The 57,671-nt window shown below is 65.3% G+C and carries 44 protein-coding genes and 4 tRNA genes (1 of these 48 running past the window's edge); 13 read left to right on the top strand and 35 right to left on the bottom strand.

Features of this window, described 5'->3' with window-relative positions; genetic code table 11:
* Positions 1-13 carry the 5' portion of a GH36-type glycosyl hydrolase domain-containing protein gene (locus KBW95_RS01705; protein WP_373888739.1) on the bottom strand. It extends 8,372 nt beyond the left edge of the window, so 13 of the gene's 8,385 nt are visible here — the first part of the coding sequence; its start codon is at positions 11-13; its stop codon lies off the left edge, out of view.
* A 116-nt stretch (positions 14-129) separates the two neighbouring features.
* On the bottom strand, positions 130-2,085 hold the full coding sequence (locus tag KBW95_RS01700; RefSeq protein WP_211527346.1) for an aminotransferase class V-fold PLP-dependent enzyme: 1,956 nt from the start codon (positions 2,083-2,085) through the stop codon (positions 130-132).
* Between the two features lie 150 nt (positions 2,086-2,235).
* Between KBW95_RS01700 and KBW95_RS01695 the strand changes: the two genes are divergently transcribed.
* The 3 genes from KBW95_RS01695 to KBW95_RS01685 all read left to right on the top strand — a co-directional run bounded on the left by KBW95_RS01695 (position 2,236) and on the right by KBW95_RS01685 (position 5,836).
* A complete protein-coding gene (locus KBW95_RS01695; protein WP_211524878.1) occupies positions 2,236-2,721 on the top strand; it encodes an Lrp/AsnC family transcriptional regulator in 486 nt (161 codons plus the stop codon).
* 165 nt (positions 2,722-2,886) lie between these two features.
* On the top strand, positions 2,887-4,014 hold the full coding sequence (locus tag KBW95_RS01690) for a branched-chain amino acid ABC transporter substrate-binding protein (protein WP_211524879.1): 1,128 nt from the start codon (positions 2,887-2,889) through the stop codon (positions 4,012-4,014).
* A 16-nt stretch (positions 4,015-4,030) separates the two neighbouring features.
* Positions 4,031-5,836, top strand: a complete 1,806-nt coding sequence (locus KBW95_RS01685; RefSeq protein ID WP_211527345.1) for a DUF885 family protein — start codon at positions 4,031-4,033, stop codon at positions 5,834-5,836.
* 167 nt (positions 5,837-6,003) lie between these two features.
* Here the strand turns inward: KBW95_RS01685 and KBW95_RS01680 are convergent, their stop codons facing one another.
* The 4 genes from KBW95_RS01680 to KBW95_RS01665 are packed head-to-tail and all read right to left on the bottom strand — an operon-like array spanning position 6,004 to position 10,820.
* Positions 6,004-7,695 carry a M14 family zinc carboxypeptidase gene (locus KBW95_RS01680; RefSeq protein WP_211527344.1) on the bottom strand — a complete coding sequence of 564 codons (1,692 nt, stop codon included), beginning with the start codon at positions 7,693-7,695 and terminating at the stop codon, positions 6,004-6,006.
* 11 nt (positions 7,696-7,706) lie between these two features.
* Positions 7,707-9,221, bottom strand: a complete 1,515-nt coding sequence (locus KBW95_RS01675) for a sensor histidine kinase (protein ID WP_211524882.1) — start codon at positions 9,219-9,221, stop codon at positions 7,707-7,709.
* Complete coding sequence (locus KBW95_RS01670) at positions 9,218-10,159, bottom strand: hypothetical protein (RefSeq protein ID WP_211527343.1); 942 nt, start codon at positions 10,157-10,159, stop codon at positions 9,218-9,220. The genes KBW95_RS01675 and KBW95_RS01670 overlap by 4 nt, the downstream gene beginning before the upstream one ends.
* 7 nt (positions 10,160-10,166) lie before the next feature.
* Positions 10,167-10,820, bottom strand: a complete 654-nt coding sequence (locus tag KBW95_RS01665; RefSeq protein WP_211524884.1) for a response regulator transcription factor — start codon at positions 10,818-10,820, stop codon at positions 10,167-10,169.
* Positions 10,821-11,119: 299 nt separating this feature from the next.
* Between KBW95_RS01665 and KBW95_RS01660 the strand changes: the two genes are divergently transcribed.
* The 3 genes from KBW95_RS01660 to KBW95_RS01650 all read left to right on the top strand — a co-directional run bounded on the left by KBW95_RS01660 (position 11,120) and on the right by KBW95_RS01650 (position 15,906).
* Positions 11,120-11,782, top strand: a complete 663-nt coding sequence (locus tag KBW95_RS01660; protein WP_211527342.1) for an energy transducer TonB — start codon at positions 11,120-11,122, stop codon at positions 11,780-11,782.
* 115 nt (positions 11,783-11,897) lie between these two features.
* Positions 11,898-14,192 carry a M28 family peptidase gene (locus KBW95_RS01655; RefSeq protein ID WP_229429482.1) on the top strand — a complete coding sequence of 765 codons (2,295 nt, stop codon included), beginning with the start codon at positions 11,898-11,900 and terminating at the stop codon, positions 14,190-14,192.
* Positions 14,193-14,271: 79 nt separating this feature from the next.
* Positions 14,272-15,906 (top strand): M28 family peptidase, encoded by a 1,635-nt coding sequence (locus KBW95_RS01650; RefSeq protein ID WP_211526673.1) that lies wholly within the window; start codon positions 14,272-14,274, stop codon positions 15,904-15,906.
* Positions 15,907-15,976: 70 nt separating this feature from the next.
* Here the strand turns inward: KBW95_RS01650 and KBW95_RS01645 are convergent, their stop codons facing one another.
* Both KBW95_RS01645 and KBW95_RS01640 read right to left on the bottom strand, forming a co-directional pair.
* Positions 15,977-17,488, bottom strand: coding sequence for an acetyl-CoA hydrolase/transferase family protein (locus KBW95_RS01645; protein WP_211526672.1), 1,512 nt, complete (start codon positions 17,486-17,488; stop codon positions 15,977-15,979).
* 21 nt (positions 17,489-17,509) lie between these two features.
* Entirely contained in the window at positions 17,510-18,451 is a 942-nt protein-coding gene (locus KBW95_RS01640) for a bestrophin family protein (RefSeq protein WP_211526671.1), read from the bottom strand.
* Positions 18,452-18,571: 120 nt separating this feature from the next.
* Between KBW95_RS01640 and hpaR the strand changes: the two genes are divergently transcribed.
* The gene (gene hpaR / locus KBW95_RS01635; RefSeq protein ID WP_211526670.1) at positions 18,572-19,042 is read left to right on the top strand and encodes a homoprotocatechuate degradation operon regulator HpaR; all 471 of its coding nucleotides are present in this window, start codon (positions 18,572-18,574) and stop codon (positions 19,040-19,042) included.
* 3 nt (positions 19,043-19,045) lie between these two features.
* On the opposite strand, the gene KBW95_RS01630 is transcribed toward hpaR, so the two are convergent.
* The 7 genes from KBW95_RS01630 to KBW95_RS01600 all read right to left on the bottom strand — a co-directional run bounded on the left by KBW95_RS01630 (position 19,046) and on the right by KBW95_RS01600 (position 26,062).
* Positions 19,046-19,753, bottom strand: a complete 708-nt coding sequence (locus tag KBW95_RS01630; RefSeq protein WP_211526669.1) for a LamG-like jellyroll fold domain-containing protein — start codon at positions 19,751-19,753, stop codon at positions 19,046-19,048.
* A 56-nt stretch (positions 19,754-19,809) separates the two neighbouring features.
* Complete coding sequence (gene sodC, locus KBW95_RS01625) at positions 19,810-20,331, bottom strand: superoxide dismutase family protein (RefSeq protein ID WP_229429481.1); 522 nt, start codon at positions 20,329-20,331, stop codon at positions 19,810-19,812.
* Between the two features lie 139 nt (positions 20,332-20,470).
* Positions 20,471-21,394: a hypothetical protein gene (locus KBW95_RS01620; protein WP_211527341.1), complete on the bottom strand. Its 924-nt coding sequence runs from the start codon at positions 21,392-21,394 to the stop codon at positions 20,471-20,473.
* A gap of 96 nt (positions 21,395-21,490) precedes the next feature.
* Entirely contained in the window at positions 21,491-24,211 is a 2,721-nt protein-coding gene (locus KBW95_RS01615; protein WP_211527340.1) for a GAF domain-containing protein, read from the bottom strand.
* 169 nt (positions 24,212-24,380) lie between these two features.
* On the bottom strand, positions 24,381-24,950 hold the full coding sequence (locus tag KBW95_RS01610) for a cysteine hydrolase family protein (RefSeq protein WP_211526666.1): 570 nt from the start codon (positions 24,948-24,950) through the stop codon (positions 24,381-24,383).
* 9 nt (positions 24,951-24,959) lie between these two features.
* The gene (locus tag KBW95_RS01605) at positions 24,960-25,484 is read right to left on the bottom strand and encodes a GNAT family N-acetyltransferase (protein WP_211527339.1); all 525 of its coding nucleotides are present in this window, start codon (positions 25,482-25,484) and stop codon (positions 24,960-24,962) included.
* On the bottom strand, positions 25,481-26,062 hold the full coding sequence (locus KBW95_RS01600) for a helix-turn-helix domain-containing protein (protein WP_211526664.1): 582 nt from the start codon (positions 26,060-26,062) through the stop codon (positions 25,481-25,483). Before KBW95_RS01600 ends, KBW95_RS01605 begins: the two co-directional genes overlap by 4 nt.
* An 83-nt stretch (positions 26,063-26,145) precedes the next feature.
* Here KBW95_RS01600 and KBW95_RS01595 point away from each other — a divergent pair, with 83 nt between their 5' ends.
* Complete coding sequence (locus KBW95_RS01595; RefSeq protein WP_211526663.1) at positions 26,146-26,517, top strand: hypothetical protein; 372 nt, start codon at positions 26,146-26,148, stop codon at positions 26,515-26,517.
* Positions 26,518-26,571: 54 nt separating this feature from the next.
* Here KBW95_RS01595 and rpoC read toward each other — a convergent pair whose 3' ends face one another.
* The 17 genes from rpoC to KBW95_RS01510 form a co-directional block, all read right to left on the bottom strand.
* Positions 26,572-30,816: a DNA-directed RNA polymerase subunit beta' gene (rpoC, locus tag KBW95_RS01590; RefSeq protein ID WP_211526662.1), complete on the bottom strand. Its 4,245-nt coding sequence runs from the start codon at positions 30,814-30,816 to the stop codon at positions 26,572-26,574.
* 224 nt (positions 30,817-31,040) lie between these two features.
* Positions 31,041-35,150: a DNA-directed RNA polymerase subunit beta gene (gene rpoB / locus KBW95_RS01585; RefSeq protein ID WP_211526661.1), complete on the bottom strand. Its 4,110-nt coding sequence runs from the start codon at positions 35,148-35,150 to the stop codon at positions 31,041-31,043.
* A 309-nt stretch (positions 35,151-35,459) separates the two neighbouring features.
* Positions 35,460-35,837 (bottom strand): 50S ribosomal protein L7/L12, encoded by a 378-nt coding sequence (gene rplL / locus KBW95_RS01580; protein ID WP_211518321.1) that lies wholly within the window; start codon positions 35,835-35,837, stop codon positions 35,460-35,462.
* A gap of 69 nt (positions 35,838-35,906) precedes the next feature.
* On the bottom strand, positions 35,907-36,431 hold the full coding sequence (gene rplJ, locus KBW95_RS01575; RefSeq protein ID WP_211526660.1) for a 50S ribosomal protein L10: 525 nt from the start codon (positions 36,429-36,431) through the stop codon (positions 35,907-35,909).
* Between the two features lie 273 nt (positions 36,432-36,704).
* Positions 36,705-37,400 carry a 50S ribosomal protein L1 gene (rplA, locus tag KBW95_RS01570; RefSeq protein ID WP_211526659.1) on the bottom strand — a complete coding sequence of 232 codons (696 nt, stop codon included), beginning with the start codon at positions 37,398-37,400 and terminating at the stop codon, positions 36,705-36,707.
* Entirely contained in the window at positions 37,400-37,831 is a 432-nt protein-coding gene (gene rplK / locus KBW95_RS01565; protein ID WP_211526658.1) for a 50S ribosomal protein L11, read from the bottom strand. Before rplK ends, rplA begins: the two co-directional genes overlap by 1 nt.
* Before the next feature lie 187 nt (positions 37,832-38,018).
* Complete coding sequence (nusG, locus tag KBW95_RS01560) at positions 38,019-38,627, bottom strand: transcription termination/antitermination protein NusG (protein WP_211526657.1); 609 nt, start codon at positions 38,625-38,627, stop codon at positions 38,019-38,021.
* Between the two features lie 2 nt (positions 38,628-38,629).
* Positions 38,630-39,016: a preprotein translocase subunit SecE gene (gene secE, locus KBW95_RS01555; protein WP_211526656.1), complete on the bottom strand. Its 387-nt coding sequence runs from the start codon at positions 39,014-39,016 to the stop codon at positions 38,630-38,632.
* A gap of 33 nt (positions 39,017-39,049) precedes the next feature.
* Positions 39,050-39,125: transfer RNA gene (locus KBW95_RS01550), tRNA-Trp, on the bottom strand.
* A gap of 99 nt (positions 39,126-39,224) precedes the next feature.
* Positions 39,225-40,415 (bottom strand): elongation factor Tu, encoded by a 1,191-nt coding sequence (gene tuf / locus KBW95_RS01545; RefSeq protein WP_211527338.1) that lies wholly within the window; start codon positions 40,413-40,415, stop codon positions 39,225-39,227.
* Between the two features lie 85 nt (positions 40,416-40,500).
* Positions 40,501-40,575, bottom strand: a tRNA-Thr gene (locus KBW95_RS01540).
* Between the two features lie 35 nt (positions 40,576-40,610).
* Positions 40,611-40,684: transfer RNA gene (locus KBW95_RS01535), tRNA-Gly, on the bottom strand.
* 41 nt (positions 40,685-40,725) lie between these two features.
* A tRNA-Tyr gene (locus KBW95_RS01530) sits at positions 40,726-40,810 on the bottom strand.
* Positions 40,811-41,045: 235 nt separating this feature from the next.
* Positions 41,046-42,575, bottom strand: coding sequence for an HDOD domain-containing protein (locus KBW95_RS01525; protein ID WP_211526933.1), 1,530 nt, complete (start codon positions 42,573-42,575; stop codon positions 41,046-41,048).
* Positions 42,576-42,581: 6 nt separating this feature from the next.
* Complete coding sequence (locus KBW95_RS01520) at positions 42,582-44,279, bottom strand: response regulator (protein WP_211527337.1); 1,698 nt, start codon at positions 44,277-44,279, stop codon at positions 42,582-42,584.
* A 161-nt stretch (positions 44,280-44,440) separates the two neighbouring features.
* On the bottom strand, positions 44,441-45,424 hold the full coding sequence (locus KBW95_RS01515; protein WP_211526931.1) for a J domain-containing protein: 984 nt from the start codon (positions 45,422-45,424) through the stop codon (positions 44,441-44,443).
* Positions 45,425-45,533: 109 nt separating this feature from the next.
* The gene (locus KBW95_RS01510) at positions 45,534-46,682 is read right to left on the bottom strand and encodes a class I SAM-dependent methyltransferase (protein ID WP_211526930.1); all 1,149 of its coding nucleotides are present in this window, start codon (positions 46,680-46,682) and stop codon (positions 45,534-45,536) included.
* Between the two features lie 78 nt (positions 46,683-46,760).
* On the opposite strand from KBW95_RS01510, the gene KBW95_RS01505 reads away from it, so the two are divergent.
* From KBW95_RS01505 to KBW95_RS01490, 4 genes are all read left to right on the top strand, one after another.
* Entirely contained in the window at positions 46,761-47,555 is a 795-nt protein-coding gene (locus tag KBW95_RS01505; protein WP_211527336.1) for an SDR family oxidoreductase, read from the top strand.
* Between the two features lie 15 nt (positions 47,556-47,570).
* Positions 47,571-47,969 (top strand): dihydroneopterin aldolase, encoded by a 399-nt coding sequence (locus tag KBW95_RS01500; protein ID WP_211527335.1) that lies wholly within the window; start codon positions 47,571-47,573, stop codon positions 47,967-47,969.
* Positions 47,966-48,883 carry a tRNA 2-thiocytidine(32) synthetase TtcA gene (gene ttcA / locus KBW95_RS01495; RefSeq protein WP_211527334.1) on the top strand — a complete coding sequence of 306 codons (918 nt, stop codon included), beginning with the start codon at positions 47,966-47,968 and terminating at the stop codon, positions 48,881-48,883. Before KBW95_RS01500 ends, ttcA begins: the two co-directional genes overlap by 4 nt.
* A gap of 80 nt (positions 48,884-48,963) precedes the next feature.
* Positions 48,964-49,467 carry a histidine phosphatase family protein gene (locus tag KBW95_RS01490; protein WP_211527333.1) on the top strand — a complete coding sequence of 168 codons (504 nt, stop codon included), beginning with the start codon at positions 48,964-48,966 and terminating at the stop codon, positions 49,465-49,467.
* A gap of 171 nt (positions 49,468-49,638) precedes the next feature.
* Here the strand turns inward: KBW95_RS01490 and KBW95_RS01485 are convergent, their stop codons facing one another.
* From KBW95_RS01485 to KBW95_RS01475, 3 genes are all read right to left on the bottom strand, one after another.
* A complete protein-coding gene (locus KBW95_RS01485) occupies positions 49,639-51,399 on the bottom strand; it encodes a M14 family metallopeptidase (RefSeq protein ID WP_211526925.1) in 1,761 nt (586 codons plus the stop codon).
* A gap of 90 nt (positions 51,400-51,489) precedes the next feature.
* Positions 51,490-53,085: a S41 family peptidase gene (locus KBW95_RS01480; protein ID WP_211527332.1), complete on the bottom strand. Its 1,596-nt coding sequence runs from the start codon at positions 53,083-53,085 to the stop codon at positions 51,490-51,492.
* A 145-nt stretch (positions 53,086-53,230) separates the two neighbouring features.
* Positions 53,231-56,800, bottom strand: coding sequence for an indolepyruvate ferredoxin oxidoreductase family protein (locus KBW95_RS01475; RefSeq protein ID WP_211526923.1), 3,570 nt, complete (start codon positions 56,798-56,800; stop codon positions 53,231-53,233).
* Positions 56,801-57,024: 224 nt separating this feature from the next.
* Here KBW95_RS01475 and KBW95_RS01470 point away from each other — a divergent pair, with 224 nt between their 5' ends.
* Positions 57,025-57,534 carry an Lrp/AsnC family transcriptional regulator gene (locus tag KBW95_RS01470; RefSeq protein WP_211526922.1) on the top strand — a complete coding sequence of 170 codons (510 nt, stop codon included), beginning with the start codon at positions 57,025-57,027 and terminating at the stop codon, positions 57,532-57,534.
* Positions 57,535-57,671 lie beyond the last annotated feature (137 nt).

The following is a 57,671-nucleotide window of genomic DNA, read 5'->3' as shown; positions in this document are numbered from 1 at the left end:
TCGACAGAAACACACAGGCGCGCGCCGCCGGAGGCGCGCTGCCTCCACCATGCTAGAAGAATGGCATGGCGGATACTGTGCGGTGCCGAACAAAGGCGCTGGAGAGGCCGCCCTTGTTGCCCGGATGAGTCAGTGCGCGAGGGCGACGCCGCCGGCCAGGCACCAGGTGTGGGAGCGTCCGAGGCGGCGCAGCAGGCGGGCGGCGCGCAGGCTGCGGGCGCCGCTGCGGCAGACGAACAACAGCGGACGGGTGTCGCCGGCCAGGAAGTGGCTTGCATGTTCGGCCAGGCGCGCCAGCGGCAGGTTCTGAGCCGGCCGGCCATGCAGGCGCGCTTCGCCGGCGCCATGCTCGCGCAGGTCGCGCACATCGACGACCAGGGCGTCCGGATGCTGCTCCAGCCAGTCCATTGCGGCTGCGCTGTCGAGCTCCATGCCCTCCTCGCCCAGCGGGGCGGACGCCGCCAGGGCGACCGGGCGCTCGCTGTCGGCGCGGCAGCACAGGGCTCCCTGCGCCAGTTCGGGCCAGACCTCGCGGCCGCCGGCGAACACGAAGCGCGGGGCGTCCCGCGTGCCGAACAGGTAGACGTCGCCGCCGCCATGCTCCACACGCGTCAGGAGCGCGCCGCCGAATTCGATGGAGGCGGAAGCCGCCGGCCAGCCGGCTGCGCCGCCGAATGCACGGCCCAGGGCCGCGGCGCCCGCGTCATCCATGCCGGTATGCAGGGCAGCCAGCAGGCGGTAGCCGCCCGCGCGCAGCATGTGCGCGGTGCGCGCGGCCTGGGCGGCCGGCGGATCGATCGCGATGCAGGAACGCGCGGCGGCATCGAACAGCAGCCAGCCGGTCTTGCCTTCGGCGTCGAGCTGGGCCAGGCCCACGCCACCCAGCAGGGGCGACGGCGCCAGCACGGACATGGCCAGGGCGCGGCCGCAGCGCGCGATCTGGGCGCAGGCGCGGTCGATGGTGGCCTCGTCCACGAGAGGACCGAAGGACATGCGCACCGCCGACGCGCTGCGCTCCACCGGCAGGCCCATCGCATCCAGCACATAACTGGGCGCGGCCTTGGCCGCCGAGCAGGCCGAGCCCGCGCTGACGCGCACGCCGGCGGCGTCGAAGATCTCGAGCAGGTCCGAGCTGCTGGCGCCCGGCACCGAGAAGTTGAGGGTGGTGGGCAGCGCATGGTCCAGCGGCGCATTGAAGGCGATGTCCGGGAAGGCCATGCGCAGCGCCTGCACCAGGCGCGCGCGGCAGGCCAGCAGTTCTTCATGGCTGCGGAAGGTGTCGCCCCGTTCCAGCGCGGCCAGGACGGCGCCGAAGGCCGCGATGCCGGCCATGTTCTCGGTGCCGGAACGCTGGCCCTCTTCCTGCCCGCCTCCACACATCAGCGGCGTGTAGGGCGCGCCCTCGCGCACGTAGAGCATGCCGATGCCCTTGGGCGCGTACAGCTTGTGGCCGGAAAACGGCGCGTAATCGATGCGGGTGCTGGCCAGCGCCAGCGGCAGCTTGCCCAGGGCCTGCACGCAGTCGACCATCCACAGCGCCGCGCTGGCGGTGTCGATCAGCACCGACTCGATCGCGGCCAGGTCGGACACAACGCCGGTCTCGTTGTTGGCGGCCATGGTGCAGACCAGGGCGGCGCGCGGCGCCAGCTCGCGCAGCACGTCCAGCCGGTGGCGGCCGTCGGCATCGACCGGCAGCGCGCGCAGCTCCAAGCCCGTGCCCAGCAGCCGGTTCCAGTGCGCCAGGCTTTCCGGCACGGCCTTGTGCTCGGTGGCGCCGTAGAGCAGCAGATCGCCGCAGGCCTCGCCGCGCGCACGGCGTTCGCGCACGGCGCACAGGGCCGACAACACCGCGGTCTGGATGCCTTCGGTGGCGCCGCTGTTGAACATGACCCTGCCCGCCGGCGCACCGATCACGCGGCGCGCCGCCGCCCGCGCCGCTTCGCGCAATGCGCGTGCGCGCAGGCCGGAAGCATGGCTGCTGCTCGGGTTGCCGAAGCACTCGCCCATCGCTGCGGTGGCGGCCTCGATGGCGGCCGGGAGGACGGGAGACGTTGCATTGGCGTCAAGGTAGATTTCAATGTTCATGAATAGGTGACAAAAAAACAAAAAGTAGTCGCATATCGTCTTATTGTTAAGTAATATATGCTACGGATTTCAAGCGGTAGGGACGTCCTAAATTCACTGGTTTATGGTCGAAATGAAGCATAATCATTCTCATAATCAATAAATCGACACATGAATTCTCTCGACAAGTTTGACTGCGCGATTCTTGCGGCATTGCAAGCGGACGCCACGCTCTCCATTTCCGGTCTCAGCGAGAAGGTCGGCCTGTCCAGCACCCCCTGCTGGAAACGGGTCAAACGCCTCGAGGAAGAGGGATATATCGAAAGCCGGGTCAGCATCGTCAACCGCAACAAGGTGGGCCTGCCGGTGACGGTGTTCGTCAGCGTGCGCACGCCCGAACACGACGAAAAATGGCTGGCGCGCTTCGCCTCGGCCGTGGAGGCCCTGCCCGAAGTGCTGGAATTCCACCGCATGAGCGGCGACGTCGACTACCTGCTCAAGGTGGTCACCACCGACATCGCCGGCTACGACCGCTTCTACAAGAAGCTGATCAAGACCGCGCGCCTGACCGGCGTTTCCTCGGCCTTCTCGATGGAGCAGATCAAGTGCACCACGGCGCTGCCGTTGGAGCTCATCTCGCACGGGCTGCCTGCCTGAAGCTGGCTTAACTGCTCACCGGAGTGCCTGGCAAAGCCCATGGCAAGGCGCACCGTCGAAGACAGTACGCCAGTACGGCGAGACGGCGCAACGCCGCCATGGGTTTTGTTAGGCGCTCCGAATCATGCGATGATGGCGTCCGTTGCAACTACGGAGACCAAGGGAATGCCATCCAAAATGAATATGGCGCCGCTGGCGCTGGCGGCGCTGCTCGCCGTCCATGCCAACGCCGCCGAACAGGTCGTCAAAATCGGCGTGAGCGGTCCGCTGTCCGGATCGAACGCCTTCGCCGGCAAGGACAACGAGAACGGCGTGCGCCTCGCCGTCGAAGAACTCAACGCACAGAAGCTCCAGGTCGGCGGCAACACCCTGCGCTTCGAGCTGCAGTCCGAAGACGACCAGGGCGATCCCAAGCAGGGCGTGACCGTGGCGCAGAAATTCGCCGACGCCGGCGTCAAGTTCGTGCTGGGCCCGTACAACTCGGGCGTGGCGATTCCCGCTTCGCGCGTCTACAACGACAACGGCATCCTGATGTCGACCGTCGGCACCAATCCCAAGATCACCCAGGCCGGCTACCCCACCGTGTTCCGCATGGTCGCCAGCGACACCCAGGTGGGCGGCTCGATGGCGTCCTACGCGGCCAAGGAACTCAAGGTCAAGAACATCGGCGTGATCGACGACCGCACCGCTTTCGGCCAGGGCGTGGCGATGGAATTCAAGCGCCAGGCGCAAGCCGCCGGCGTGAAGATCGCGGGCCACGAGTTCACCACGGACAAGGCGAGCGACTTCGCCGCCATCCTCACCTCCCTCAAGGCCAAGCGCGTGGACGCCGTGTTCTACGGCGGCTATGCGCCGCAGGCCGCGCCCATGGCGCGCCAGATGAAGCAGCTCGGCCTGAACGTGCCGCTGCTGGGGGGCGACACCCTGTGCAGCCCGGAGATGGCGAAACTCGGCGGCGCGGCCGTGGGCGAGAACGTGCGCTGCGCCCAGGCCGGCGCGATCCTCGCCAAGCAGGCAGGCGGCCCGGCCTTCCTGGCGGCCTACAAGCAGCGCTTCAAGCGCGACCCGGACGTGTACGCGCCCACCTTCTACGACCAGACCAAGTTCATCGCCCAGGCGATCAAGAGCGCCAATTCGCTGGACCCGGCCAAGGTCGGCCAGGCGATGCACAGCATCAGCTACCAGGGCGTGGTCGGCACCTACGGCTACGACCCCAAGGGCAACCTGAAGAAGACCGCGGTCACCGTGTATACCTTCAAGAACGGCGCCCTGAGCCCGCTGGCCAGCTACTAATAACAAGGACCCATCCATGAAACACATCTTCAAGCTTGGCGCACTCGCCGCGGCCGCCGTGCTGGCCTGCGCCCCGCTGTCCCCGGCTGCGGCCGCCCCTGCCGCGAAAGCGGAACGCGTCGACACCCAGCCCGGGAAGACGATCAACAAGCTGGCCGACGAGTACTACGACGCAGTGGCGCGCTTCGAGCCGGTGTATGCGAGCGAAGGCGGCGACAACCGCTTCATCGACCAGCTCGGCCTGTCGATCGCGCCGAAGAACCGCGAGCGCCAGTTCGCGCTGTACCGCGACTACCTCAAGCGCCTGCAGGCGATCCCGCGCGACAAGCTCAATAGCCGCGACCAGACCAGCTACGACATCCTCAAGTTCGAGCTCGACACCGCGCTGCGCCTGGCGCAGTACCCGGAGCACCTGCTGCCGGTCGACCAGATGGTCAGCATGCCGGTGATCCTGGCGAACTACGCCAGCGGCCAGGGCGCGCAGCCGCTGTCCACCGTCAAGGACTACAAGGCCTACCTGAACCGCCTGACCCAGCTCACGCCCTGGATCGACCAGGCGATCGTCAACATGCGCGCGGGGATCAAGGCCGGCATCGTGCATCCGCGCGAGCCGATGCAGTCGCTGCTGCCGCAGCTGCGCCAGCTGCTGGCCGCCACGCCGGAAGCGAGCATCTTCTACACGCCGATCAAGAACATGCCGGCCACCTTCTCCGCCAGCGACAAGCGCAGCGTGAGCGAGGGCTACCGCAAGATCATCGGCGGCAAGCTGAATCCGGCGCTGAACCGCCTGGCCAGTTTCGTCGAGAAGGAATACCTGCCGGCGACCCGCAGCACCGCGGGCTGGGGCGCGCTGCCGGACGGCGCGGCCTGGTACCAGGCGCGCGTGGCGGCCATGACCACGACCGATCTCAAGCCGGAACAGATCCACGAGATCGGTCAGAAGGAAGTGGCGCGCATCCAGGGCGAGTACGCCCAGATCGGCCCCAAGATGGGCTACAACGGCCCGGCCGCCGGCCTGCCGAAGTGGGTGTCGGAGCAGCCGAAGTTCAAGCCTTTCACCTCGGACCAGCAGGTGATCGATGTGTTCCGCGAGCTGGACGCCAAGGTGCGCACCAAGCTGCCGGCGCTGTTCACCCTGAGACCGAAGTCGCCGCTGGACCTGCGCCTGGAACCGGAACTGTCGCGCGCGACCGCCTCGGACCACTACACCCCGCCGGCGGTGGACGGTTCGCGTCCGGGCGTGTTCTGGTCGGTGGTGAACGATCCGAAGGACTACGGCAGCACCGGCATGGTCACCCTGTACCTGCATGAGGGTCAGCCGGGCCACCACTTCCATATCGCGCTGGTGCAGGAGCTGGGCCTGCCGAACTTCCGCAAGTTCGGCGGCAACAACGCCTTCACCGAAGGCTGGGCGCTGTATGCCGAGACCCTGGGCAAGGAGATGGGGCTGTTCGACAAGCCGGAGGATTACTTCGGTCACCTGAACGACGAAATGCTGCGCGCGGCGCGCCTGGTGGTGGACACCGGCATCCATGCCAAGGGCTGGAGCCGCGAACAGGGGATCAAGTACTTCCAGGAGACGCTAGGCTATTCGGAACACGAAGCGCGCGCGCAGATCGAGCGCTACATGGTGTGGCCGGGCCAGGCGCTGGGGTACAAGATCGGTTCGCTCAAGATCATCGAACTGCGCAAGCGTGCGGAGGCGGCGCTGGGCGGCAAGTTCAGCCTGCCGAAGTTCCATGAGATCGTGCTGGGCGAAGGGACGCTGCCGCTGGCGGTGCTGGAGGCCAAGGTCGATAAGTGGATCGCTGAGTCGAAGTAAGGCGTGTTCCTTCGTTAGCCTCAGCACGTCATCCCGGCGAAGGCCGGGATCCAAGTTCGCACCGGAGCCAGTTACTTCAAACGTAGTCGGCGCGCGCACAAACTTGGGTTCCGGCCTTCGCCGGAACGACGTGCAATAAAAAACCGGGGCGCGCCCCGGTTTTTCTTTTATCGCTCGATCATGAAGACCGGATAACGGCGCCACTCCGGTTCGCGGTACCGTTCGCAGTTCGCGAAAATGAAGTCCAGCACCGCCTCCTGGTTGGCCAGGAGCGCCGGATTGGCCGACTTCCACGCGCTGAACTTCTCGGCAAGCTGGGGCTCGGCGCGCAGCAGTTCTTCCGCGTGATCCTCGAACACATAGTCCGAATACGCTTCCTTCTTCTCCAGCACGCTGTTGAAGAAGCCCCAGCGGAAGAAGCTGTCGTGGGCCAGCGGCTCCAGGGTCTCGACCGCATAGCGGGCCTGGTCCTGGTCCAGCGGCACGATGTAGTCGCCCGCGCGCAGCTGCACTTGCCCCTGGCGCTTCTCCAGAACCACCTCGTCGTGGAACATGTGTCCCTCGTAGGCGTTCGGGCGCGAAGCCACCGACACGATGTGGTAATAGCCGACATCCTGCACGCGGTCCGCTTCCACGCGCTCCATGCGCACGCCGTTCCACTGCAGGCGCTCGATCGCCTCGCGCCACTGCTGCGGCACCACGTAGGCGCGCGGCGCGGTCACCGTCACGTCGGCCGGGAAGCGGTTGTACCAGGCGATGTCGCGCTCCCATGGGCTGCTGCGGTCGTACCACAGGCGGGTGTAGTCGCCCAACACGCTCTTCTTGTACTTGGCCTCGTAGCCCTTGAAGCGGAAGGTCGAGGGATTGGCCTCGTCCATCGCCCAGCGCACCGGCCACTCGGCGCGCGAACGGCCTTCTTCCTTGGCCGCGCGGCGCAGCTGCTGGATGCGGTCCGCATGCCGGACCGTGAAGTCGAGCGCGGTCTCCACCAGCGCGCGCATCGAGTCGTAGCGGTCCTTGAAAGGCTTGAGCATGTGCGTCTCGGGCATGAAGCCGATCGTGTGGTGCAGGGCCGCGTAACCGGTCGAGAAGCGCGCCGTCTCGAGGAAGTCGGCAATGCCGTGGTCCGGGCTGTCCTTGACCGGGTTCACGTAGGGGCAGGTCGGCCAGCCGCGCCGCTCCATGTCGGCGTACATCGCCGGCAGCATCTCGTCGCGCAGGAAGTCGCCCAGTCCGCCGCCCAGCTTGTCGGTCTGGGTGTGGATCAGGGTCATGGTGTAGCTGTAGTCGGCGCCGTTGGAAGTGTGGGTGTCGACCATCACGTCCGGATCCCAGGCCGTGAACAGCTGGTTGAACACCTGGGCCGTGAGCGTGTCGCACTTGACGAAGTCGCGGTTCAGGTCCAGGTGGCGGCTGTTGCCGCGGAAGCCGAACTGCTCGGGACCGTCCTGGTTCACGCGCGAGGTGTCGGCGCGATTCAGGCTGCCGTCCACGTTGTACAGCGGGACGAACAGGAACACGGTCTTGCCCAGCGCAGCCAGGCGCTCGGGCTGCAGGCAGAAATCGCGCACCAGGGCCATGCAGGCGTCCACGCCTTCCGGCTCGCCCGGGTGGATGCCGTTGTTGTTGAAGAAGACCGGACGGCTGCTCCGCTTGATGGTTTCGCGGTCGAACACGCCGTCGCTGCTCACCACGCCGGCGTGGATCGGCACGCCGGCATCGGACACGCCCACCTTGTCGAAGCGCAGCACGTTCGGATAGGCGCGCGCGAGTTCCTCGTACCAGGCGATGCAGTCGGCCCAGGTGGTGGTCTGGTTCAGGTTGCCCTTTTCGTAAGGGGTCTTCAGTTCGTTGGACATGGTATGTTCAATCAGGATGTTAAGGACTGCGCCAGGGTCACCGGCGCCTCCAGGGGCAGGGAAATCGCGACGTCGGTGCCCTCGCCCGGCGCCGAACGCACCTCGAACACGCCCTGCAGCGCGTACACGCGCTCGCGCATGCCGATGATGCCGATGCCTTCGGAGGCGCTGGCGACGTCGAAGCCGTGGCCGTCGTCGACCACGCGGATGCGCAGCTTGCCCTTGGCTTCGTCGAGCAGCAGGCTGACGTGGGCCGAGCGCGCGCCCGAGTGCTTCATCACGTTGGACAGCGCTTCCTGCACGATGCGGTAGGCCGAGATCGCGAGCTCGTTCGGCAGGCGCGCGAAGTCGCCTTCGCTGTGCAGGTCGAAGCGGCAGCCGGAGGTGGAATCGTAGTGGCGCACCATCTCTTCCACCGCGCCGTGCAGGCCGAGCATGTCCAGCACTTCAGGACGCAGGCGGCGCACCAGGCGGCGGCCGTTGGCGTACAGGTCGAGCGCGAGCTTGGTGATGGCTTCGGACTTGCGCTTGATCTCGTCCACTTCCTGCCCCTGCGGCGCCTTGGCGGCCAGCGCGCCGATGGCCTGGGCCTCCAGGCGCGCGGCGATCAGCGACGCGTTCAGTTCGTCGTGGATCTCGACCGCGATGCTCTTGCGCTCGTCCTCGATGATGGAGTTGACCTTCTGGATCAGCTTGCGCTTGTCGGCATCGGCGCGCACCGCCTCGTTGCGCGAGGCCAGCAGGTCGCGGGTGCGCTCGGCCACCTTGTTCTCCAGGTCGCGCTTGGATTCGTCCAGCGCCAGCGACATGTCGCCGATCGAGGACTGCAGTTCGCCGACTTCGCCGCCGGTGGTCACCGGCAGGTTGACCCGGTAGTTGCCGCCGCGGATGGAGCGCAGCGCGCCGATCGCTTCGCGCAGCGGCACCGTGAGCGAGCGCGCCAGCACCCAGGCCAGCACGCCGGAGGCGGCCAGCGCCAGCGCGGCGATGGTCAGCTCGACGCGGAAGCGCGCCGCCTGCTTGTCCATCATGTTCGCCGGCGACATGGTCACCCGCACCCAGCCCACTACCTCGGTGGTCAGGGTCGGCGGACGCGACACGCTCGAGGCCGAGACGTGCGGCGTGCCGTTGTCGGTGAACAGGTTGATCCACACCACCTGCTTGCGGATCGGCGCCTCGTAGTAATGGGGCTGGGCGTCGCGCGCGGCTTCCGAGACCACGCGCACCGCGGCGCGGCCGCTGGCGTCGATCACGTCGATGCGGTAGATGCTGATGTCGGACTGCACCAGGCCGTTGATGGTCAGGCGCAGGTCGGACAGGTTGCCCGAGATGACGTTGTATTCGCTGGTTTCGGCCAGCGCGCGCGACAGGATGCGTCCGCGCTCGGCCAGTTCTTCCGCCACCTGGGCGCGGTGCGCGTACCAGGAGTACCAGACGAAGGAGGTGAACAGGAACACCACCGGCAGCATGGTGATGAAGGCCATGCGCCGGCCGATGCCCCAGCCGCGCCAGAATCGCAGCTTCATCGCTGGCCCGCCGTGGTGGATGCGGCCTTCTGCAGCGTGCCCGGCGCGGGACGGGCGAACTGGCGCGCGGCCTCGGTCACGCGCAGGTCGAGCGACCTGGCCACGCCCTCGTTGATCACGGTGCGGAAGTAGCGCGGGAACTGCGGCGGCGCCAGCTCGCCGGTGATCACGAAGGCGGCGGCGATTTCCGCCACCTGGGTGTTGATATCCTCGATTTCCGAATAGGTGCTGGCCAGCGCCCCGACCTTGACCATGTCGGCCGAGAAGCCGATCACGCCCTGCTTGCGGCGGTAGGTCGAGAGCAGGATGTTGCGCACGCTTTCGGTGTTGTAGACCGCGCTGTCGGGCATCGCCAGCAGCGCTTCGGCGCGCGTCATGCGGTTGAGCGTGTGGTTGATGTCGTCGCCCGGCTCGAAATGCTGGATCTCCACTTCGCCGTCCAGCACCGGGCGCAGGAAGGCGGTCTCGGGGCTGAGCATCGCGCCGATGCGCGGCTGGCGCCCGTACAGCAAGGTGGCCAGGCGCAGCTGGTCGGCGGGCGCCGGCTCGGCGTAGACGGCGGTGAGCGACATGGCGCGGTTGCGCGCCAGGCGCGAAGTGATCGCATGCCATACCTGGCTCGAGGTATAGGCCGAGATCACCACGCAGTCGCAGCGGCGCGCCACGGCGTCGCGCAACGCGGTCGGGCCGATCGTCACGTACAGCATGCGGCGGCTCTGGGCCAGCTCGGTGCGGAAGGCGGCGAAGGTGGGAACCAGGCGCTTGTACAGGTCTTCGGCGATGCGGCGCGTGACCTCGGTGTCGTCGCCGGTGACGATCTGGAAGCGAAAGCCCGTGGTTTCAGGTTCGCGGTACTGTTCGGCGAGGGCCGGGGTGCAGGCGATTCCCAAGGCCAGCGCGCCGAGCGCCAGCCTCGCCTGCCGCAGGAAGCGCTTCATCCTGCGCTTACGGTTCGATCAGGCCGTGCTTGACGGCCAGCAAGGTGATGCTGGCCTGGCGGTGCACGCCCAGCTTTTCCTTGATCGACTGGCTGATGTTGCTGATCGTCTTGGTCGACAGGTCCAGCTTTTCGGCGATCTCGGCGTTGGTCATGCCCTCGGCCATCAGCTTGAAGATCTCCAGCCCGCGCTCGTCGAGCTGGGACTGGGGCGTCACCTCGCCGCGCACCGCCATGCTGGCCAGGCGCGCCGCGATCTGCGGCAGGAAGTACAGCTTGCCTTCGCGCGCATAACGCACTGCGGTGGCAAGGTCGGCCGGATCGCAATCCTTGGTAACAAAAGCGTGGGCACCAATCCGGTAGGTTTCTTTAATTAAACTGTCCTGGTCAAACTGGCTGAGGAAAACAATTTTTGCCTGCGGGTCATTCTTGAGGATGGTCTGCGCCGCGTCCAGGCCCGTCAGTTCGGTGCCGAAACGCATGTCGAGCACGGCCACGTCGGGCTTCTCGGCGGCGTACAGCGCGGTGGCTTCATTCGGGGTCTTGGCCTGTCCCACCACTTGCATCCCTGCCGCTTCCAGCGACATGGCAAAGCCCGTCATGACGATCGGATGATCGTCGGCAAGCATGACACGGATGGGTTTGCTGTTCTGTGTTGCCATCTTCTCTCCGGGCTATCGCAGCCGCTGACATCTACCTACCAAACAGTGGCATCCCAGCTTACCAGCATGCGGAAGAACCAATGTGACAAATGGATTATTCCATACAACGCCCCGGCGCGCGAGTGGCCTCATCTGTATAGACGAGGATGAGCAACACCCTGCCGTCGCACACTCAGTAACAATATTGCTATCGAATCGCTTTACATCTTGCTAGGACCTAGCATATAGTGATTCCAACGAATCGCAGTTTTGTTTTCCCAGCAGGTAACATAGCGCTTCAATAAGAAAGGAGAACGGCCATGCACTTCTCTCAACTGAACGATGGAACGGGCGGCAAGGCGGGACGGGTCGCCCTGGTTGCAGGACTGCACGTGCTGGTGGCGATGGGTGTCATGCACACGATGAACTCCAAGACCTTCAAGCTGCCGGACCTGGTCGAGGACCGGCTGGTGTGGATCAAGCCGGACATTCCACCGCCGCCTCCGCCGCCGAACCCGCCCACGCCGAAGGCCGAGGTGGCGCCGCCGGAGATCGTGGTGCCCAAGCCCGAGGTGACGCCGGTCGAGCCGCCGCCGGAACCGACCGTGAGCGCCACGACGGAAGCGCAGCCGCAGCCGGTTGAACCGATGCAGTCGGCCCCGAGCGAAGCGCCGCCGGCCCAGCCCTCCACCAACAGTGGCCAGATGCGCAGCGCGGTGCTGGCCGACGCCAACGGCTGCGCCAAGCCCGACTACCCGGCGCGCGCCGCCCGCAACGGCGAGTCCGGCACCGTGACCCTGGCCCTGATGGTCGGCGCCGACGGCCGGGTCAAGGATGCACGCATCCAGAGCTCGAGCGGCTCGCGCGACCTCGACCGCGCCGCCCTCAACGCACTGTCGCTGTGCCAGTTCAAGCCGGCCATGAACAACGGCGTGGCCGAAGCCGGATGGGCGCAGCTGGCCTATGCCTGGGTGCTCGAATAGCAGAACCGGTTTTCCCCCTCTTGCCCGCCCCTCCTCCCAGCCCGGCGGGCTTTTTTTCGTCCATGGACAGGTCAAAGAACCTGCGGGAGCACAACAACAATAAGGAGAGAGAAGCATGGAAGCCGCTGTTCCACCCATACCTTTGCCGAGGACCGTTCCGCTGGCGGGCCTCGCATCCAGCCTTGCCGCTTGCCTGGCGCTGGCCATCCTGGGCTGGCTTGCCCTGGCCCCCGTGCCGGTCCCGGCGCCGGTCCTGCCCGAACCGGCGCGCTGGCAGGCGCGCGCCATGGAGCACGTGGCCGCGCTGAGCGTGGCGCCGCGCCCGATCGCCACCGAGGCCAATGCCCAGGCGCGCGGCTACATCCTGGAACAGCTGCGCGCCATGGGTTTCGCGCCCGAGGTGCAGCGCGCCACGGTGCGCCGCTCGGTGGTCTCCTTCGGCGTCCACACCAGCATCGGCGTGGTGAACAACATCGTCGTGCGCATTCCCGGACACCGGCAGGACCGGCTGCGCCGTCCCGCCCTGCTGCTGGCCACGCATTACGACAGCGGCACGGCCACCCTCGGCGCGGCGCGCGCGGCGGCCCCGGTTGCGGCGCTGCTGGAAACCGCACGGGCGCTGCGGCGCGAGGGGCCGAGCGCCAACGACATCGTGCTGCTGTTCGCCGACGGCGAGCATGTCGGAGGACTCGGCACCAAGGGCTTCGTCGAGCAGCATCCGCTGGCCAGGCGCATCGGCCTGGCCCTGCGCTTCGACAGCGCGGGCAGCGGCGGCCCGCTGCGCCTGTTCGCGGCCAGCGGCGCCGGCAAGGATGCGCTGCGCGGCTGGGCGCGCGCCGCGCCCGACGTGGGCGGCACCTCGCTGGCGGCGGAACTGATGCCGCCCATGCCCCAGCATCCCGACATCGGGCCGCTGGCGGAACTGGACGCGCCGGTGCTGCTGTTCGCGAATACCGAACAGCGTTTCGACGGCGAGCGCGCCAACGACACCCTGGAGCGGCTGGAGCGCGCCAGCTTGCTGCACATGGGCGACGTCATGCTGCGCCTGGCGCGCGAATTCGGCGAGGCGCCGCTGGCGCGCGGCAGGCACGCCACGCATGCCTGGTTCTCGCTGCCCGGGGTGGGGCCGGTGCACCACTCGCCCGACCTGGGCTGGGGCGTGGCGCGGGTGTCGCTCCTGCTGCTGCTTGGCGCCTGCGTGCTGTCGTTCCGCCGCCTGGGCGCGATCCCGGCGGTGCAGGGACTGTTCGGCGCCGCGCTGCTGCTGGTCGCGGCGCGCACCGCCATCTGGTGGCAGCGCGAGACGCTGTCGGCCGCCGCGCGCGCGGACGACTACGGCGCGGCGCTGGCTGCCGGCGCCGTGGTCGCCATCGGCTTCCTGGCCGCGCTGTTGCTGGTGCGGCGCGCGGCCGGCATGCCCGCCGCGGTGCTGGGCTCGCTGGCCTGGGCGCTGGCGGCGCTGGTGCTCCTGATGGCCCTGCGGCCCGGCGTGGGCTACCTGTACGCCTGGCCGCTGCTGGGCGCGCTCGCCGCCTACCTGGTGCTGGAGTCGGGCTGGCGGCCGGCGCAGGCGGCGCCCGTACGCGCGCTGGTGCTGTGCGCGGGCCTTGCGCCGGCCGCCGTCCTGCTGCCACCCGGGCTGCGCGAGGTCTGGACGACGCTGGCGCCGCATGGGCTGTATGTCGCCGCCGTGCTGGTCGCGCTGCCCATGCTGTGCTTCGCCGCGCCGCTCCTGCTGCTGCGCGCCCCGCACGCCCTCGCCGCCGCGCTCGCGCTGGCGCTGGCCCTGGGTTTCGCCCTGCCGCGCACCACCGCTGCGCCGGCAGCCGCCACGTCGACGCCGCCGCCCAACCGGCTCACCTATTTCAAGGACATGAACACCTGGCGCGCCTACTGGCTGATGCCGCAGCAGCCGCTCGACGCCTGGACCCGGCAGGTGTTTCCCGACCAGGCAGCGCCGTCGATCCACGTCGACACCTTCGGCTGGAAGAGCCCGCGCCAGTGGCTCGCGGTGGCGCCGCGCGACGACAATCTGCACTTCCCCGACAACTACATCCTGCGCAGCTCGGTCGGCAAGGTGCGCTACGGGCGCTTCACGGTGCGCTCGAAGAACAAGGCGCCGCATATCGAGATGTGGGTGTCGGGCACCAAGCCGCTGCGCTCGCGCCTGGACGGCCGCACGCTGACCAGCAGGGAGGGGCCGTGGTGGGTGTCGCTGTACGGGATGGAGGACCGCACCATGGAATTCGAGATCGAGGCCAAGCCGGAAGACATCTTCGCGGTGACGGTGCAGGAGCGCATACCGGGCCTGCCGCAGCACCTGCTGCCGCCCCGCCCCCGCGATGCGCCGCCGCTGCTGCCGATGACGGGGACGACCGTATCGACCGACATCCTGCGGTTTTACAGATGATTGACATACAATGTCCGCGCACGCGCGGGCGTGCGTGCGCCCCTGGTAAATACACAACCACTTTTCGCAGCAGGATTCCATGCACAAGATCGTCTCCTCCGTTGTCCTCACTGCCCTGGCGGGCAGCCTGGCACTGGCCTACCCGGCCCACGCCGCCGGCAAGTCGCAGACTGCGACCGTCAAGGAAGCGCCGCTGCGCGCGCACCTGGCCTTCCTCGCCTCCGACGCCGTCGAAGGACGCGGCACCGGCCAGCGCGGCGGCGAACTGACCGTCACCTATCTCGAAACCCAGGCGCTCGCCGCCGGCCTGAAACCGGCCAACGGCAACAGCTTCCGCCAGCCGGTCAAGATCGCCGGCGTGCGCGCCCTGCCGCAGCAGAGCAATGTCGGCATCGTTGCCGGCGGCCAGGCGCTGCCGCTGCAGTTCGGCGCGGACTGGGTCTGGGGTCCGGGCGACGCCAAGGCCGACCACATGCTGGATGCGGAGATGGTCTTCGTCGGCTACGGCATCAGCGCGGCCGAGGAAGGCTGGGACGACTTCAAGGGCCTGGACGCCAAGGGCAAGGTCCTGGTGATGCTGGTGAACGACCCGGCCCCGACCGCGGCCGAGCCGAAGCGCTTCAACGGCGCCGGCCTTACCTACTATGGCCGCTGGACCTACAAGCTCGAAGAAGCGGCGCGCCAGGGCGCGGCCGGCGTCCTGCTGATCCACACCGATGCATCCGCCTCCTACGGCTGGAGCGTGGTGCAGAACAGCTGGGCCAATGCCGAGCGCTTCCAGCTGGCCGAGGGCGAGCTGGGTTCCGGCCTGGAAGGCTGGATGACCGACGCCACCGCACGCAAGCTGTTCGCGGCCGCCGGCCAGGACCTGGACAAGCTGCGGCTTGCTGCCGAAGACAGGAACTTCAAGCCGGTGCCACTCAACGCCCGCGTCAAGGGCGAGGCGCGCGCCGCGGTGCGTACCCTGAACGAGTACAACGTGGCCGGCGTCGTGCCGGGCACCGACCCCAAGCTCAAGGACGAAGTCGTGATCTACACGGCGCACTGGGACCACATGGGCAAGCAGGGCACCGAAGGCGACACCGTGTTCAACGGCGCGGTCGACAACGCCTCGGGCACCGCCGCGCTGCTGGCGATGGCGCAGGAAGCCGTGCGCAATCCGGCCAAGCGCAGCCAGATGTTCCTGTGGGTGGCGGCCGAAGAACAAGGCCTGCTGGGCAGCGCCGCCTATGCATCCAAGCCGCTCTGGCCACTGGAAAAGACCGCGGCCAACCTGAACCTGGACAGCCTGAATTTCGTGGGCCTGGCCAAGGACGTCAACGTGCCGGGCAGCGAGCGCACCGAACTGGGTGCGATGGCCGCGGCCACCGCGAAGAAGATGGGCCTGCAGATCGCACCGGCCAAGCCCGACCTGGCTGGCGGCTACTTCCGCAGCGACCATTTCAGCTTCGCCAAGGCGGGCGTGCCGGCGTTCTCGGTGGGCGCGGGGCATAGCTGGGTGAAGGATGTGGAGGCGAGCGACGCCAAGCAGAAGGCGTACCGCGCGCGTTATCACCAGGTGTCGGATGAGTATGATCCGAGCTGGGACCTGGCGGGGATGGTGCAGCAGGCGCAGTTCACCTTGAACCTGGGGCGCGCGGTGGCGGATGCGCCGAAGATGCCGGCGTGGAAGGCGGGGGATGCGTTTGGGAAGGCGCGCACGGCTTCCAAGTAATCGCTGTCGCGGCTTCGGTTAGGAACTTGGGTCCCGGCCACCACCGGGACCCAGGTTATCTGCGCAGAGTTTACGCCGGCAGCATGGAACCGGTCTCCCGATACCGCACATGCCACGAGAACGCCTTCTCCAGCACATGCGGCGTCTGCCCGCCTCCCCGGTTGGCCTCCTCCACGTAGTCCCTCAGCATCCGCCTGTACGGCTCCGCCACGCAGTTCTCGATGATGCGCTGCGCCCGTTCCCGCGGCGCCAGGCCGCGCAAGTCCGCCAGTCCCACTTCGGTGACGATGATGTCGACATCATGCTCGTTATGGTCGACGTGCGTCACCATCGGCACGATGCTCGAGATCTTCCCGCCCTTCGCTACCGACTTGGTCGCGAACACCGATAGATAGGCGTTGCGCGCGAAATCGCCCGAGCCGCCGATCCCGTTCATCATGTGCGTGCCCGACACGTGGGTCGAATTCACGTTGCCGTAGATATCGCACTCGAGCGCCGTGTTGATGGCGATGATCCCCAGGCGGCGGATGACTTCCGGATGGTTGCTCACCTCCTGCGGCCGCAGCACCAGGCGGTCCTTGTAGCGTTCGATGTCCGCGAACACCTGGCGTCCCTTTTCCTCTGACAGCGTGATCGAGGAACCCGAGGCGAAATCCAGCAGCCCGGCATCGAACAGGTCGAAGGTCGAGTCTTGCAGCACTTCCGAATACATCGTGAGCTTGCGGAACGGTCCGCCGACGAAGCCCGCCAGCACCGCGTTGGCGATGGTGCCGATGCCTGCCTGGATCGGCATCAGGCGCTCGGTGAGGCGGCCCTGCGCGATCTCCTGGTTGAAGAAACCGGTCAGGTGGCCTGCGATGGCGGCCGTCCCGGCATCCGGCGGCAGGATGGTGGACGCGCTGTCGTGCTTCTCGGTCAGGACGATGGCGACGATCTTTTCCGGCGGGATCGCGATGGCGCTCGTGCCGATGCGGTCGCTCACGTTCATCAGTGGCATCGGCTCGCGGCGCGGGCGGTGCTTGGGGATGAAGATGTCGTGCAGGCCTTCCAGCGCCGGCGACTGGCTCAGGTTGATCTCCACGATCACCTTCTCGGCCAGGATCGCGAAGCTGGCGCTGTTGCCGACCGAGGTGGTCGGGATGATGGCGCCGGTCTCGGTGATCGCCACCGCTTCGATCACGGCCACGTCGACCGGTGCGATCTGGCGCGTGCGCAGCAGTTCCACCGTTTCGGACAAGTGCTGGTCGACGAACATCACCTCGCCGCGGTTGATCGCCGCGCGCAGCGCCGGGTCGGCCTGGAAAGGCATGCGGCGCGCCAGCACGCCGCTTTGCGCCAGGGTGCTGTCGATGTCGCTGCCGAGCGAAGCGCCGGTCATCAGGGTGATCTTGAGGGGTTCGGTGCGCGCGCGTTCGGCCAGCGCCAGCGGCACCGCCTTGGCGTCGCCGGCGCGGGTGAAGCCGCTCATGCCGACGGTCATGCCATCCCTGATCCATGCGGCCGCCTCGGTTGCGGTGGTGATGCGCTCGCGCAGGAGCGGCAGGCGGATGCGGTCTTGTTGAACGTGGTCGTCGTGATGCATGGTGTCTCCGTCGGATCGGGCTTAGGTAAGGCAGTAATCGACCGCCGCCAGCGGCGGCGGCAGGTGTTCGTCGCCCAGCGCGCTGCGCAGGTCGATCTCGATCGCGCGGCACATGGCGTCCAGGGGCAGGTCGTTGGGCTCGGTGCCGAAAGGCTCTTCCAGCTCGTCGCCGAGCGCATCCAGGCCGAAGAAGGTGTAGGCCACGATGGCCACCACGATCGGCGTCATGAAGCCGATGGTGTCGACCAGGCCGAAAGGCAGCAGGAAGCAGTACATGTAGGCGGTGCGGTGCAGCAGCAGCGAATACGAGAACGGCACCGGCGTGTTCTTGATGCGCTCGCAGGACGCGGCGGCGGCCGTCATCGCGGACAGGGTGGCGTCGATACTGGCGGCCAGGCAGGGATCGATGCGCTTCTCGGCCAGGCACTGGCGCAGGTCCTGTCCCATGCGCTGCATCAGGTAGTCGGGACGGTTCGCCGCATGCTGGGCCTGCGCGAACTCCTGGGCCCGCAGCATGCCGGCGACCCTGGGATCGAGTGCCTGCTGGCGCAGCTGGTCGCGCAGGGCATGGACGAAAGCGATGGCGCGCAGGATCATGCGCACCCGCACGTCGCCCAGGCCGTGGCTGGCGCGGGCCTCGCCCTCCCCTTCGATCAGGCCCAGGCACTGGCGCGCCAGGTTACGGCTGCGCAGCACGAGCTCTCCCCACAGCTTGCGCCCTTCCCAGAAGCGGTCGTAGGCCGAGTTGTTGCGAAAGCCCAGGAAGATCGCGACCGGCAGGCCGATCAGGGTGAAAGGAATGGTGGTGAGCGTGATCTTGAGGTCCCACAGGTCGCCATGCGACCAGGTGACCAGCAGCGCCACCACGATGTTGACCACCAGGGTAGGCAGGATGCGCGGCAGGATGGAGCCGCGCAGGAGCAGGAAGAGCTTGAGCCCTGAGGGCCGGTCTCGGATAATCACGATCGTTGTCGCACCTGAAAGAGCATCGCAGTGAATCCAGAATTCACTAACATGTTCGCAGTTAATCACTAATATGTTAGCCAGTCAAGGCGAATCGCCGATACTGTCGAAGGAGTCGCCGTGCCCGGCCGGATCACCCACCGTAATCTACCCCAGCTGTTGTTGAAGGCGCGCGACGCACTGATGTCGCATTTCCGCCCCGTGCTGAATCACTTCGGCGTGACCGAGCAGCAGTGGCGTATCCTGCGCGCGCTGGACGAACACGAGCAGCTGGAGCCGCGCGAACTGTGCGAGCTGTGCCAGATCCTGAGCCCGAGCATGGCGGGCATGCTGGCGCGCATGGAAGAGCTGGGGCTGGTGGAGCGCAGCCGCATGGCCGCGGACCAGCGCCGCGTGATGGTGCGGCTGGCGCAGAAGGGAGACCGGCTGGTCGACCAGATCGCGCCGCTGATCGAGCAGCAGTACCGGCTGATGGAGAAAGCGTGGGGCAAGCGCGTGGTCGACGATCTGTCGGGCGCGCTCGCCGGGTTCATCGCGGCGCAGGCGACCGAGGTGCCCCAGGTCGCGTTGCCGCCTTCGGAAGAAGAATAAGCCTCAGGCCTTGGTGTTGCGGCGGCGGACCATCCAGCCCAGCATCGCCAGGCAGCCGCCCATCATGCCCAGCGAGCCGGGTTCCGGCAGGTCGACGGCCTGCGGCGGTTGCAGCTCCTTCACCTCGGCGCCGGTCATGGTGTGGTTGTAGATGCTGATGTAGTCGACCGCGCCGCGTCCCGCTTCGCCGCCATCGTCGCGGAAGAAGTGCATCGCAGTCGCCGTGAAGTCGGCATAGGAATAGATGTCCTGCACACTGAACATCAGGTCGCCGTTCTGGTACAGCTTGAAGTTCTTGTCGCTGTCGCGCGTGATGGTCAGGCGGGTGTCCTTGCCCGCTTCGGCCTTGCCGCCCGCCGCGCCGTAGCTGTACAGGTTGAACTTGCCGGACAAGGCGTACAACCCGGTGTCGCTCGCCAGGTTCTTGAAGTCGAGGATGCGGGTGTAGGTGTTGAACGGATTGAAGGCGTCGAAGCGGTACACCATGTCGATCGTGTAGGTGCCGCCCAGGGTCTCGTTCAGGGTCAGGCCCTGGTTCGGACCGAAGGCGTAACCGGTGGCTCCGAGCTGGCCGCCGGCATGCGCGACGAGCGACTTACCGCCCTGGCTGTCGGCCAGCGAATTGTTCAGATCGTAGTGGTGGATCAGGGATGCACGGCTGTCGAGGGCGACGAACAGCAGTGCCGTCGCCATCAGCTTGTGAAATTTCATTTCAAAAATGCCTTATATGTGAAATTTTGTTTCATCCCCGATCAGCTAGGGATGGCTTACTGAATCACTCCGCAGGCCATGCGGCCTCCCCCGCCGCCCAAGGGCGACGGGTGGTCGGCGTGATTGTCGCCGCCGGCATGGACCATCAGGGCCTTGCCCTTGACGTCCGCCAGCTTCAGGCGCGGCGCCAGGACCGGGTTGCCCGCGTTGCCCTTGTCGTCGACCGTGAGTGCCGGCAGGTCGCCCAGGTGCCCGTCGCCCCATGGGGCGCCGTGACGCTTGGTGGCGGCCGGGTCGAGATGGCCGCCGGCGGCGCCCGCCGGCACCGTTTTCCCATCCTTCTGGTTGGCGGCGCAGCTGCCGTTCTCGTGCACGTGGAAACCGTGCAGGCCAGGCGGCAGCTTGGACAGCTGGGGCGCGAACACCAGGCCGTACTTGGTCTCGCTGATGGTCACGGTGCCGACCTCGGCGCCATCGCCCTTGTCGGTGGCCATCTTCAGCGTGACCTTGGTGTCGGCAGCGTTGGCTACGGTGCAAGCAGCGCCCAGCAGTACGGCGCTCATCCATCGAAAGTTCATGACATCCTCCTCGAAGAGATTCATAGAGATAATAAAAAGCCAATGAAGTGTAGACCATCCCCACGGGTGGGGGGTGTTCCGGAAGGGGGAGATGTGGGGAGGTCGACAACGGTGGACGGCGAGCCCGTCCACCAGGGGATTACATGCGCGAGACGGTCGGACGCAGGATGGCCAGCAGGCCCGCTTCGGAGGTGCAGCCGAACTTTTCGTAGACGGCCTTGACGCAGTCGCGCAATACGGCGTCGCTGACGTCCATGCGCGAGCGCGCGGCGTCGCGGCCGCCACCCAGGCCCATCCAGAACGCCACTTCCATTTGCTGGGGCGACAGCTCGACGCTGCCGAGCGCGCGCCAGATCCGCAGCGGCATCGGGACCACGTACTTGAGGAAGATGCCGACCGTACGGCTGTGGATGGCGTCCTGGCCGCCCGAACTCATCCACTGGGCGCGCGCTTCCAGCACGCCGCCGGCCAGGTCGAGGGTGCCGGCCGGCAGGCGCCAGGGATAGCGCTCGCCGTGCACCACCGATTCCACCAGCCGCAGGCAGAACGGCGGCAGGCTGCGGCGGTCGAATACCTGCTGTTCCTGCGAAGCCAGCAGGTCGAGCAGCGCACCCGCCGAGTCGCTCAGGAACAGGATGTCGCCGCCGATGGTGGACAGCAGCATGGCCTCGTCCTCGATCACGCCGGACAGGCCGGCGCCGGCGCTGTCGGCGTTGCGCAGGGCGTATTCGAAATAGTTGGCGACGCGGCCAAGGTCTTCCTCGTCATCCTGGTCGAAGGCCGGGCCCTCGTCGCGCAGCAGGGTGACGGTGCCGAGGGGCGCCGCATTGCTGCCCAGCTGGACTTCCAGCACATGGGCGGCACGGGCGCGGGCCTCGCCCGGGGCGACGCTGCTGAAATTGGCGGCATCGCCGTAGAAATAGCCGTTCGGCGGCGGCAGCACGCCCAGCACGGTCGCTTCCTGCACCTCTTCCGGCGCGCGGGGAGCGTGCAGGAACAGCTGGGACGCGCTGTTGGGAATCAGCTCGCGTACCAGCTCCAGGGCATCGGGAATGATCGTCATCAGGTGCAGGCCGCCGGAACATAGGATCCGGAGCCGCGCCCACTGGCGGCTGTTCTTCTTTCGGGACACGAATCAGGCTAATGTGATGTCAGGATTTCAATATTGCGGAGTTACTGCAACATTGTCAACTGGCATCATCAAACCTGTCTCATCCTTGCCCGGTGCGGAGCCACGCACCGGCAGCTGGGCCAGGATGTCGGACAGCGCGCGGATCTCCACCGGTTTCACCAGGTGATGGTCGAAGCCGGCCTGCTTCGACAGGTCGCGGTCGCGCGCCTGGCCATAGCCGGTCAGGGCGATGAAGGTCGCGTCCGGGTGGTCGCGGCGCAGGCGGCGCGCCAGCTCGTAGCCGGTGATGTCGGGCAGGCCGATATCGAGGATGAAGGCTTCGGTGCCCGCCAGTTCGGTGGACGCGAGGGTGCGCACCGCATCCTCGAACACCTTGACCGTGTGCCCCTGGGCGCGCAGCAGCACCGCCAGCGACTGCACCGCGTCGGCGTTGTCGTCGACGATGGTCAGCACGCGCGGCACTCCGCTGCCCGGCGCGTGGCGGATGCGTCCCGGACCGTGCAGCGGCGCGGCGTCGGCCAGCGGCAGCAGCACCGAGACCGCGGCGCCCGTATTAAGGCCATCGCTGTGCGCCTCCACCTGGCCCGCGTGCATCTGGACGATGCTCTTGACCAGCGCCAGGCCGATGCCCAGGCCGCCCTGCGAGCGGTCCGGGGCGCGCTCGCCCTGGGTGAACAGGTCGAACACGTGCGGCAGCAGTTGCGGATCGATGCCGCTGCCGTTGTCGATGACGGTGACGCGCGCCTCTTCCAGTCCCGCTTCCAGGCGCAGCTGGATGCTGCCGCCGGCCGGCGTGTACTTGGCGGCGTTGTTGAGCAGGTTGACCAGCACCTGCACCAGGCGCGTGCGGTCGCCCGCCACCGCGACCGGCCTGGCGGGCGCCTCCACGCTCAGGGTATGGGCCTTGGCCTCGATGTGCGGGCGCGCCTGCTCGACGGCGGCGCGCACGACCTCGTTCAGGTCGAGCGCTTCGAGTTCGAGCTTGACCAGGCCGCGCGTGACGCGCGAGACGTCCAGCAGGTCGTCCACCAGCTCGGTCATGTGGCGCACCTGGCGCGAAATGATATTGGTCGCCTTGCTGCGCAGGTTCTCGTCCACGCTCGGCATGCGCAGCAGCTGGGCCGCATTGGTGATCGGCGCCAGCGGATTGCGCAGCTCGTGCGCCAGCATGGCCAGGAACTCGTCCTTCATCTTGTTGTGGCGCTCGGCCTCGGCGCGCGCGGCGCGCTCGCTGGCCAGCAGCCCTTCGCGCTCGCGCGCCGAGCGCTGCGCCAGGTCGTACAGGCGCGCGTTGTCGATCGCCACCGCGGCCTGGGACACGAAGCCGGTAATCATCTGCTCGGTGCGCTCGTCGAAGCGGTTCGGCTGCGGATGGCCGAAGAAGAGGCCGCCCAGCACCTCGCCCGAGCGCGAGGTCACCGACGCGGCCAGGTAGCTGACCACCGGCAGGTGACCCTTCGGCATGCCGTGGTGCGGCCCCATCTTGCCGTAGCGCGGGTCCTTGCGGATGTCGTCGCTGCGGATCGGCGGACCACCGCGGAAGGTGGGGCCGAACACCGCAGTCGGGCGCGGCTGGCCCAGCTTCTCGAAGGCTTCGCGCGGCGCGCCGGACAGGGTGTACAGCAGATAGGCTTCGCCCTGCTCGTTGCGGCCGTTGTAGAAGAATGCGCCGAATTCGGCGCCGGTCAGCTCGGTGGCGACGTCGGTGACCGCCTGCAGCAGCGTGTCCAGGTCGAGCGTCGAGGCGAGCACACTGCCGGCGCGATTGAGCAGCTCGAGCAGACGGGTCTCTTCGCGCAGCGCTTCCTCGGCGCGGATGCGGCGCAGCGCTTCCCAGGTGCGGCGCGCCAGGTCTTCGGCCAGCGTGCGCTCGTCGTCGGTCCAGTTGTAGGCGTGGTCCTTGTACAGGAAGCCGCAGCCGACCAGTTTGTTCCCGTCCTTGAGCGGGATGACGATCACGGAATGGATGCCGAGCGCCAGGCATTGCGGCGCCACGGCGGTGCAGGCGGGATCGGTGGCGACGTCGGTCACGCACAGGGTGGTGCCGGCGCGCAGCTGGTCGAGCTGGGCCTCGGACAGCACCGCGAGCGGCAAGCTGGCCTGGGCGCCGCCGGTTTCGACGCCGTCCTTCCATTCTTCCTTGACCTGGAAAGTGCGGCTTTGCTCGTCGATCTCGACGTAGGAGACTTTCGAGCCGAGGAAGTATTCGCTGGTCAGGCGGATGGTCGCCTTGAGCATCGGGTCGAACTCGGTCTCGCGGCGCAGGGTGTCGGCCAGCTTGAGCTGGAAGGCGTGGCGGCGCTCGCTCAGGACCGCTTTCGTGGTTTCGACGAAGGTCACCAGGACGCCTTCGGGACGGCCGGCGTCACCGTAGACGGGGCTGTACGAGTAGTTGAAGTAGACGGTTTCGTCGTAGCCGAAGCGGTTGATCGTCAGCGAGAAGCCTTCGGAGCCGGTCGATTCGCCCTCCAGCACCTTGTGCCACATGGGGCCGATGGTGGGCCAGATCTCGGACCAGGTGACGCGCGCGTCGTTGCCCAGGGCGTCGACATGCTTGTCGCCGAGGATGGGCACATAGGCGTCGTTGAAGAACTGGGTGAAGTGCCCGCCCCAGGCCAGGTAGGCCGGCAGGCGCATGTCGAGCAGGGTGCGGACGGCGTTCTTCAGGCTTTGCGGCCAGGCGCTGGTGGGGCCGAGCGGGGTCGATTCCCAGGCGTGGGCGCGCATCTGCGCTTCCATGTGGGACATGGTGGCAAGGCTCGCTGCAGCGTCGTAGGGCCAGGGCATCGTGCTCGTGTGGACAGAAAGACCAGACTGTTAATTTTCTAATCTGGGCATCATAACAGTCCTGTCTGTCAGGGGGCGTACTGCTGGGCAAATTGAGGAATGCATACAACAGTGTGGTTTTTTGCCGTCTTTACGAGGTGGTTTGGCGCTCCAGGGTGGCCAGCAGGGTGCGGGTGTCGGTGATGGCGGCGTATTCGCCGTCGAGGTTGGACAGGGACATGGCGTGGACCTCGTCGGCGCTGCGCCAAGTGCCGGCGTGGTCGCGCCTGGCGAAGGCGAAAGTGGCGTCGGAGACGACCGTCGTGCTGAAAGCCAGGTTGCCTGCGGAGCGGGCGCTGTCTTCGACGGAGATGTTGGTGCTGACGCCGACCATGACCAGCTTCTCGAGGCCGCGGATGCGCAGCCAGCGTTCCAGGCCGGTGTTGATGAAGGCGTCGGGGACGTTTTTCTCGACCACGTGTTCGCCTTGGCGTGGCTCGAAGGCTGGCTGGAAGGCGGCGCCGGGCTGGCCGGGGGCGAAGCCCGAGCCTGGGCTGCGCGAGATGTGGCGGACGTGGACGATTGGGGCTTTGGCGGCGCGCCAGACGGCGAGCAGGCTGGCGATGCTGGTTTCGGCTTGTGGGTTGTTGCGCTGGCCTGCTTCAGGGATGGCCATGCAATGCTGCATGTCGATGATGATCAGGGTCGGGAATGCGGTCATGGTCTCTGGTCAGAGCTGCTTGTAGTAATAGGTGGTCGCGCACAGTACGCCATCGGGCATCAGCGCATAGTTCGGAATGACGCCGACGCGCTGCCATCCCATGCGTTCGTACAGGCGCTCGGCTTCCGGGCTGGCAGTATCCAGCACGAGCACCGTGCGTTGCTGCTTGCGGGCTTCGTCTTCGATGGCCAGCATCAGCTGCTGCCCTACTCCACCGCGGCGAGCGTGGCGGTGCACGAGCAGCTTGGCAATGTCGGCGCGGTGAGGCTGATTGTCGGGCATGGAGGTGATCATCTGGACGGTGCCGACGATGCGGCCTTCGTCATCCTCGGCGACAACGAGAGTACGTTCGCCGCGCCTGACGCCGTCGATCACGTTCTGCCAAAAACCCCGGGCCTTGTCCCGCTCCAGCGGAAGCATGAAGCTGATCGAGGCGCCACCTCCGACGCAATCGAGCAGGAGGTCGGTCAGACTGTCGATGCGTTCGCCTCCTTCGCTTGCGCCGATCCGGCGTACGGCAAGGGTAGTCGTCATGCGTTTCTCCTTGGAGGTTTGTGGGCTTGGCTGACGAGCGCCACGAGGTAGCGCGCTGGCTTGTCGGTGGCGTTGTGATAGGTGATCGGCTGGTCGAGGTGCATGGCCAGGCAGTCGCCTGCGGACAGCATCCAATGCGACTCCCCGACCGTAAGCTCCATCGATCCTTCGATCAGCCACACCTGCTGTTGAACGTCGACGTCGCGTGCGGCGGTTTCGTAGGACACGCGCTGGCCTGGTGGGAAGTTGACTTCGACCAGCTGTATGCGCGAATCGGCGGGAGGAGACAGATTGCGGCGTACATAGCCGGAAGCGGGATCGGTCCAAACTGGCTGGTCCGCGGCACGCGACACGGGGGCGGGGGCTTCGTCCGCTCTCTCGAAAAGGGAGGCCACTGTCACCCCAAGGGCTGCGCTCAGCTTGTCCAGCACCGTTGCCGTGGCGCTGCTCTCGCCACGTTCAATGAGCGAGATATTGGAACGACTGACGCCGCTGCGTTCGGCCAACGCCGCCAACGACAAGTCTTGCGCATCACGAAGTTGGCGGATACGCGACGCGATAAGATGGTTGATGTCCATGCGTCCAGTATACTGGATAGAATTATCCTGTAAACCGGATTTTATTGGGGATGTGAAAGCATCCCCGGTTCAAGGAGACATGAATGCGCAAAGTAGTCTTCGGCTTATTGATCGTATCGGGATGTGGATCAGCCGTCCTGGCAAATGATGGCCTGTCGCGACACAAGCCGTTTTCGGGGGTCTACAGGATCTACGGCGGCGGCTTGGGCGATCCGGTTGCTCCAAGCCCGAAGGATCGGAAAGTGTTGTTCTCGATTAGTGGCCGCGCGGCTAGGGACCTGTTCGACGCGATTGGGCCGGATCGTCACGACGTTTGCACCGAAGGCAGCGGTACTCGTGTGCGCTGGCGGGACGAGCAAAATCTTTCATGCATCCGGAGCGAAAAAGGCGAGTACAGCTGTAATTTCGGTTTCGACCTTCGCACCGGGAAAAACATCGGTGGGAGCATCTGTTAGCCGGAAATAAAAAACGGCGCCCGAGGGCGCCGTTCTCATGAGCAGCTAAGACGATTACTCGCCGTCGCCATGGTGCTCGGCCTGAGCCTGAGCAGCCTGCTGGTCTTCCATCGCCTGCAGTTCGGCAGCCATGTTGGCCTTCTCCTGCTGCAGCAGCGCCTGGCGCTCTTCCGCTTCCCACACTTCCTTCTCTTTGCGGGCGCGGTGGAATGCCAGACCGGTACCGCCCGGGATCAGGCGGCCGACGATCACGTTTTCCTTCAGGCCGCGCAGACCGTCGCGCTTGCCCATGATCGCGGCTTCGGTCAGCACGCGGGTGGTTTCCTGGAACGATGCGGCCGAGATGAACGAGTCGGTCGACAGCGATGCCTTGGTAATACCCAGCAGCACGTTTTCGTACTGTGCCGGCAGCTTGCCGACGGCGTTGACCTTGTCGTTCTCTTCCAGCAGTTCCGAACGCTCGACCTGCTCGCCGACGATGTAGTCGGTGTCGCCTGCATCGGTGATCTGAACACGACGCAGCATCTGGCGAACGATCACCTCGATGTGCTTGTCGTTGATCTTCACGCCCTGCAGACGGTACACGTCCTGCACTTCGTCCACGATGTAGCGAGCCAGCGCTTCGATACCCAGCAGGCGCAGGATGTCTTGCGGATCGGCCGGGCCGTCCACGATCATCTCGCCCTTGTTCACCACCTGGCCGTCGTGCACCAGCACTTGCTTGTCCTTGGTAATCAGGAACTCGTGCTTGTTGCCGTCCATGTCGGTGATTTCCAGACGCTGCTTGCCCTTGGTTTCTTTACCGAAGGCGACGGTACCGGTGACTTCCGCCAGCATGCCCGCATCCTTCGGCGAACGTGCTTCGAACAGCTCGGCAACGCGCGGCAGACCACCGGTAATGTCTCGGGTCTTCTGCGATTCGGTCGGGATACGTGCAAGCACTTCACCCACCGACACTTGCTGGCCGTCTTTCACCATGATCAGCGCGCCGACCTGGAAGCCGATCGTCACGGCGTGTTCGGTGCCGGCGATCTTCACTTCCTGGCCTTCGTCGTTCAGCAGCTTGACCTGCGGACGCAGGACCTTGCCCGAACCACGGCGCTTCGGATCGATCGCGACCAGGGTCGACAGACCGGTCACTTCGTCCACCTGGCGAGCGACGGTGACGCCCTCTTCCACGTTCTCGAACTTGATCGTACCGGCGTACTCGGTAATGATCGGACGGGTCAGCGGATCCCAGGTTGCCAGGGCCACGCCGGCTTTCACCGCCATGCCGTCCTTGACGATCAGGGTCGCGCCGTACGGCACCTTGTGGCGCTCGCGCTCACGGCCGTGGTCGTCGGTGATCAGCACTTCGCCCGAACGCGAGATGACGATCTGCGCGCCCTTGCCGTTGGTGACGTAACGCATGGTCGCGGTGAAGCGGACCGTGCCGTTCGACTTGGCTTCGACCGACGAGGCCACTGCCGCACGCGATGCCGCACCACCGATGTGGAAGGTACGCATGGTCAGCTGGGTACCCGGCTCACCGATCGACTGCGCCGCCACCACACCGACTGCTTCGCCGCTGTTGACCAGCATGCCGCGGCCCAGGTCGCGGCCGTAGCACTTGGCGCACAGGCCGTAGCGGGTGTCGCAGTTCAGCGGGGTGCGGACCTTCACTTCGTCGATGCCGAGGCGCTCGATCTCTTCGACCATGTCTTCGTCCAGCAGGGTGCCGGCTTCGTACACGGTTTCCTGGGTTTCCGGATTGACGACGTCCTGGCCCGCGACGCGGCCGAGGATACGGTCGCGCAGCGCTTCGATGACTTCACCGCCTTCGACCATCGCCTTCATCAGCGTGCCGTTGCTGGTGCCGCAATCGTCCTCGATCACCACCAGATCCTGGGTCACGTCGACCAGGCGGCGGGTCAGGTAACCCGAGTTCGCGGTCTTCAGCGCGGTGTCGGCCAGACCCTTACGGGCGCCGTGCGTCGAGATGAAGTACTGCAGAACGTTCAGGCCTTCGCGGAAGTTCGCGGTAATCGGCGTCTCGATAATCGAGCCGTCCGGCTTGGCCATCAGGCCTCGCATACCGGCCAGCTGGCGGATCTGGGCTGCCGAACCACGGGCGCCCGAGTCGGCCATCATGTAAATCGCGTTGAACGATTCCTGGGTGCCTTCGGTGCCGTCACGCTTGGTGACCGGTTCCACTTTCAGCTGGTCCATCATCGCCTTGCCGACTTCGTCCGAGGTCTTGCCCCAGATGTCGACGACCTTGTTGTAGCGCTCGCCGGCAGTGACCAGACCCGAAGCGTACTGCTGCTCGATCTGCTTCACTTCCGCTTCGGCGGTCGCGATCATGCCCTTCTTGACGTCCGGGATCAGCATGTCGTCCACGGCGATCGAGATGCCGGCGCGGGTCGCCAGGCGGAAGCCCGACTGCATCAGCTTGTCGGCGAAGACGACGGTCGCACGCAGGCCGCACTTGCGGAACGACGTGTTGATCAGCTTCGAGATCTCTTTCTTCTTCAGCGGACGGTTCAGCACCGAGAACGGCAGGCCCTTCGGCAGGATCTCCGACAGGATCGCACGGCCAACGGTGGTCTCGTAGCGGGTCAGGGTCTGCTCGAATTCGCCATTGGCGTTCTTCGGGAACTCGACGATACGCACGGTGATGCGGGTCGCCAGTTCGACTTCCTTGTTGTCGTACGCACGGATGACTTCCGACACGTCCGGGAACATCATGCCTTCGCCCTTGGCGTTGATCGCCTCGCGGGTCGCGTAGTACAGACCCAGCACGATATCCTGCGACGGGACGATCGACGGCTCGCCGTTCGACGGGAACAGGATGTTGTTCGAAGCCAGCATCAGGGTGCGGGCTTCCATCTGCGCTTCGATCGACAGCGGGACGTGGACTGCCATCTGGTCACCGTCGAAGTCGGCGTTGAACGCCGCGCAGACCAGCGGGTGCAGCTGGATCGCCTTGCCTTCGATCAGGACCGGCTCGAACGCCTGGATACCGAGACGGTGCAGGGTCGGCGCACGGTTCAGCATGACCGGGTGCTCTTTGATGACTTCTTCCAGGATGTCCCAGACCACCGGCTCCTGCACTTCGACCAGCTTCTTGGCGGCCTTGATGGTGGTCGCGAGACCCATCAGTTCCAGCTTGTTGAAGATGAAGGGCTTGAACAGTTCCAGGGCCATCAGCTTCGGCAGGCCGCACTGGTGCAGTTTCAGCTGCGGACCCACCACGATGACCGAACGGCCCGAGTAGTCGACGCGCTTGCCCAGCAGGTTCTGACGGAAACGGCCGCCTTTACCCTTGATCATTTCAGCCAGCGACTTCAGCGGACGCTTGTTGGCGCCGGTCATCGCTTTGCCGCGACGGCCGTTGTCCAGCAGCGAGTCAACCGCTTCCTGCAGCATGCGCTTCTCGTTACGCGTAATGATTTCCGGAGCGCGCAGTTCCATCAGGCGCTTCAGGCGGTTGTTACGGTTGATGACGCGGCGGTACAGGTCGTTCAGGTCCGAGGTGGCGAAACGGCCGCCATCCAGCGGGACGAGCGGACGCAGCTCCGGCGGCAGGACCGGGAGCACTTCCATGATCATCCACTCAGGCTTGATGCCCGAGCGCTGGAACGCCTCGAGCACTTTCAGGCGCTTGGCGTATTTCTTGATCTTGGCTTCGGATTTCGATTCCTTCAGCTCGACGCGCAGGGCTTCGGCATCGCGGTGGATGTCGATCGAGCGCAGCAGTTCACGGATGCCTTCGGCGCCCATGAATGCGGTGAAGTCGTCGCCGTACTCTTCGTACTTGGCGGCGTAGTCGTCTTCCGACATGATCTGGCACTTCTTCAGCGGGGTCATGCCAGGATCGGTCACGACGTATGCTTCGAAGTACAGCACGCGTTCGATATCGCGCAGGGTCATGTCCAGGACCATGCCCAGACGCGACGGCAGCGACTTCAGGAACCAGATGTGGGCGACCGGCGAAGCCAGTTCGATGTGGCCCATGCGCTCACGGCGCACCTTGGCCAGGGTCACTTCCACGCCGCACTTTTCGCAGATCACGCCGCGGTGCTTCAGGCGCTTGTACTTGCCGCACAGGCACTCGTAGTCCTTGATCGGGCCAAAGATCTTGGCGCAGAACAGGCCATCGCGCTCCGGCTTGAAGGTACGGTAGTTGATGGTCTCCGGCTTCTTGACTTCGCCGAAGGACCACGAACGGATTTTTTCAGGCGACGCCAGGCCAATCTTGATGGCGTCGAAGCTCTCGTTTTGCTGAACTTGCTTGAATAGATCGAGCAGTGCTTTCATTTATCACTCCAGGTGATTGAATTCTTTACTTACTACTACTACCGCCAGCTTCTCACCGATTTTCGCCGGTGCTTGCTCGTCCCACTACCCTTGAAACCGTCATCCCCGCGCAGGCGGGGATCCAAGTTTTCGGCTGATCACCGAACTTAGGTTCCCGCCTGCGCGGGAACGACGGTCTTGAGGGTGCAGGCCGGGCCCGAAGGCTGGCGGCCGTGCTGGCCTGCTTAGCTGCGCTCGAGATCGATGTCGATACCCAGCGAGCGGATTTCCTTGACCAGCACGTTGAACGATTCCGGCATGCCCGCGTCGATCACGTGATCGCCCTTGACCAGGTTCTCGTACACCTTGGTACGGCCGTTCACGTCGTCCGACTTCACAGTCAGCATTTCCTGCAGCACGTACGATGCGCCGTACGCTTCCAGTGCCCACACCTCCATCTCACCGAAGCGCTGGCCGCCGAACTGGGCTTTACCACCCAGCGGCTGCTGGGTCACCAGCGAGTACGGGCCGGTCGAACGGGCGTGCATCTTGTCGTCGACCAGGTGGTGCAGCTTCAGCATGTGCATGAAGCCCACGGTCACCTTGCGCTCGAAAGCTTCGCCGGTGCGGCCGTCGAACATCGTGACCTGGTTCTTCGACGGGGTCATGCCCAGGTGGGCAGCGATGTCGTCCGGGAACGCCAGGTCCAGCATGCGGCGGATGTCGTCTTCGTGGGCGCCGTCGAACACCGGGGTCGCGAACGGCACGCCGTTCTTGAGGTTGCTCGCCAGGCTCAGGATTTCTTCATCGCTGAAGCTGTCCAGGTCTTCCTTGCGGCCGGTTTCGTTGTAGATCTTGCCCAGGAAGGTACGCAGGTCTTGCGCCTTCGCTTGTGCAGCCAGCATCTCGCCGATGCGCCAGCCCAGGCCCTTGGCAGCCCAGCCGAGGTGGGTTTCCAGGATCTGGCCGACGTTCATACGCGACGGAACGCCCAGCGGGTTCAGCACGACGTCTGCCGGACGGCCATCGGCCATGAACGGCATGTCTTCCACCGGCACGATACGCGAGACCACACCCTTGTTACCGTGGCGGCCCGCCATCTTGTCGCCCGACTGCAGGCGGCGCTTGACGGCCAGGTAGACCTTGACCATCTTCTGCACGCCAGGCTGCAGCTCGTCGCCCTGGGTCAGCTTCTTGCGCTTCTCTTCGAAGGCCAGGTCGAACTGGTGGCGCTTCTCGTTGATCGATTCCTTGATCGCTTCCAGCGCGTTCGCGGTGTCGTCGTCCGCCGGGCGGATGTCGAACCAGTGGAACTTGTCCAGGTCGGCCAGGTATTCCGCGGTGATCGCGGCGCCCTTCGCCAGCTTCTTCGGACCGCCGTTGACGACCTTGCCGACCAGCATACGCTCGAGACGCTGGAAGGCGTCGCCTTCCACGATACGCATCTGGTCGTTCAGGTCCAGGCGGTAGCGCTTCAGCTCGTCGTCGATGATCTGCTGGGCGCGCTTGTCACGCTGGATGCCTTCGCGGGTGAACACTTGCACGTCGATGACGGTGCCGACCATGCCCGAAGGCACGCGCAGCGAGGTATCTTTTACATCCGACGCTTTCTCACCGAAAATTGCGCGCAGCAGCTTCTCTTCCGGGGTCAATTGGGTCTCGCCCTTCGGGGTGACCTTACCGACCAGCACGTCGCCGGCTTGCACTTCGGCGCCGATGTAGACGATGCCCGACTCGTCCAGGCGAGCCAGCTGGTTCTCGGCCAGGTTCGAGATGTCGCGGGTGATTTCTTCCGCGCCCAGCTTGGTGTCGCGTGCGACGACGCTCAGTTCCTCGATGTGGATCGAGGTGTAGCGGTCGTCCTTGACCACGTTTTCCGAGATCAGGATCGAGTCTTCGAAGTTCAGGCCGTTCCACGGCATGAAGGCCACCAGCATGTTCTGGCCCAGTGCCAGTTCGCCCAGGTCGGTCGAGGCGCCGTCGGCGATGACGTCGCCGCGTGCCACGCGATCGCCCACTTGCACGATCGGACGCTGGTTGATGTTGGTGTTCTGGTTCGAACGGGTGTACTTGATCAGGTTGTAGATGTCCACACCGACTTCGCCGGCTTGCGCCTCGTCGTCGTTGACGCGGATGACCACACGGCCCGCGTCGATGTAGTCCACCACGCCGCCGCGCAGGGCTTGCACGGTGGTGCCCGAGTCGACCGCCACGGTGCGCTCGATGCCGGTACCGACGACGGCTTTTTCCGGACGCAGGCAAGGCACGGCCTGGCGCTGCATGTTGGCGCCCATCAGTGCACGGTTCGCGTCATCGTGCTCCAGGAACGGAATCAGCGAAGCTGCGACCGACACGATCTGGCCCGGGGCCACGTCCATGTACTGGATGCGTTCCGGCGAGACCAGGATGGTTTCGCCTGCTTCACGCGCCGACACCAGTTCGTCGATCAGCTGACCTTCGTCATTGATCTTCGCGTTTGCCTGGGCAATGATGTAGCGGCCTTCTTCGATCGCCGACAGGTATTCGATCTTGTCGGTGACCTTCGAACCGTCGACCTTGCGGTACGGGGTTTCCAGGAAGCCGTATTCGTTCAGGCGGGCGTACAGAGCCAGCGAGTTGATCAGGCCGATGTTCGGGCCTTCAGGCGTTTCGATCGGGCACACGCGGCCGTAGTGGGTCGGGTGCACGTCGCGCACCTCGAAGCCGGCGCGTTCGCGGGTCAGGCCGCCCGGTCCAAGAGCCGAGACGCGGCGCTTGTGGGTGACTTCCGACAGCGGGTTGGTCTGGTCCATGAACTGCGACAGCTGCGACGAACCGAAGAATTCGCGGATCGCGGCCGAGATCGGCTTGCTGTTGATCAGGTCGTGCGGCATCAGGTTGTCCGCTTCGGCCTGGCCGAGGCGTTCCTTGACGGCGCGCTCGACGCGCACCAGGCCGGCGCGGAACTGGTTCTCAGCCAGTTCGCCGACGCAACGCACGCGGCGGTTGCCCAGGTGGTCGATGTCGTCGACTTCGCCGCGGCCATTGCGCAGCTCGACCAGGATCTTGATCACGGCCAGGATGTCGTCGTTCGACAGGGTCATGTCGCCGGTCAGTTCGTCGCGGCCGATGCGGCGGTTGAACTTCATGCGGCCCACGGCCGACAGGTCGTAGCGCTCGGCGCTGTAGAACAGGCCGTTGAACAGGGCTTCCACCGATTCTTCGGTCGGCGGTTCGCCAGGACGCATCATGCGGTAGATGGCCACGCGGGCGGCGGTCTGGTCGGCGGTGTCGTCGGTGCGCAGGGTCTGCGAGATGTAGGCGCCTTGGTCCAGGTCGTTCGTGTAGAGCGTCTGGATGTCGGTGACGCTGGCGTCGCGCAGCTTGCCCAGCAGTTCGTCGGTCAGCTCGTCGTTGGCGTTGGCGATGATCTCGCCGGTGTCCTGGTCGACGATGTTGCGAGCCAGCACGCGGCCCAGCAGGTAGTCTTCCGGCACCGAGATGGTCTTGATGCCGGCGGCTTCGATGTCGCGCACATGCTTGGCATTGATGCGCTTGTCCTTGGTCACGATGGTCTTGCCCGACTTCGGATCGACGATGTCGAAGCGCGCGACTTCGCCGCGCAGGCGTTCGGACACGAACTCCAGCTCGCCGCCTTCATTGCGGAGGGTGAAGTTGTCGAAGACGAAGAAGTTCGCCAGGATCTGTTCCGGCGTCATGCCGATGGCCTTCAGCAGGATCGTCACCGGCATCTTGCGGCGGCGGTCGACGCGGAAGAACAGGATGTCCTTCGGGTCGAACTCGAAGTCCAGCCACGAGCCGCGGTAAGGAATGATACGGGCCGAGAACAGCAGCTTGCCCGACGAGTGCGTCTTGCCGCGGTCGTGTTCGAAGAACACGCCCGGCGAACGGTGCAGCTGCGAGACAATGACACGCTCGGTGCCATTGATCACGAAGGAGCCGTTGGTGGTCATCAGGGGCAGTTCGCCCATGTAGACTTCCTGCTCTTTCATTTCCTTGACGACCGGCTTGGTCGGCGATTCCTTGTCCAGGATCACCAGACGCACCTTGGCGCGCAGCGGCGACGCGAAGGTCAGGCCACGCTGTTGGCACTCTTTCACGTCAAACGCGGGGTCGCCGAGAACGTAGGACAGGAATTCGAGGCGTGCGAAACCGTTGTGCGACACGATCGGGAAGATCGAGGTGAAGGCCGACTGCAGGCCTTCGTTCTTCCGGACGGAGGGGACGGAGTCTGCTTGCAGGAAGTTCTCGTAGGATTCCAGCTGGGTAGCCAGCAGGTAGGGAACGTTGTGAACGTTGGCGCGCTTCGCGAACGACTTGCGAATGCGCTTCTTCTCAGTAAATGAGTAGTGCATGGACACTCCGTGAGTGACAGAAAGGATGAGAATTCAGGAATTGCCAGTGGTTGCTCTACGACACTAAAACCACATGCAAGGCCTGAAGCCTCGAACTTTCACGCCAGATGAAAAGGACACCGAACTGCTGTGATACGATATTTCTGTGCTGCGGTACTGCCTGGTACTGCTTGCTACGCACAACGCATGGAGCGGACGTTTGGCGCAGGGACGACAAAAGAGCCAAAGCCGCTTTTCCCGCCTTCCGACGAGATCCGCAAGCTTTGACTCCTACGCTGGGCACTGCGAACAGTGCCCGGAGCGATTGTATTACTTCAGCTCGGCCTTGGCGCCAGCTTCTTCCAGCTTCTTCTTAGCGGCTTCAGCGTCAGCTTTCGGCAGGGCTTCTTTCACGGTCTTCGGTGCGCCGTCGACCAGATCCTTGGCTTCCTTCAGGCCCAGGCCGGTGATTTCGCGGACGGCCTTGATGACGCCGACCTTGTTCGCGCCGACTTCCGACAGAACAACGTTGAACTCGGTCTGCTCTTCAGCAGCAGCTGCGCCGCCAGCGGCGCCGCCAGCTGCCGGTGCTGCCATTGCAGCTGCCGACACGCCGAACTTCTCTTCGAAAGCCTTGACCAGGTCGTTCAGTTCCATGACCGACATTGCGCCAACTGCGTCCAGGAACTCTTCTTTGCTAATTGCCATTTGAAACTCCAAATATATTGTGTGTGTACTACAGGATTGGTTCTACTTGAACAGAAAGGACCGAAGCGATTACGCTTCGGTGGCTTCCGCTGCCGGAGCAGCGGCGCCTTCGCCTTTTTGTGCTGCGACTGCAGCCAGAACTCGTGCAAAGCCCGACACCGGTGCCTGCATAACGCCCAGCAGCTGGGCGATGAGGACTTCACGGCTCGGGATGCTTGCCAGCGCGGTCACGCCGGCGACATCCAGTGCCTTACCAGCGTAGTTACCAGCTTTCACGACCAGCTTGTCGTTGGTTTTAGCGAAGTCGTTGATGACTTTCGCTGCTGCAACGGCGTCGTCCGAGATCGAGTAGATCAGCGGACCGGTCATGGAATCAGCCAGCGCGGCAAACTGCGTGCCCTCAACCGAGCGACGAGCCAGCGTGTTCTTCAGAACACGCAGGTAGACGCCCTGGGCACGTGCGGCTGCACGGAGTTTGGTCAAGTGAGCAACCTGGATGCCACGGTACTCAGCCACGACGATGGTCTGCGCGGTTGCAACTTTCGCGCTTACCTCTTCGACGACGGCCTTTTTGTCATTCAGATTAAGACCCACGGTCAATCTCCTTAAATGATGCGAACAACATTGTTCACATCGGTTCGAACACGGCGTCCGAAGTTAAGAAGTCAATCTAACGCGGATGAACTCACGCAGCGTGGACTACAAAACTTGTTCGGGTACACCATCTGCGTTGGGTGGTCTATTAACCTCCGGCTCAACCTCTGCCTTCGGCCCAACGGTCTTTGATTGCCTGCCGAAACGGTGATTTGTCTCGACAGCCCAAAGATGCGCCCCGCACTGTTCTGCGGGGTCTTGATTCTTTACAGCTTAAGCAGCGATCGAAGCGTGGTCGACGCGGACGCCAGCGCCCATGGTCGACGAGATCGCGACCTTGCGCAGGTACACGCCCTTCGAGGTTGCCGGCTTCGCCTTGTTCAGGGCGTCGATCAGCGCAACCAGGTTCGACTTCAGTTGTTCATCGCTGAACGACTTGCGGCCGATGGTGGCGTGGATGATACCTGCCTTGTCGGTACGGTACTGGACCTGACCGGCCTTGGCGTTCTTGACGGCGCCAGCCACGTCCGGGGTCACGGTGCCAACCTTCGGGTTCGGCATCAGGCCGCGCGGGCCCAGGATCTGGCCCAGGGTACCGACGATACGCATGGTGTCCGGCGAAGCGATGACCACGTCGAACGGCATGTCGCCGGCCTTGACGCGTTCTGCCAGGTCTTCCATGCCGACGATGTCGGCGCCGGCTGCTTTAGCAGCTTCAGCCTTGTCGCCCGAAGCGAACACAGCAACGCGCACGGTCTTGCCGGTGCCAGCTGGCAGCACGACGGAGCCGCGGACGACCTGGTCCGACTTCTTCGGGTCCACGCCCAGTTGAACGGCGACGTCGATCGACTCGTTGAACTTGGCGGTGGCGAATTCCTTGACGATCGACACAGCGTTGTCGAACGCGTAGACCTTGTTACGGTCCACTTTTGCTTTCATTTCTTTGACGCGCTTGGACAGCTTAGCCATTACACACCCTCCACCGTGATGCCCATCGAACGTGCCGAGCCAGCGATGATACGCACTGCTGCGTCCATGTCGGCGGCGGTCAGGTCCGGCTGCTTGGTTTTTGCGATTTCTTCAGCTTGGGCGCGGGTCAGCGAACCGACCTTGTCGGTATGCGGCTTCGGCGAACCCTTGGTGATGCCAGCGGCTTTCTTGATCAGGTAGGTTGCCGGCGGGGTCTTCATCACGAAGGTGAAGGACTTGTCGGCGAACGCGGTGATCACGACCGGAATCGGCATGCCCGGCTCGAAACCCTGGGTCTGGGCGTTGAACGCCTTGCAGAATTCCATGATGTTCAGGCCGCGCTGACCCAGTGCCGGGCCAATCGGAGGGGATGGGTTTGCTTTACCAGCCGGAACTTGCAGCTTGATAAAGCCAATGATTTTCTTTGCCATGAATGGCTCCTATCTTGACTTGAGTAGTAGCGCCCCACCGCGACTACTCGCTCGGCGGGGCTCCTCTTACCGGATTCCGCCTTGCTGCTGCGACGCTCCGATTAAAGCGTTGTATTTGATTTGTTGGGGACAGAGTACCGCTGCGCTTCGCGACGCGAAGCTTCGCTTAACTCTTTCCCGCAAGGGGTCATACTTTCTCTACCTGCCCGAACTCCAGCTCCACCGGAGTCGCGCGGCCGAAGATGGTGACTGAGACACGCACCTTCGATTTTTCGTAGTTGACTTCCTCGACGTTGCCGTTGAAGTCGGTGAAGGGGCCTTCCTTGATACGCACTTGCTCGCCCACTTCGTACAGGACCTTCGGCCTCGGCTTTTCGACGCCTTCCTGGACCTGCTGCATGATCTTGTCGATCTCGCGCGCCGGGATCGGCGTCGGCTTGTTCGACTTGCCACCGATGAAGCCGGTGACCTTGCTGGTGTTCTTAACCAGGTGCCAGGTCTCGTCGGTCATTTCCATTTCGACGAGGACGTAGCCCGGGAAGAAGCGGCGCTCGGAAACGGCCTTCGAGCCGTTGCGCATTTCGACGACTTCCTCGGTCGGCACCAGGATCTGGCCAAACTGCTCCTGCATGCCCGCACGCTCGATGCGCTCGGTCAGGGCGCGCATGACGCTCTTTTCCATGCCGGAGTAGACGTGCACGACGTACCAGCGCTTGTTGCTGACCGGAACACTCAGGGGAGCGGAAGCGTCTTGTGCCGGGACGTCGCCCGGCACCTTGTCTTGGTTTTCGCTCATGTTTATTTCCAACCCAGGATCACGTCGTACAACAGGAATTCGAGGAATTTATCCGTGCCCCACAGGAAAATCGCCATCACAGCCACGAAGGCAAATACGATGCCGGTGATCTGGGTGGCTTCCCGACGGGTCGGCCATACAACCTTTTTGGTTTCACGCACCGATTCCTTGGCGAAGCTCAGGAAATCGCGACCGGTAGCGGAGGTCCACAAAAGCAGGACAGCAAAAACTAAACCAGCCAAGAGGGCGCCGGCGGCGACCAAGGCTGGTTTGTTCTGGCCGGTCAGGTAAAAGAACCCGACCACACCTGCAATCACAGCAACCACCGCCAGGGCGACCTTGAACTTGTCATTCGAGGTGCTGACAGTTTGCACGGATTGGTTCGACATACTTTTTCTTTCGGCGCCAGGCGCCAGATTCGGTGGCAGGGGCGGAGGGAATCGAACCCGCGACCTTCGGTTTTGGAGACCGACGCTCTGCCAATTGAGCTACACCCCTACGAAAACTTCTCGCTGAATCCAGCATTATACAGCACACGCGCGTATGCTGGCAATGCTGTTCGAGGGAGGCATTGGCGCCTCCCTCTTACATCGCTTATTAGGCGATGATCTTGGCAACCACGCCGGCGCCGACGGTACGGCCGCCTTCGCGGATTGCGAAGCGCAGACCTTCTTCCATCGCGATCGGAGCGATCAGCTTGACGGTGATCGACACGTTGTCACCTGGCATGACCATTTCTTTGTCGGCCGGCAGCACGATCGAACCGGTCACGTCAGTCGTACGGAAGTAGAACTGCGGACGGTAGTTGTTGAAGAACGGGGTGTGACGGCCGCCTTCGTCTTTCGACAGGACGTACACTTCGCCGGTGAAGTCGGTGTGCGGCTTGATCGAGCCCGGCTTGGCCAGAACCTGGCCACGCTGGACGTCTTCACGCTTGGTGCCGCGCAGCAGCAGGCCGACGTTGTCGCCAGCTTGACCCTGGTCCAGCAGCTTGCGGAACATTTCCACGCCGGTGCAGGTGGTCTTGACGGTGTCGACGATACCGACGATTTCGATTTCTTCGCCGACCTTGATGATGCCGCGCTCGACACGACCGGTCACCACGGTACCGCGGCCCGAGATCGAGAACACGTCTTCCACCGGCATCAGGAAGGCGCCGTCAACGGCACGTTCCGGGGTCGGGATGTACGAATCCAGTGCGTCAGCCAGACGGATGATGCAGTCTTCGCCCATCTCGCCAGCTGCGCCTTCCAGCGCCATACGAGCCGAACCCTTGATGATCGGCAGGTCGTCGCCCGGGAACTCGTACTTCGACAGGAGCTCGCGCACTTCCATTTCGACCAGTTCCAGCAGTTCTGCGTCGTCGACCAGGTCGCACTTGTTCAGGAACACGATGATGTAAGGAACGCCAACCTGACGCGCCAGCAGGATGTGCTCGCGGGTCTGCGGCATCGGGCCGTCAGCGGCCGAGCACACCAGGATCGCGCCGTCCATCTGCGCAGCACCGGTAATCATGTTCTTGATGTAGTCGGCGTGGCCCGGGCAGTCAACGTGAGCGTAGTGACGGTTCGCGGTCTCGTACTCGACGTGCGCGGTGTTGATGGTGATGCCGCGTGCCTTCTCTTCCGGAGCCGCGTCGATCTGGTCGTATGCCTTGGCTTCGCCGCCGAACTTCTTCGACAGAACGGTTGCGATCGCAGCCGTCAGGGTGGTTTTGCCGTGGTCAACGTGACCGATGGTGCCGACGTTGACGTGCGGCTTGGTCCGTTCGAATTTTTCCTTTGCCATTTCAGACTCCTAAGATCTAACGATTTTTTTGAGAATTACCAGGCACACCTGACGGACGAGTATTGCGGACTGCCGTACAAAATTCTGGTGCCCTTGACGTGGATTGAACACGTGGCCTCTCCCTTACCAAGGGAGTGCTCTACCACTGAGCTACAAGGGCTTATTTTTTGCGATGTTGAAACACACCGCGAACACTGGAGCGGGTGAAGGGAATCGAACCCTCGTCGTAAGCTTGGAAGGCTTCTGCTCTACCATTGAGCTACACCCGCGAGGTACAACTTCTTTCAATTCGCTTCACGACTCTTCTTTTTGGTGGTGGGGGCTGGATTCGAACCAGCGTACTCAGAGAGGGCAGATTTACAGTCTGCTGCCTTTAACCACTCGGCCACCCCACCGCGAAGAACCGCAGAGTATGAAGCAAGCTCAACGTGTTGTCAACTATGTTTCAGCAGACTTTGTCCGCGTCGCATAGCAGCGTTGCTTCGGGGCGTGATTGTAACGGGCGGGGTCGAAGTCTGCAAGGGCTGTTTTGTATGACCTGCAAAAAACGTGTTTTGGAGGCATTGCGGGGGAGTTGAGGCTGGCTGAACTTGGGTCCCCGCCTTCGCGGGGACCCAAGTTCCACACCGCTCAAGGCGCCAGCGCCGCCAGCACCTGCCCCTTCAACGCCTTGATCAGCGAAGTCTCATCCGGCGGCACGCCTTCAGGCGCCGTATTGGTGCGGTCCGCATAGAACAGCCCCAGCTGCGCCTTCCCCACCACCAGCGGCAGCACGATGAAGCTCTTCGCATCCGGCAGCAGCTCCTTGTGCCAGGCCGGCAGCAGATCGCGGATCTTGGGACTCCCCGCATCCGAGATCATCAGGTCCGCATCGTTCTCCATCGCCAGGTGGAACAGGTCGCGCCCGGGCGCCGCGGAAAACGCGAAGCCCGCCTGCAGCCGCTTGCCTTCCTCGCCCAGCGACACCCGCGCCCGGTACTGCCCCGCGCGCGCATCCTTCAGGCACACGCAGGCGAAACGGAAGCCCAGCGCCCCATACAGGGTCTCGAGTACGGCGAGGATCACGTCGTTGACCTTGCCCTGCCCCGAGGCCCGCAGCTGGGTCACGTCCTGCACGCCGGCCAGCAGCAGCTCGCGCGCGTTCTTCGGCTTGCCGCTCGGGTGCGTGCCATCCTGGTCTTCCTCGCCCGCGTCCAGGGTCGCGAGCAGCAGCACATTCGGCAGTCCGCTCGCGTTTTCCGGCTCGGTCTTGGGCGCCGGCTCCATGTTCATGCTCTGCAGCAGGGCGCTCATGCCCTCCTGCACGGCGGCGAACAGCGCGTCCATGCGCTCCTTATCGAGCTCCAGCGCCTGGCCGTAGCGCTGCAAGAGGTTGCGCGCCTCCAGCGTGTCGGCCGGCTCGTGGCTGCGCGCCATCAGGCGCGCGATGTCCAGGCCGAAGGACGCCACCTGGCGCATCCACTCGCCGCGGTTGGCCGCCACCCGCACCGCCGTCGGCGGCAGCGAAGCCTGGGCGCGCACGATCACGTCGGGGATCTTCCATTCCGCCAGCACCGCCTCGGACAGGGCGTCGTAGCTGCAGCCGAGGATCAGCTGCGAGGCCTGCCCGGCCGTATGCTTGCCGGCCGCGATCAGGGCCGAGATTTCGCGGTAGCGGTCGTGCTCGTGGCTGGCCACCAGCAGCGGGCCGAGATTCTTGAACAGCGCGCAGATCGCCGCTTCCTCGGCGCCCTGGTAGAAGCTGTGGCGCGCCATCTCGCGCCCCACCAGGCTGGCGCACAGGGCGGCTTCCAGCTCCACGCGCACGCTGCCGGCATGGTCGCCGCTGTCCAGGGCGTCGACCAGCAGCATGGCCAGGGCGGTGGCCTTGACGTTGTCGAAGCCCAGCAGCGAGATGGCGCGCGAGATCGTGGTCACCGGCGTGCCGGACGCCGTGCGGTACTGGACGGTGTTCGACAGGCGCAGGATGCGCTGGGTCAGGGCCACGTCCGACACCACGTAATAGGCCAGGTCGTGGGTGCCCTGGTCGTCGCTGGAGGCCATCTCGACCACGCGCGCGACCGAGGCGCCGAGGGCGAACATCTCCTCATCGCCGCAGACCTTGTGCATCAGCGCGGCGCGCACGCGGCGGGTCGCGCCTTCGGGTGGCGTGGTGGTCATGCTTCCTTAGCCTGCTTTCCGCACGGCGCCGAACACCGGCACGGCCAGCGCCGGCGTCACGCCCGCGGGACGCGGCGCAGCGCTGCGCGGCGCCGACTTGTTGTACTTCTTGAGCACCTGCTGGTGCAGGGCCGCCAGCGCGGGCAGCTTGCCGTTGCCCGGATCGAGCTGGCGCACCTTGCCGATCAGGGCGGGCACCTGCTGGCCGAGGCGCTCTTCCCAGCCCTGGTGCTCCAGGCAGCGCAGCGCCGCCAGCGCCGCGTTGAAGGCCACGGACGGGTTCTGCGGCAGCTTGACGGCCGCCTCCAGCATCAGCGCCACGGCGCCCTTGTAGTCGCCGCTCTTGGCGCGCGCGGCGCCGCCGGCGACCAGGTCGATCACGTGCTGGCGGCTTTCCTGGGCCAGGGTGCGCGCCAGCTCGGGATGGCCGGCCTGCTCCAGTACGCCCATGGCGCGCGTCATCACGGCCTCGCTGGCGGCATTGCGCATCACGTCGCGCACGATCTCCGAGGCGCCCTCTTCCATGTTGTTCTGCAGGCAGGTGCGCGCCAGCTCCAGCTTGAGGTCGGAAGACAGGGTCGGTGCTTCCTTGCAGGCGGTCAGCGCGGTGCTCAAGGCTTCGTTCAGGCGGGTCTCGTTGCCGGTGTACTCGTGCAGCAGGGCCGAGGAGATCGCGCTGCACAGGGCCGTGTTCGGACGTCCGCCCATCGAGCGGTCGAGGTCGCGGATCACCGAGGCGGCAGCCACCGGATCACCCTTGACGACCAGGGTGCGCACCAGTTTCACGTGGTCTTCGGGATCGCGGAATTCGGAATACCTGGCCTTGTCGACCACCTTCTTGAAGGCCTTTTCGGCCCCCTCGGTGTCGCCCGCCTCGAAGGCGGTTTCGGCCAGGGTGCGCAGGCGCCGCACGGCGTGGGGCGAGACCGCCACCGCCTCGTTCAGCACCGCCTGCGACCTGGCCAGGTCGCCCACCGCCGCATGGGTGCGCGCCAGCCAGTCGGCGGCGTCGACGAAGGTGCGGTTGGTGGCCACCAGGTCTTCCAGGATCTCGCGCGCTTCCTCGTAGCGCTTGCGCACGAACAGGGTCTTGGCCAGGCCCAGGCGCGCCCAGGCGATCGCCTTGGCCTCGACCAATTGGCGGTAGATCGGCTCGGCCTGGTCGGCCTCGCCGAGGAACATGTGCAGCTCGGCGCGCAGGCGCAGGAAGTCGATGGCGTAGCGCGGATACTTGGCCTGGGCGTCGATGCAGGCGGCGATCGCCTCGCGCTGGTCGCCGGCGTCCATCAGGGCATAGACCGGCAGGAAGGCGTTGCGGCGGTCGAGGGCGCGCGCGATGCGCTCCAGCAGGCGGTCGGCGGTGAAGGGCTTGAGCACGTAGTCGGTCGGCGCCAGCTCGGCGGCACTGACCACCTTGCTCTGGTTACCTTCGGCGGTGACCATGAAGAACATGGTCGACAGCGGCATCAGCTTGTGGTGGCGCAGGTCTTCCAGCAGCTGCTGGCCGTCCTGGCCGCCTTCGAGGTCGTATTCGCACAGGACCAGGTCAAAGGCGCGCAGCCCCAGGTGCTTGACGGCCTGGTTCGAGCTGCTGGCGTGCTCGATCCGGGTCAGTCCGCACAGGTTGAGCATGCTGTGGATGTTGGCGCGCATCCCGGCATGGGGCTCGATGATCAGGGCGGTAAGGCCTTCAAGTTCGTTCATGGGTTCCGTTTCAGCCTGCGTTGGGCATGTCGGCCGGGCTGCATTGGCGCGCGGCATCGGCCAGTATATTACGGCAGAGGAACAAATTAATTAAATCGGGTAAAGACGACAACACCGGCGTGCCCGGTGTGCGGGGAAAATGCGACAGCTCTGAATGCGGCTTAGTTATCGAAACCGATTGCCGCAGCCTGGCGCAGCGGCGTGCGGCGGCCATTGACGCACTCGGCCTTGCTGGCGCCGATGACGATGTTCTGGTAACGCACCTCGTACTTGCCGGCCGCAAGCTTGTCGATTACGAAACTGGCGCGCGCCTGCACGAAGGCGTGGCGCACGTTCGAGCGGCGGTCCAGGTCGTAGAGCTTGACGAACACCGGCGAGCTGTTGGCGCTGTTGTCGATCAGGACCTGCATCTCGCTGCCGTTGTTGCCGACCGGGTAGCCGGCCAGGTAGCCGGATTCGGCCGGCCAGGGGTCGCCGCTGGGCGCGCTCAGGGTCTGCAGGTCGGTGCCGCAGTCCGGCGCGCGCTGGGGCACGACCAGCTGGGTGACGGCGAGCGCCTTGATCTCGGGCGGCGGCTCCTTGCCGGCCTCGCCGCTGTAGCGGCGCGCCCAGCCTTCGATGCTGGTGTCGTTGCCCAGTTCGTCCGGATGGGCGGGATTGGCGGCCGCCGCGTCGGTGGCGTTCGCCGGGGATGCGGGCTTGCCCGGCCAGGCCAGGGCGTTGGGCAGGAGATTCGGCTGCTGGGCCAGCAGCACCGTGCAGGCGGCGCCGGCCACGAAGCAGGTGGCCAGGCCCAGCCACCAGCGCGGATCGCGCAGCAGGCGCGCCCGGCGCGCGCCCTCGGGCGGACGGGCTTCCCAGCTCTCCGGGCGGGCGCGCCCTTCCTCGGCGTTCGAGCTTTCCACCCACTCGACCTCCCATTCTTCCGACGCGATCCAGTCGTCGTGCTCCTTGCGGCGCACCGGGTCGGACAGGGTGTTGTAGGCGGTATTGACGATCGCCATGATGCGGGCGGCCTTTTCGTCGCCCGGGTTCTTGTCGGGATGGTATTTCTGGCTGAGAGCCTTGTATGCCGCACGAATGACTTCCTGCGGCGCGCCGCGCGCAACCTTCAGGTTGTCATAGTGGGTGTGGATCTTGGCCATGGTGTGTGATGTGCGCCCTGCTTGCTCGACGAATAATAGCCGATCCGGTGACTGCGCCAAGTGACAAGCTTAGCCGGATTTGTGTCCGCTGTGCAAGATATCACGAAGTCTACAGGCGGTGGCTTCGGTCGGCCTGCACGATTGCCTCCGGCAAGTCGATGCCCTGGCCGACCACCAGCACCTTGAACAGCTCGCCCATCTCGGCCGGCGACACCAGCTTCTGCACCGCCTTGGCCTGGGGCAGGTAGCGCAGCGGGTCTTCCGGGTCGTGTTCCATCAGCAGTTCGCCGATCCCCGCGCCCAGCAGGAAGGCGGCCTGGCTCATGTAGGCCAGCACCGGCAGGCCGGCTTCCTGGGACGCCAGCGCCATGGCCGTGAAGTCGACGTGGGCCGTGATGTCCTGCAGGCCCGGCAGGTAGAAGGGATCGGGGTGGGCGTGGTGGCGGTAGTGGCACATCAGGGTGCCGCCCATGCGCTGGTCCAGGTAGTACTCGTGGGCCGGGAAGCCGTAGTCGAGCAGGATGGCGGCGCCCTTCCCTCCCTCGAACATGGCGGCCAGCGAGCGCATGAAGCCGTCGCTCACCGGGTGGATCTCGGTCAGGTAGCCTTCCGGGCGCTGGTCATGGTCGGGAATCTGGCGCGCCAGCTGGGCCTGCAGTTCCGCATCCAGGGGCTGCTGCACGAAGGCGAAGGCGCCGTCCTCGATGGTGACCATCTGGCGGCGCCAGCCCTGGGCCGTGTTCAGCACCAGTTCGACCGGCATGGCGTCGAGCACCTCGTTGGCCAGCACCACGCCCGAGAAGCGTTCCGGCATGGCGTCCAGCCAGCGCACCTGGGGCAGGTCCTTCAGGGCTTCCTGCTGGCGCGCGCGCAGCTCGCCGGAGAGTTCGATGATGGTATAGGAGTTGACGGCCACGCCCTGGGCCGCCAGGGCCGCGAGCACGTCGCGCGCCAGCTTGCCGGTGCCGGCGCCGAACTCGATGATGTCGGGCGCGCTTTGGGCGATAATAGCGCCTGCCACGCGCGCGAGCGCCGCGCCGAACAGGGGCGTGATCTCGGGCGCGGTCGTGAAATCGCCCTCCGCGCCGAGCTTGGACGCGCCGCCGCTGTAGTACCCGAGCCGGGGCGCGTACAGCGCCAGCTCCATGAAACGCGAAAACGCAATCGCTCCGCCCTGCCGTTCGATGTCAACGGCGATGAGCTCTTGCAGGGAGTGGGACGCGCTGAGTGCGTCGCGGTCGGGTGCGGGCAAAGACATGCCGGCATTGTAGCGAGATCGGCCCATATCAACAATTTGGCCCATTATTTGGCCCCTTCGGCGGGCCCACAGGACAAGATGACGGACAAGGCTTCGACCACCTCTCCCAGGATCGCGCTCGTGACGGGCGCGGCGCGCCGTTTGGGACGCGCCATCGCGCTCGGCCTGGCCCGCGCCGGCTGGGACGTGGCCGTCCACTACCGCCAATCCGAACCGGACGCCCTGGCGACGGTCGAGGCCATCCGCGCCCTCGGCCGGCGCGCCGTGCCGCTGCAGTGCGACCTGGCCAATGAGGCCGCCGTACGCGCCCTGCCCGGCCGCGCCGCCGCCGAACTCGGCCCCGTGTCTTGCATTGTCAACAACGCTTCGTTGTTTCAATACGACAGCGCCACCGAGTTTTCTCCGGTATTGCTGGCAACCCACATGCAGGCGAACGTGGCCGCGCCGCTGCTGCTGGCGCAGGCGCTGTACAAGGCCACGCCGGAGGGCGGGCAGTCCGTGGTGATCAACTTGCTGGACCAGAAACTGTACAATCTCAACCCGGATTTTCTGTCGTACACGCTGTCGAAGGCCGCGCTGCACAGCGCCACCACGATGCTGGCCCAGGCGCTGGCGCCGAAACTGCGCGTGGTCGGCGTGGCGCCCGGCATCACCATGGTGTCGGGCGAGCAGAGCGAGGAAGGCTTTGCGCGCGCCCACCAGGCCACGCCGCTGGGGCGCTCCTCGACGCCGCAAGACATCGCCGACGCGGTCGTCTACGCGGCCGGCGCCCGCGCGCTGACCGGCACCACCCTGCTGGTCGATGGCGGCCAGCACCTGGTGCCGCTGGGGCGCGACGTGATGTTCCTGACTGAAACACCCAATTCAATTTAATCGATAAGGCTAACCATGTTGTCCGCCCTGACCCACCCGAGCTTGCGCGATTGCCGCCGGCTGTTCCTGCGCAACTACGAAGTGATGATCAACATCGGCGTCCACGACTTCGAGAAGAAGGCGGAACAGCGTGTCATGATCAACGTCGACCTGTACATCCCGCTCGAGCAGTCGACCCCGAAGGCCGACCAGTTGTCGGAAGTGGTGGACTACGACTTCATGCGCGAGACCATCGCGCAGCGCGTCGCCAAGGGCCACATCCACCTGCAGGAAACCCTCTGCGACGACGTGGTCAAGGCGATGCTGCTGCATCCGCGCGTGCGCGCGGCGCGCGTGTCGACCATGAAGCCGGACGTCTACCCCGACTGCGAAGGCGTGGGCGTCGAAGTGTTCCAACTGAAGGAAGAAGCATGAGCGAAGCGGATCTCGACCAGCTGGCGGTCGACACCAAGAAGGCGGAAAAAGTCGCCTACGAGAACAACAAGCTGCACAAGCGCCTGTGCCGCCTGGTCGGCCAGGCCATCGGCGACTTCAACATGATCGAGGACGGCGACAAGGTGATGGTCTGCCTGTCGGGCGGCAAGGACAGCTATGCCCTGCTCGACATCCTGATGACCTTGCGCGAGCGCGCGCCGATCCACTTCGACATCGTGGCGGTAAACCTGGACCAGAAGCAGCCGAATTTCCCGGCCGAGGTACTGCCGGCCTACCTCGAGAAGCTGGGCGTGCCCTACCACATCGAGAACCAGGACACCTACAGCATCGTCAAGCGCCTGATCCCGGAAGGCAAGACCACCTGCTCGCTGTGCTCGCGCCTGCGGCGCGGCATCCTCTACCGCGTGGCGGACGAGCTCGGCTGCAACAAGATCGCCCTGGGCCACCACCGCGACGACATCCTCGAAACCTTCTTCCTCAACATGTTCTTCGGCGGCAAGCTGAAGGGCATGCCGGCCAAGCTGGTCTCGGACGACGGCAAACACATGGTGATCCGCCCGCTGGCCTATGTGCGCGAGGCCGACACCGAGCGCTATGCCGAGGTGAAGGGCTTCCCGATTATCCCGTGCGACCTGTGCGGCTCGCAGGAAAACCTGCAGCGCAAGCAGATCAAGGCCATGCTGCGCGAGTGGGAGAAGAAGCATCCGGGGCGCGTGGACAACGTGTTTTCGTCCCTGAACACCGTGGTGCCCTCGCACCTGATGGACCGCAACCTGTTCGGCTTCGCCGACCTGAAGGTGGACGGCGTGGCCAATCCGAACGGCGACATCGCCTTCGACGAGGAGCCGTGCTCGACGCCTGCGGCCAACATCATCTCGCTGACCCAGCTGTAAGCCCCGGTTTAGGCCCAATCGGCGGCGGAAAGAAAGCAGAGGCGTGGTACTCTGCTTTTTTTTCGTCCAAGAGGATTGCGATGTGCGTGACTTCCCGCCTGCTGAGACAACTGGCCCTGGCCTTGGCCGTCTTCCTGCCCTGCGCCGCCATGGCTGAACCGAGCATTGTTTACCTGGTGCGGCATGGCGAAAAAGCCGCCGTCGGCCAGGACCCCGAACTCACGCCGCAGGGACAGGCGCGGGCGCGCAATATCGCCACCATCCTGGGACGCGCCGGGATCACGGCCGTGTTCAGCACGCCGTATGTGCGCACCCAGCAGACCGCGCAGCCGCTCGCCAGCCAGCTCGGGCTGCAGGTGCAGAGCTACGATCCGCGCGCGCCGAAGGCGCTGGTGGAGAAGGTGAAGGCGCTCACCGGGCCGGTGCTGGTGGTGGGGCACTCGAATACGCTGGGGGAGCTGGTGAAGCTGTTCGGCGGGGCGCCGGGGACGGAGATCGGGGATGATGAGTATGATCGGCTGTATCAGCTGATCAATGCGGAGGGGAAGGTTACTACTGTGATGTTGAGGTCGGTGGGGCAGTAATTTTCACCAATAACGCTTGAGTCGTCCTCCCGGCGAAGGCCGGGACCCAAGTTTGCGTGCGCCGCCATGATCTTTGAACGTAGTGGCTGCAACACGAACTTGGGTTCCGGCCTTCGCCGGAACGACGGGCGAAAGGAGCGGGCCAAATGACCCGCTCCACAACTCATCTGCTTATAGCGCCACGTTCGTACGCATCACCGGATACAAGTTATAGCGCTCATCCCACGACGAATGCCGCTTGGCGAAGAACTCCAGGCGCGCATGCGGGTTCTTGGCAAACGCAGGATCGGTATCGAGCTTGCGCTGGAACTCCTCGGCCACCTTCGGATCCGCCGCCATCTGCTCGCGCGCCACATCCTCGGCCACGTACTCTTCCATGTATTCCTTGCGCTCGTAGGCGGTGTTGAACATGCCCCAGCCCGCCAGCGAATCCGGCGCCTGCGGTTCCAACATGGCCATGACCAGGCGCGCCTTCGGCTGGGCGATCGGCACGAACAGCGAACCGCGCGTCACCGTGCGCGCCTCATCCCTCCATTTGCCTTCCAGCGTCAGGCGCTGGTGTCCCTCGAACGAAGTCGCGCCGAACGTCGCCTTGTCGGCGCGGAAGGTCTCGACCTTCGCGCCCTCGATCGCCTTGTCCAGCTTGCGGAAGGCGATGCCGTGCAGCTTGAGCTTCTCGGCCACCATGGCCGCATGCGCGGCCGGCACGATGTAGCCGGCGCGCGGTGCGTTGACTTCCAGGTCAGGCACCACTTCCTCGCGCAGCGGCACGCGCCACACCTGCGGCTTGGCCTCGTCGTAGCGGGTCATCAGCATGCCCGACACGTTCGAGGGCGCGCGCGTGTATTCGTAGCCCTGGAAGTCGACCATCTGGGTCTTGTCGGTGGTGCGGTAGGTCAGCGCCACCTTGGCGTCGGCCAGCTTGGCGGCGCGGGCGTCGGCGGCGAACGCCGCCTGCTGCCAGGCCTTGCCGTGCTTCGCGACCTGCTCCAGGATCGAGATCACGGTGTTGTGGGTGACACGCACGCGGGTCGGATAGTCCTTCCACGAATGGGTCTCGACCAGCAGCGCCATGCGGTTGCGCAGCTGGAAATAGCCGGTCGAGAAGCGCGGGTCGGACACGCTGTCGACGAAGCCCGACATTGGATCGTCGGTCTTGGCGAAGGACATGTAATAGGACTGCGGCATCGAACCCTGCCTGGCGATGTCGGCGATCACGCCGGTGCGCAGCGCCAGGCCGGCCTTGCGGAATTCCGGGTCGCCCGAGTACACCGGCTCGACCTGGATCGAGACGTCGTGCTGGAACTTGGCGCCGTCGGTCACGTGCAGGTCGACATAGGTCAGCGGATCCCAGGCGTTGACCAGGCCAAGCATGGCCTGCATCTCGGGCGCGTCGGCCTTGACGTAGTCGCGGTTCAGGTTGAAGTTCTGGGCGGTGGTGCGCCAGCCCATCTCGACCGGGCCGCGCTGGTTCGGGCGGTTCCACTTGCCGAAGCGCTCGTGGCCGTCGACGTTGAACACCGGGACGAAGACCAGCACCTGCTTCTCGAGCGCGCCCTTGGCCAGCTGGCCGTCCAGCACTTCGCGCAAGGCCAGGAAGCCGGCGTCCTTGCCGTCGATCTCGCCCGCGTGGATGCCGCCCTGGATCAGGGTCACCGGCAGGCCCTGGCGCTTCGCCTCCTGCGGCGTAAAGGCGCCGCTGGCGCTCACGATCAGCGCCTTCATCGGGCGCTCTTCCGGGGTGCGGCCGAAGTCGACGCACTTGACCTGTTTCGGGTAGGCCTTCTGGAAGGCGGCGCACAGGGCGATCACTTCGTCATAGCGGCCGGTGCTCTGGAAGCCCGAACGCTCGGAAACGGTGCTCAGTGCGGTGGCGGCTTGGGACAGGGGCGCGGCGGCCAGGACGGCCAGCAGGAACGCAGAACGGATCATCGGGAAGCTCCGGCAAGTGAAGAGTCACAAAGCCGGAGATTATAGACGCGTTCACCGGCGCCGTGAGGCGGCCGGTGAAGCAGGGACAACCTAGCGGCTGCGCCGGTCGATCGCGATTTCCTTCACCAGCGGACGCACCAGTTGCGTCGGCAGCTGGCGCGCGCTGCTCTGGCCCTGCGGAGCCGGGCAGGCATTGCTGGTGCGGTAGGCCAGGGCCGTGGCCAGCAGGCCCTCGGCCGGATCGCCCACCGCGCGGGTCAGGTCGTCGGAGGCCTGGCAGGTCGGCGCGAAGCCGTCCGCGTAGTCGCCGAAGCCCTTGTTGTTGACGCCCTTGAACTCGACCGAGAAATAAGTCGTGCCGCAGTTCGGCACCGGCGTGAAGCCATAGGGCTTGCCGCAGGTCGTGCCGCCGATCTGGATCACCTCGATGTCGGCGCCGCGCAGGCCGTTGATCACCGCCTCGCTCGCCGAGCAGGTGCCCGAGGTGGCCAGGATGGTCACGCGCTTCAGGCCCAGGTAGGGCAGCGCCGTGCCGGCGGCGACCGGGTTGGGCGCGGAGAAGCCATAGGCCGTGGAGCGGAACATGATCGGCGAGTCGGAGCCGATCTTGTCGTTGTACTGCAGACGGTCGAACACCTTGCCTGCGGTCGCGGCCGGACCGGCGACCATGTAGGCCAGTTCGCTGGCGACGTACAGCAGGCCGCCGCCGTTGTAGCGCAGGTCCAGCACCAGGTCGGCGATGCCTTCCTGCTTGAAGGTGGTGAAGGCGTCGACCAGCTCCTTTTCCGACACCGCATTGTGGGTCTCGAAGCTCAGGTAGCCGACCTTGCCGCTGGCGGTGTCGATCACCTTGACGTTCTTGACCGGATCGACGCGCACTTCGGCGCCGGTCATGGTCACCTCGAATTGCGCGCCGCTGCGCTGGAAGCTGAAGCGGTGCTGGGTGCCGGCGCTGCTTGGGAACAGGCCGGCGTTGATGATGTCGACCGAGGCGTTGTCGCCCGCGCTGACGAAGTCGACGCCGTCGACGCGCATCAGCATGTCGTTGCGGCGCACGCCGGCCGCATCCGCCGGCGAGCCGGGTTCCACCGCCGTCACGATCCAGGTGCGCGGCACGCCCGAACCGACACGCGAGAAGGTCAGGCCGTAGCCCAGGTCCACGCCCTCGTTCTGCATCGCATCCCATTCCTCGGTCGGATACGTGAAGTGGAACTGGTCCTTGGGCTTGCCCGACGGGGTCAGCGCCGTCGTCTTGAGCACGTCGAAGTAGTCGATCGGATTGCTGAAGTCCGCCATCCGGTAGGTATTCGGCACCTCGTTGTACCAGAGGTAATTCTGGTGGGTCCAGGCGCGCAGGAACTTCAGCTCGTCGAGCAGGCTGCCCTGGCGGTCCGGGTAAGGCTTGCCGTTGGCGTCGACGCCGGTGCGCGGCTTGGCGCACAGGTTCCAGTAATTGCTGAAGGCATCGCCCAGCAGGCTCGGATTGGTGTCGTAGACCGATTGCTGGCCGGTGGCCGGCGGCGTGGTGGCCGGCGGCTGCTGGGACGCGGGCGGCGTGGCGCTCACGGTGGCGCCGGGCGAACCGCCTCCGCCGCCGCAACCGGCGAGGACGAACAGCGTTGCGAGCGAGGTGGACAGCAGGCGCAGGGGAAGCGCCTGGCGGCGCGGTGCGTTAGACGTTCTCATGCGTCCGATTATAGACGCGGGGATTGGGACGGAGTGCAAGCAACTGTAACAGTTGAGTCTTGCAGACAACGAAAAATGCTAGAGGTAAATCAATTGCTGCTGCATACGGTGGGCGCACGGCGCCCACCGTAGCAGGATAGCAAGCTTATGCCGCCTGGGACGCCGTGCCGGCCGGTGCGTGGAAGGCTTGCACCAGCGCTGCTTCCTTCTGCTTGGCCGCCTTCAGGTGACGCTCCTTCACGTGGCCGTAGCCGCGGATGTCTTCCGGGATGCTGGCGATCGCCACGGCCTGAGCCAGGTTGTCGGCGCTCAGCTTGGGCAGCAGCGCTTCGATGGTCTCGCGGTACTGGCCGATCAAGGCGCGCTCGGTGCGGCGCTCGGCGGTGTAGCCGAACACGTCGAACGGGGTGCCGCGCAGGCCCTTGAGCTTGGCCAGCAGGCCGAAGGCCCCCATCATCCACGAACCGTATTCCTTCTTGATCGCACGGCCTTCCTTGTCGTGCTTGGCCAGCAGCGGCGGCGCCAGGTGGAACTTGAGCTTGATGTCGCCTTCGAACATGCCGGCGATCTTGTCGCGGAAGGCCGGGTCGGTATGCAGGCGGGCGACTTCGTACTCGTCCTTGTAGGCCATCAGCTTGTAGAAGTAGCGCGCGACGGCCTCGGCCAGGCGGGTGCCCTTGCCGAATTTGGCTTCCTCGGCGCGCACCTGGTCCACGAAGGCCTTGTACTTGGCCGCGTAGGCCGCGTTCTGGTAGGCGGTCAGCAGTTCGACGCGGCGCTTGACGATGTCGTCCAGGCTCTGGGTGCGCTTGAACTCGATCACCTGGGCCGGGGTAGTCAGCTTCTTGACCGAGGCCAGGTCGTGGGCGGCGGTGCGGCCCCAGTGGAAGGCGGCCTTGTTGAAGGGCACCGAGACGCCATTCAGTTCGATCGCCTTGATCAGGGAAGCTTCCTGCAGCGGCACGTGGCCCTTCTGGAAGGCGTAGCCCAGCATGAACATGTTGGTGGCGATCGAGTCGCCCATCAGGGCGGTGGCGATCTGGCCGGCGTCGACGAAGTCGACGTTCTGCTCGCCGCAAGCCTGGAGGATGGCGCCGCGCGAACCTTCGGCCGGGAACTGCCAGTCCGGGTTCTTGACGAAAGCGGCGGTAGTGGCGCCGGTCGAGTTGACGGCGGCCCAGGTGCGGCCTTCGCCCATGCGGCTCAGCGCGTCGCGGCTGGCGGTGACGATCTGGTCGCAGCCGATCACGAGGTCGGCGCTGCCGGTGCCCACGCGGGTCGAGTGCAGGTCGGCCTGGTGCTCGGCCAGGCGCACGTGCGACATCACCGGGCCGCCCTTCTGGGCCAGGCCGGACTGGTCGAGCACGATCGCGCCCTTGCCTTCGACATGGGCCGCCATCGCCAGGATCTGGCCGACGGTGACCACGCCGGTGCCGCCGACGCCGGCGATCAGGATGCCGAAGGGCTCGCTGACCGACGGGATGACTGGCGCAGGCAGTGCCGGCGGCGCGTTGTCGGCGGTTGCGGCTTTCTTTGGCTTCTTGAGGCCGCCGCCTTCGACGGTCACGAAGCTCGGGCAGAAGCCCGACACGCAGGAGAAGTCCTTGTTGCACGAGGACTGGTTGATCTGGCGCTTACGGCCCAGTTCGGTTTCCAGCGGCTCGACCGACAGGCAGTTCGATTGCACCGAGCAGTCGCCGCAGCCTTCGCACACGGCTTCGTTGATGACGGCGCGCTTGGCCGGGTCGGGGAACTCGCCTTTTTTCCGGCGGCGGCGCTTTTCCGAGGCGCAGGTCTGGTCGTAGATCACGGCCGACACGCCTGGCATCTCGCGCAGTTCCTTCTGCACGTCCATCAGTTCGGAACGGTGGCGCACGGTGACGCCTTCGGCCCAGGCGTAGTCGTCCGGGTATTTTTCCGGCTCGTCGGTGACCACGATGATCGGGCGCACGCCTTCGGCCGCGATCTGGCGGGTGATCATGCCCGGATCGAGCGGACCGTCGACGTTCTGGCCGCCGGTCATGGCGACCGCGTCGTTGTACAGGATCTTGTAGGTGATGTTGACCTTCGCGGCCACGGCCGCGCGGATCGCCAGGATGCCCGAGTGGAAGTAGGTGCCGTCGCCCAGGTTGACGAAGACGTGCTTCTCGTCGGTGAACGGCGACTGGCCGATCCAGGTCGTGCCCTCGGCGCCCATGTGGGTGAAGGTGGAGGTCTCGCGGTCCATCCACAGCACCATGTAGTGGCAGCCGATGCCGGCCATGGCGCGCGAGCCTTCCGGCACCTTGGTCGAGCTGTTGTGCGGGCAGCCCGAGCAGAAGTAAGGGATGCGGTCGGTCTGCGGATTGGCCTTGGCCGGGATGTTCTTCAGCACCAGTTCCTTGGCTTCCAGGAAGGCGATGCGTTCGCGCACGCGCTGCTCGACCGGGTGGCCGGCGCAGTAGTGCGAGATGCGCGAGGCGATGGCGCGCGCGATCTGGGCCGGGCTCAGCTCGTAGGTGGCCGGCAGCAGCCAGTCGCCGTGGCCCATGCGGTCCTTGTTGCTCCATTCGCCGGTGTCGTCGAACTTGCCGACCACGCGCGGACGCTCGCTGTCCGGCAGATTGTACAGGGCTTCCTTGAGCGCGTATTCCATCACCTGGCGCTTCTCTTCCACCACCAGGATCTCGTCCAGGCCGCGCGCGAACTCGTGCACGCCTTCGGACTCGAGCGGCCAGGTCATGCCGACCTTGTACAGGCGCAGGCCGATGTCGCGCGCCGCCTGTTCGTCGATGCCGAGGTCGGCCAGGGCCTGGCGGGTGTCGACATAGCTCTTGCCGGCGGTGATGATGCCGATCTTCGGGGTGGGGCTGTCCCAGATGATGCGGTTGAGCTTGTTGGCGCGCGCATAGGCCAGCGCGGCATACCACTTGAAGTTGTTCATCCGGACTTCCTGGTCCAGGACGGCGTCCGGCCAGCGGATGTTCAGGCCGCCCGGCGGCAGTTCGAAGTCGTTCGGCATGGCGATCTGGACGCGGTCCGGATCGAGGTCGACCACGGCGCCCGACTCGATGATGTCGGTCACGCACTTCATCGACACCCACAGGCCGGTGTAGCGGCTCATCGCCCAGGCGTGCAGGCCGAAATCGATGTATTCCTGCACCGAGGACGGGTACAGGACGGGGATGCCGCAGTGGGTCAGGATGTGGTCGGACTGGTGGGCGGTCGACGAGGACTTGGCCGCGTGGTCGTCGCCGGCCAGCACCAGCACGCCGCCATGCTTGGCGGAGCCGGCGTTGTTGCCGTGCTTGAAGACGTCGCCGCAGCGGTCCACGCCCGGGCCCTTGCCGTACCACATGGCGAACACGCCGTCGTACTTCGCGTCCTTGTACAGGTTGGTCTGCTGGGTGCCCCAGACGGCGGTCGCCGCCAGGTCTTCGTTCATGCCCGGGTGGAACTTGACGTGGTGGGCGTCCAGGTGCTTCTTCGCCTTCATCGCGGTCTGGTCGACCGAGGTGACCGGCGAGCCGCGGTAGCCGGTGATGTAGCCGGCGGTGTTCAGGCCGGCTTTCAGATCACGCTCGCGCTGCAGCATCGGCAGGCGGATCAGGGCCTGGGTGCCGGTCATGAAGGCGCGGCCGCGCTCGAGCGTCCACTTGTCGTCGAGCGAGATATTTTGCTCGTGTTGAGCATGCTGCGGCAGCGCCAGGCTGGCGCGGTCCAGGGGTGCGTTCATTGGGTGTCTCCGTGTGTCGCTTCAGATGTGCGAACTGGCCTGCGTGGCGCCGGTACGACGGACTCTTGTTGGTCTTGTGGCCGTACACGGCAGGCGTGGGTCAGTCTCCTCCAGTGTTGCGCACAGTATAGTCCTGGCCCTCCAGCATTAAATTCCAAACAATTCCCCCCTCTTCGCGATTTGCGCAATAAAATTGCGGTACGCATGAGTAGACCGAGGGAACTATGTCAAAGATTGAGCTGGACAAAACCGACCGCAAGATTCTTGAAATCCTGCAAACCGATGGACGCCTGTCGAACCAGGATGTGGCCGAGCGCGTGAACCTGTCGCCGTCGCCCTGCCTGCGCCGCATCAAGCGGCTGGAAGAGGCGGGCGTGATCCGCCAGTACGTGGCCCTGCTCGATCCGGACAAGATCGGCCTGGGCTTGCTGGCCTATGTGAACGTACGCCTGGAAAAGCACAGCGAGGTGGCCAGCGCCAGCCGCGCTCCGGGCCTGCCGGCGACCTCGCCGCGCAACGATTTCGCGGTCTCGGTGGGAACCTGGCCGGAAGTGGTGGCCTGCTACGCGATGACCGGGGAGATGGATTTCCTGCTGCGCGTGCACGTGCAGGACATGGACCACTTCTCGCGCTTCATGATGGGGACCTTGCTCAAGCACCCGGCGGTGCTGGATGTGAAGTCGAGCTTTGCGCTGCAGCGGATCAAGGAAACCACGGCGATGCCGCTGGTGTAGAAACGGCATGCTGCTTGATTCGTTGAGTTAGCAGAAAAGCGGGGGGGGCGCCCCCCCCCCCCCCCCGGGGGGGGGGGGGTTTTTTTTTTTTTTTTTTTTGGGGGGGGGGGGGGGGGCCCGCCCCCCCCCCCCCCCCC

The organism is Massilia sp. ZL223 (assembly GCF_018119395.1).
Taxonomy (GTDB): domain Bacteria; phylum Pseudomonadota; class Gammaproteobacteria; order Burkholderiales; family Burkholderiaceae_D; genus Telluria.
This window is presented reverse-complemented; position numbering and strand designations above follow the sequence as displayed.

Bases quoted from the DNA above. Each gene is read 5' to 3' on its own strand.
- KBW95_RS01700 (WP_211527346.1), bottom strand. From the start codon at position 2,085: ATGAACATTGAAATCTACCTTGACGCCAATGCAACGTCTCCCGTCCTC.
- KBW95_RS01695 (WP_211524878.1), top strand. From the start codon at position 2,236: ATGAATTCTCTCGACAAGTTTGACTGCGCGATTCTTGCGGCATTGCAA.
- KBW95_RS01690 (WP_211524879.1), top strand. From the start codon at position 2,887: ATGCCATCCAAAATGAATATGGCGCCGCTGGCGCTGGCGGCGCTGCTC.
- KBW95_RS01685 (WP_211527345.1), top strand. From the start codon at position 4,031: ATGAAACACATCTTCAAGCTTGGCGCACTCGCCGCGGCCGCCGTGCTG.
- KBW95_RS01680 (WP_211527344.1), bottom strand. From the start codon at position 7,695: ATGTCCAACGAACTGAAGACCCCTTACGAAAAGGGCAACCTGAACCAG.
- KBW95_RS01675 (WP_211524882.1), bottom strand. From the start codon at position 9,221: ATGAAGCTGCGATTCTGGCGCGGCTGGGGCATCGGCCGGCGCATGGCC.
- KBW95_RS01670 (WP_211527343.1), bottom strand. From the start codon at position 10,159: ATGAAGCGCTTCCTGCGGCAGGCGAGGCTGGCGCTCGGCGCGCTGGCC.
- KBW95_RS01665 (WP_211524884.1), bottom strand. From the start codon at position 10,820: ATGGCAACACAGAACAGCAAACCCATCCGTGTCATGCTTGCCGACGAT.
- KBW95_RS01660 (WP_211527342.1), top strand. From the start codon at position 11,120: ATGCACTTCTCTCAACTGAACGATGGAACGGGCGGCAAGGCGGGACGG.
- KBW95_RS01655 (WP_229429482.1), top strand. From the start codon at position 11,898: ATGGAAGCCGCTGTTCCACCCATACCTTTGCCGAGGACCGTTCCGCTG.
- KBW95_RS01650 (WP_211526673.1), top strand. From the start codon at position 14,272: ATGCACAAGATCGTCTCCTCCGTTGTCCTCACTGCCCTGGCGGGCAGC.
- KBW95_RS01645 (WP_211526672.1), bottom strand. From the start codon at position 17,488: ATGCATCACGACGACCACGTTCAACAAGACCGCATCCGCCTGCCGCTC.
- KBW95_RS01630 (WP_211526669.1), bottom strand. From the start codon at position 19,753: ATGAAATTTCACAAGCTGATGGCGACGGCACTGCTGTTCGTCGCCCTC.
- sodC (WP_229429481.1), bottom strand. From the start codon at position 20,331: ATGAACTTTCGATGGATGAGCGCCGTACTGCTGGGCGCTGCTTGCACC.
- KBW95_RS01620 (WP_211527341.1), bottom strand. From the start codon at position 21,394: ATGACGATCATTCCCGATGCCCTGGAGCTGGTACGCGAGCTGATTCCC.
- KBW95_RS01615 (WP_211527340.1), bottom strand. From the start codon at position 24,211: ATGTCCCACATGGAAGCGCAGATGCGCGCCCACGCCTGGGAATCGACC.
- KBW95_RS01610 (WP_211526666.1), bottom strand. From the start codon at position 24,950: ATGACCGCATTCCCGACCCTGATCATCATCGACATGCAGCATTGCATG.
- KBW95_RS01605 (WP_211527339.1), bottom strand. From the start codon at position 25,484: ATGACGACTACCCTTGCCGTACGCCGGATCGGCGCAAGCGAAGGAGGC.
- KBW95_RS01600 (WP_211526664.1), bottom strand. From the start codon at position 26,062: ATGGACATCAACCATCTTATCGCGTCGCGTATCCGCCAACTTCGTGAT.
- KBW95_RS01595 (WP_211526663.1), top strand. From the start codon at position 26,146: ATGCGCAAAGTAGTCTTCGGCTTATTGATCGTATCGGGATGTGGATCA.
- rpoC (WP_211526662.1), bottom strand. From the start codon at position 30,816: ATGAAAGCACTGCTCGATCTATTCAAGCAAGTTCAGCAAAACGAGAGC.
- rpoB (WP_211526661.1), bottom strand. From the start codon at position 35,150: ATGCACTACTCATTTACTGAGAAGAAGCGCATTCGCAAGTCGTTCGCG.
- rplL (WP_211518321.1), bottom strand. From the start codon at position 35,837: ATGGCAATTAGCAAAGAAGAGTTCCTGGACGCAGTTGGCGCAATGTCG.
- rplA (WP_211526659.1), bottom strand. From the start codon at position 37,400: ATGGCTAAGCTGTCCAAGCGCGTCAAAGAAATGAAAGCAAAAGTGGAC.
- rplK (WP_211526658.1), bottom strand. From the start codon at position 37,831: ATGGCAAAGAAAATCATTGGCTTTATCAAGCTGCAAGTTCCGGCTGGT.
- nusG (WP_211526657.1), bottom strand. From the start codon at position 38,627: ATGAGCGAAAACCAAGACAAGGTGCCGGGCGACGTCCCGGCACAAGAC.
- secE (WP_211526656.1), bottom strand. From the start codon at position 39,016: ATGTCGAACCAATCCGTGCAAACTGTCAGCACCTCGAATGACAAGTTC.
- tuf (WP_211527338.1), bottom strand. From the start codon at position 40,415: ATGGCAAAGGAAAAATTCGAACGGACCAAGCCGCACGTCAACGTCGGC.
- KBW95_RS01525 (WP_211526933.1), bottom strand. From the start codon at position 42,575: ATGACCACCACGCCACCCGAAGGCGCGACCCGCCGCGTGCGCGCCGCG.
- KBW95_RS01520 (WP_211527337.1), bottom strand. From the start codon at position 44,279: ATGAACGAACTTGAAGGCCTTACCGCCCTGATCATCGAGCCCCATGCC.
- KBW95_RS01515 (WP_211526931.1), bottom strand. From the start codon at position 45,424: ATGGCCAAGATCCACACCCACTATGACAACCTGAAGGTTGCGCGCGGC.
- KBW95_RS01510 (WP_211526930.1), bottom strand. From the start codon at position 46,682: ATGTCTTTGCCCGCACCCGACCGCGACGCACTCAGCGCGTCCCACTCC.
- KBW95_RS01505 (WP_211527336.1), top strand. From the start codon at position 46,761: ATGACGGACAAGGCTTCGACCACCTCTCCCAGGATCGCGCTCGTGACG.
- KBW95_RS01500 (WP_211527335.1), top strand. From the start codon at position 47,571: ATGTTGTCCGCCCTGACCCACCCGAGCTTGCGCGATTGCCGCCGGCTG.
- ttcA (WP_211527334.1), top strand. From the start codon at position 47,966: ATGAGCGAAGCGGATCTCGACCAGCTGGCGGTCGACACCAAGAAGGCG.
- KBW95_RS01490 (WP_211527333.1), top strand. From the start codon at position 48,964: ATGTGCGTGACTTCCCGCCTGCTGAGACAACTGGCCCTGGCCTTGGCC.
- KBW95_RS01485 (WP_211526925.1), bottom strand. From the start codon at position 51,399: ATGATCCGTTCTGCGTTCCTGCTGGCCGTCCTGGCCGCCGCGCCCCTG.
- KBW95_RS01480 (WP_211527332.1), bottom strand. From the start codon at position 53,085: ATGAGAACGTCTAACGCACCGCGCCGCCAGGCGCTTCCCCTGCGCCTG.
- KBW95_RS01475 (WP_211526923.1), bottom strand. From the start codon at position 56,800: ATGAACGCACCCCTGGACCGCGCCAGCCTGGCGCTGCCGCAGCATGCT.
- KBW95_RS01470 (WP_211526922.1), top strand. From the start codon at position 57,025: ATGTCAAAGATTGAGCTGGACAAAACCGACCGCAAGATTCTTGAAATC.